The 44,292-nt window shown below is 61.6% G+C and carries 55 protein-coding genes, 1 tRNA gene, 1 pseudogene and 1 riboswitch (1 of these 58 only partly in view); of the genes and pseudogenes, 27 read left to right on the forward strand and 30 right to left on the reverse strand.

The window, feature by feature from the left end:
- The 10 genes from ACT6VE_RS25505 to ACT6VE_RS25550 all read left to right on the forward strand — a co-directional run.
- A protein-coding gene (locus ACT6VE_RS25505) for a cysteine desulfurase family protein (RefSeq protein ID WP_444801139.1) crosses the window boundary here: on the forward strand, nt 1-633 show its 3' portion. Its footprint begins 537 nt before the window's first position; the window shows 633 of its 1,170 coding nt (coding positions 538-1,170); its start codon lies beyond the left edge, outside the window; the stop codon is at nt 631-633.
- Nucleotides 634-771: 138 nt separating this feature from the next.
- Nucleotides 772-2,241: a Fe-S cluster assembly protein SufB gene (gene sufB, locus ACT6VE_RS25510; RefSeq protein ID WP_444801140.1), complete on the forward strand. Its 1,470-nt coding sequence runs from the start codon at nt 772-774 to the stop codon at nt 2,239-2,241.
- 114 nt (nt 2,242-2,355) lie between these two features.
- The gene (locus tag ACT6VE_RS25515) at nt 2,356-2,517 is read left to right on the forward strand and encodes a hypothetical protein (RefSeq protein WP_257948332.1); all 162 of its coding nucleotides are present in this window, start codon (nt 2,356-2,358) and stop codon (nt 2,515-2,517) included.
- 49 nt (nt 2,518-2,566) lie between these two features.
- The gene (sufC, locus tag ACT6VE_RS25520) at nt 2,567-3,322 is read left to right on the forward strand and encodes a Fe-S cluster assembly ATPase SufC (protein WP_444801141.1); all 756 of its coding nucleotides are present in this window, start codon (nt 2,567-2,569) and stop codon (nt 3,320-3,322) included.
- Nucleotides 3,323-3,344: 22 nt separating this feature from the next.
- A complete protein-coding gene (gene sufD / locus ACT6VE_RS25525; RefSeq protein WP_444801142.1) occupies nt 3,345-4,619 on the forward strand; it encodes a Fe-S cluster assembly protein SufD in 1,275 nt (424 codons plus the stop codon).
- Nucleotides 4,620-4,686: 67 nt separating this feature from the next.
- Complete coding sequence (locus ACT6VE_RS25530) at nt 4,687-5,925, forward strand: cysteine desulfurase (RefSeq protein ID WP_444801143.1); 1,239 nt, start codon at nt 4,687-4,689, stop codon at nt 5,923-5,925.
- A gap of 12 nt (nt 5,926-5,937) precedes the next feature.
- Nucleotides 5,938-6,318 (forward strand): SUF system Fe-S cluster assembly protein, encoded by a 381-nt coding sequence (locus ACT6VE_RS25535; protein WP_257948328.1) that lies wholly within the window; start codon nt 5,938-5,940, stop codon nt 6,316-6,318.
- A 135-nt stretch (nt 6,319-6,453) separates the two neighbouring features.
- Nucleotides 6,454-6,843, forward strand: a complete 390-nt coding sequence (gene sufA / locus ACT6VE_RS25540; protein ID WP_444801144.1) for a Fe-S cluster assembly scaffold SufA — start codon at nt 6,454-6,456, stop codon at nt 6,841-6,843.
- 121 nt (nt 6,844-6,964) lie between these two features.
- The gene (locus ACT6VE_RS25545) at nt 6,965-8,830 is read left to right on the forward strand and encodes an ATP-binding protein (protein WP_444801145.1); all 1,866 of its coding nucleotides are present in this window, start codon (nt 6,965-6,967) and stop codon (nt 8,828-8,830) included.
- Nucleotides 8,814-9,221: a response regulator gene (locus tag ACT6VE_RS25550; protein ID WP_444801146.1), complete on the forward strand. Its 408-nt coding sequence runs from the start codon at nt 8,814-8,816 to the stop codon at nt 9,219-9,221. Before ACT6VE_RS25545 ends, ACT6VE_RS25550 begins: the two co-directional genes overlap by 17 nt.
- A 79-nt stretch (nt 9,222-9,300) precedes the next feature.
- Here ACT6VE_RS25550 and gcvP read toward each other — a convergent pair whose 3' ends face one another.
- From gcvP to ACT6VE_RS25570, 4 genes are all read right to left on the reverse strand, one after another.
- Nucleotides 9,301-12,162 carry an aminomethyl-transferring glycine dehydrogenase gene (gene gcvP / locus ACT6VE_RS25555; RefSeq protein WP_444801147.1) on the reverse strand — a complete coding sequence of 954 codons (2,862 nt, stop codon included), beginning with the start codon at nt 12,160-12,162 and terminating at the stop codon, nt 9,301-9,303.
- Nucleotides 12,162-12,524, reverse strand: coding sequence for a glycine cleavage system protein GcvH (gene gcvH / locus ACT6VE_RS25560; protein WP_069058926.1), 363 nt, complete (start codon nt 12,522-12,524; stop codon nt 12,162-12,164). Before gcvH ends, gcvP begins: the two co-directional genes overlap by 1 nt.
- 94 nt (nt 12,525-12,618) lie before the next feature.
- Entirely contained in the window at nt 12,619-13,758 is a 1,140-nt protein-coding gene (gene gcvT, locus ACT6VE_RS25565; RefSeq protein WP_444801148.1) for a glycine cleavage system aminomethyltransferase GcvT, read from the reverse strand.
- A 159-nt stretch (nt 13,759-13,917) separates the two neighbouring features.
- A riboswitch (glycine riboswitch) is annotated at nt 13,918-14,018 on the reverse strand.
- A gap of 141 nt (nt 14,019-14,159) precedes the next feature.
- Nucleotides 14,160-14,393, reverse strand: a complete 234-nt coding sequence (locus tag ACT6VE_RS25570; protein ID WP_444801149.1) for a hypothetical protein — start codon at nt 14,391-14,393, stop codon at nt 14,160-14,162.
- A 268-nt stretch (nt 14,394-14,661) separates the two neighbouring features.
- Here ACT6VE_RS25570 and ACT6VE_RS25575 point away from each other — a divergent pair, with 268 nt between their 5' ends.
- From ACT6VE_RS25575 to ACT6VE_RS25605, 7 genes are all read left to right on the forward strand, one after another.
- Nucleotides 14,662-14,898, forward strand: a complete 237-nt coding sequence (locus tag ACT6VE_RS25575; protein WP_444801150.1) for an Lrp/AsnC ligand binding domain-containing protein — start codon at nt 14,662-14,664, stop codon at nt 14,896-14,898.
- Nucleotides 14,899-14,953: 55 nt separating this feature from the next.
- Nucleotides 14,954-15,946 (forward strand): RluA family pseudouridine synthase, encoded by a 993-nt coding sequence (locus ACT6VE_RS25580; RefSeq protein ID WP_444801151.1) that lies wholly within the window; start codon nt 14,954-14,956, stop codon nt 15,944-15,946.
- Complete coding sequence (locus tag ACT6VE_RS25585; protein WP_444801193.1) at nt 15,946-16,611, forward strand: HAD-IA family hydrolase; 666 nt, start codon at nt 15,946-15,948, stop codon at nt 16,609-16,611. Before ACT6VE_RS25580 ends, ACT6VE_RS25585 begins: the two co-directional genes overlap by 1 nt.
- A complete protein-coding gene (locus ACT6VE_RS25590) occupies nt 16,604-17,389 on the forward strand; it encodes an ATP12 family chaperone protein (protein WP_444801152.1) in 786 nt (261 codons plus the stop codon). Before ACT6VE_RS25585 ends, ACT6VE_RS25590 begins: the two co-directional genes overlap by 8 nt.
- A 72-nt stretch (nt 17,390-17,461) precedes the next feature.
- Nucleotides 17,462-18,115, forward strand: a complete 654-nt coding sequence (locus tag ACT6VE_RS25595) for a hypothetical protein (RefSeq protein WP_444801153.1) — start codon at nt 17,462-17,464, stop codon at nt 18,113-18,115.
- Nucleotides 18,116-18,203: 88 nt separating this feature from the next.
- Complete coding sequence (locus ACT6VE_RS25600) at nt 18,204-19,736, forward strand: acyl-CoA carboxylase subunit beta (RefSeq protein WP_444801154.1); 1,533 nt, start codon at nt 18,204-18,206, stop codon at nt 19,734-19,736.
- Between the two features lie 24 nt (nt 19,737-19,760).
- The gene (locus ACT6VE_RS25605; RefSeq protein WP_444801155.1) at nt 19,761-20,144 is read left to right on the forward strand and encodes a DoxX family protein; all 384 of its coding nucleotides are present in this window, start codon (nt 19,761-19,763) and stop codon (nt 20,142-20,144) included.
- Here ACT6VE_RS25605 and ACT6VE_RS25610 read toward each other — a convergent pair.
- From ACT6VE_RS25610 to ACT6VE_RS25640, 7 genes are all read right to left on the reverse strand, one after another.
- Nucleotides 20,141-20,455, reverse strand: coding sequence for a DMT family transporter (locus ACT6VE_RS25610; protein ID WP_444801156.1), 315 nt, complete (start codon nt 20,453-20,455; stop codon nt 20,141-20,143). The genes ACT6VE_RS25605 and ACT6VE_RS25610 overlap by 4 nt on opposite strands.
- Before the next feature lie 160 nt (nt 20,456-20,615).
- Entirely contained in the window at nt 20,616-21,449 is an 834-nt protein-coding gene (gene fghA, locus ACT6VE_RS25615) for an S-formylglutathione hydrolase (RefSeq protein WP_444801157.1), read from the reverse strand.
- Between the two features lie 18 nt (nt 21,450-21,467).
- Nucleotides 21,468-22,124: a DUF1345 domain-containing protein gene (locus tag ACT6VE_RS25620; protein WP_444801158.1), complete on the reverse strand. Its 657-nt coding sequence runs from the start codon at nt 22,122-22,124 to the stop codon at nt 21,468-21,470.
- Nucleotides 22,121-22,582, reverse strand: a complete 462-nt coding sequence (locus ACT6VE_RS25625; protein WP_444801159.1) for a YaiI/YqxD family protein — start codon at nt 22,580-22,582, stop codon at nt 22,121-22,123. Before ACT6VE_RS25625 ends, ACT6VE_RS25620 begins: the two co-directional genes overlap by 4 nt.
- A gap of 20 nt (nt 22,583-22,602) precedes the next feature.
- Nucleotides 22,603-23,067 (reverse strand): GNAT family N-acetyltransferase, encoded by a 465-nt coding sequence (locus tag ACT6VE_RS25630; RefSeq protein WP_444801160.1) that lies wholly within the window; start codon nt 23,065-23,067, stop codon nt 22,603-22,605.
- On the reverse strand, nt 23,064-24,191 hold the full coding sequence (locus tag ACT6VE_RS25635) for an S-(hydroxymethyl)glutathione dehydrogenase/class III alcohol dehydrogenase (RefSeq protein WP_444801161.1): 1,128 nt from the start codon (nt 24,189-24,191) through the stop codon (nt 23,064-23,066). The genes ACT6VE_RS25630 and ACT6VE_RS25635 overlap by 4 nt, the downstream gene beginning before the upstream one ends.
- An 85-nt stretch (nt 24,192-24,276) precedes the next feature.
- Entirely contained in the window at nt 24,277-24,681 is a 405-nt protein-coding gene (locus tag ACT6VE_RS25640; protein WP_444801162.1) for a helix-turn-helix domain-containing protein, read from the reverse strand.
- Between the two features lie 168 nt (nt 24,682-24,849).
- Between ACT6VE_RS25640 and ACT6VE_RS25645 the strand changes: the two genes are divergently transcribed.
- From ACT6VE_RS25645 to ACT6VE_RS25655, 3 genes are all read left to right on the forward strand, one after another.
- The gene (locus tag ACT6VE_RS25645) at nt 24,850-25,791 is read left to right on the forward strand and encodes a DMT family transporter (protein ID WP_444801163.1); all 942 of its coding nucleotides are present in this window, start codon (nt 24,850-24,852) and stop codon (nt 25,789-25,791) included.
- Between the two features lie 97 nt (nt 25,792-25,888).
- A complete protein-coding gene (locus ACT6VE_RS25650; RefSeq protein WP_444801164.1) occupies nt 25,889-27,841 on the forward strand; it encodes an acetyl-CoA carboxylase biotin carboxylase subunit in 1,953 nt (650 codons plus the stop codon).
- 77 nt (nt 27,842-27,918) lie between these two features.
- Nucleotides 27,919-29,163, forward strand: a complete 1,245-nt coding sequence (locus ACT6VE_RS25655; RefSeq protein ID WP_444801165.1) for a hypothetical protein — start codon at nt 27,919-27,921, stop codon at nt 29,161-29,163.
- Here the strand turns inward: ACT6VE_RS25655 and lipB are convergent.
- Nucleotides 29,136-29,882: a lipoyl(octanoyl) transferase LipB gene (gene lipB / locus ACT6VE_RS25660; protein ID WP_444801166.1), complete on the reverse strand. Its 747-nt coding sequence runs from the start codon at nt 29,880-29,882 to the stop codon at nt 29,136-29,138. The genes ACT6VE_RS25655 and lipB overlap by 28 nt on opposite strands.
- A 197-nt stretch (nt 29,883-30,079) precedes the next feature.
- On the opposite strand from lipB, the gene ACT6VE_RS25665 reads away from it, so the two are divergent.
- Nucleotides 30,080-30,164, forward strand: a tRNA-Leu gene (locus ACT6VE_RS25665).
- Nucleotides 30,165-30,251: 87 nt separating this feature from the next.
- Here the strand turns inward: ACT6VE_RS25665 and ACT6VE_RS25670 are convergent.
- The 17 genes from ACT6VE_RS25670 to ACT6VE_RS25750 all read right to left on the reverse strand — a co-directional run bounded on the left by ACT6VE_RS25670 (nt 30,252) and on the right by ACT6VE_RS25750 (nt 39,428).
- Nucleotides 30,252-31,319: a tyrosine-type recombinase/integrase gene (locus ACT6VE_RS25670; RefSeq protein ID WP_444801167.1), complete on the reverse strand. Its 1,068-nt coding sequence runs from the start codon at nt 31,317-31,319 to the stop codon at nt 30,252-30,254.
- Nucleotides 31,320-31,524: 205 nt separating this feature from the next.
- Nucleotides 31,525-31,710, reverse strand: coding sequence for a hypothetical protein (locus ACT6VE_RS25675; RefSeq protein WP_444801168.1), 186 nt, complete (start codon nt 31,708-31,710; stop codon nt 31,525-31,527).
- Between the two features lie 362 nt (nt 31,711-32,072).
- Nucleotides 32,073-32,366, reverse strand: a complete 294-nt coding sequence (locus ACT6VE_RS25680; RefSeq protein WP_444801169.1) for a hypothetical protein — start codon at nt 32,364-32,366, stop codon at nt 32,073-32,075.
- Nucleotides 32,366-32,683, reverse strand: coding sequence for a hypothetical protein (locus ACT6VE_RS25685; protein WP_444801170.1), 318 nt, complete (start codon nt 32,681-32,683; stop codon nt 32,366-32,368). Before ACT6VE_RS25685 ends, ACT6VE_RS25680 begins: the two co-directional genes overlap by 1 nt.
- Nucleotides 32,680-34,128: a DNA cytosine methyltransferase gene (locus ACT6VE_RS25690; protein WP_444801171.1), complete on the reverse strand. Its 1,449-nt coding sequence runs from the start codon at nt 34,126-34,128 to the stop codon at nt 32,680-32,682. Before ACT6VE_RS25690 ends, ACT6VE_RS25685 begins: the two co-directional genes overlap by 4 nt.
- Nucleotides 34,125-34,319: a hypothetical protein gene (locus ACT6VE_RS25695; RefSeq protein WP_444801172.1), complete on the reverse strand. Its 195-nt coding sequence runs from the start codon at nt 34,317-34,319 to the stop codon at nt 34,125-34,127. Before ACT6VE_RS25695 ends, ACT6VE_RS25690 begins: the two co-directional genes overlap by 4 nt.
- Nucleotides 34,316-35,245 carry a hypothetical protein gene (locus tag ACT6VE_RS25700; RefSeq protein ID WP_444801173.1) on the reverse strand — a complete coding sequence of 310 codons (930 nt, stop codon included), beginning with the start codon at nt 35,243-35,245 and terminating at the stop codon, nt 34,316-34,318. Before ACT6VE_RS25700 ends, ACT6VE_RS25695 begins: the two co-directional genes overlap by 4 nt.
- Entirely contained in the window at nt 35,232-35,858 is a 627-nt protein-coding gene (locus ACT6VE_RS25705) for an HNH endonuclease (protein ID WP_444801174.1), read from the reverse strand. The genes ACT6VE_RS25700 and ACT6VE_RS25705 overlap by 14 nt, the downstream gene beginning before the upstream one ends.
- Nucleotides 35,855-36,055 carry a hypothetical protein gene (locus ACT6VE_RS25710; protein WP_444801175.1) on the reverse strand — a complete coding sequence of 67 codons (201 nt, stop codon included), beginning with the start codon at nt 36,053-36,055 and terminating at the stop codon, nt 35,855-35,857. Before ACT6VE_RS25710 ends, ACT6VE_RS25705 begins: the two co-directional genes overlap by 4 nt.
- Nucleotides 36,052-36,504, reverse strand: a complete 453-nt coding sequence (locus tag ACT6VE_RS25715; protein ID WP_444801176.1) for a hypothetical protein — start codon at nt 36,502-36,504, stop codon at nt 36,052-36,054. The genes ACT6VE_RS25710 and ACT6VE_RS25715 overlap by 4 nt, the downstream gene beginning before the upstream one ends.
- Nucleotides 36,501-36,878 (reverse strand): HNH endonuclease, encoded by a 378-nt coding sequence (locus ACT6VE_RS25720; protein WP_444801177.1) that lies wholly within the window; start codon nt 36,876-36,878, stop codon nt 36,501-36,503. Before ACT6VE_RS25720 ends, ACT6VE_RS25715 begins: the two co-directional genes overlap by 4 nt.
- Complete coding sequence (locus ACT6VE_RS25725) at nt 36,878-37,045, reverse strand: hypothetical protein (RefSeq protein WP_444801178.1); 168 nt, start codon at nt 37,043-37,045, stop codon at nt 36,878-36,880. Before ACT6VE_RS25725 ends, ACT6VE_RS25720 begins: the two co-directional genes overlap by 1 nt.
- Nucleotides 37,042-37,497: a recombination protein NinB gene (locus ACT6VE_RS25730; protein ID WP_444801194.1), complete on the reverse strand. Its 456-nt coding sequence runs from the start codon at nt 37,495-37,497 to the stop codon at nt 37,042-37,044. The genes ACT6VE_RS25725 and ACT6VE_RS25730 overlap by 4 nt, the downstream gene beginning before the upstream one ends.
- Nucleotides 37,498-37,499: 2 nt before the next feature.
- Nucleotides 37,500-38,426, reverse strand: a complete 927-nt coding sequence (gene bet / locus ACT6VE_RS25735) for a phage recombination protein Bet (protein ID WP_444801179.1) — start codon at nt 38,424-38,426, stop codon at nt 37,500-37,502.
- Nucleotides 38,427-38,428: 2 nt separating this feature from the next.
- Nucleotides 38,429-38,947, reverse strand: a complete 519-nt coding sequence (locus ACT6VE_RS25740) for a siphovirus Gp157 family protein (RefSeq protein ID WP_444801180.1) — start codon at nt 38,945-38,947, stop codon at nt 38,429-38,431.
- Nucleotides 38,944-39,192, reverse strand: coding sequence for a hypothetical protein (locus ACT6VE_RS25745; protein WP_444801181.1), 249 nt, complete (start codon nt 39,190-39,192; stop codon nt 38,944-38,946). The genes ACT6VE_RS25740 and ACT6VE_RS25745 overlap by 4 nt, the downstream gene beginning before the upstream one ends.
- Nucleotides 39,189-39,428, reverse strand: coding sequence for a hypothetical protein (locus ACT6VE_RS25750; RefSeq protein ID WP_444801182.1), 240 nt, complete (start codon nt 39,426-39,428; stop codon nt 39,189-39,191). The genes ACT6VE_RS25745 and ACT6VE_RS25750 overlap by 4 nt, the downstream gene beginning before the upstream one ends.
- 428 nt (nt 39,429-39,856) lie before the next feature.
- Here ACT6VE_RS25750 and ACT6VE_RS25755 point away from each other — a divergent pair, with 428 nt between their 5' ends.
- Nucleotides 39,857-40,165 carry a hypothetical protein gene (locus tag ACT6VE_RS25755; protein ID WP_444801183.1) on the forward strand — a complete coding sequence of 103 codons (309 nt, stop codon included), beginning with the start codon at nt 39,857-39,859 and terminating at the stop codon, nt 40,163-40,165.
- 19 nt (nt 40,166-40,184) lie between these two features.
- A complete protein-coding gene (locus tag ACT6VE_RS25760) occupies nt 40,185-41,036 on the forward strand; it encodes a hypothetical protein (RefSeq protein WP_444801184.1) in 852 nt (283 codons plus the stop codon).
- On the opposite strand, the gene ACT6VE_RS25765 is transcribed toward ACT6VE_RS25760, so the two are convergent.
- On the reverse strand, nt 41,033-41,728 hold the full coding sequence (locus tag ACT6VE_RS25765; protein ID WP_444801185.1) for a LexA family protein: 696 nt from the start codon (nt 41,726-41,728) through the stop codon (nt 41,033-41,035). The two genes, ACT6VE_RS25760 and ACT6VE_RS25765, sit on opposite strands and share 4 nt — an antisense overlap.
- A gap of 92 nt (nt 41,729-41,820) precedes the next feature.
- Between ACT6VE_RS25765 and ACT6VE_RS25770 the strand changes: the two genes are divergently transcribed.
- From ACT6VE_RS25770 to ACT6VE_RS25785, 4 genes and pseudogenes are all read left to right on the forward strand, one after another.
- Entirely contained in the window at nt 41,821-42,057 is a 237-nt protein-coding gene (locus ACT6VE_RS25770) for a hypothetical protein (RefSeq protein ID WP_444801186.1), read from the forward strand.
- 137 nt (nt 42,058-42,194) lie between these two features.
- Nucleotides 42,195-42,332 (forward strand): hypothetical protein, encoded by a 138-nt coding sequence (locus ACT6VE_RS25775; protein WP_444801187.1) that lies wholly within the window; start codon nt 42,195-42,197, stop codon nt 42,330-42,332.
- 119 nt (nt 42,333-42,451) lie between these two features.
- Nucleotides 42,452-42,703, forward strand: a pseudogene (locus ACT6VE_RS25780) (DUF2312 domain-containing protein); the annotation flags it as partial.
- A 955-nt stretch (nt 42,704-43,658) separates the two neighbouring features.
- Complete coding sequence (locus ACT6VE_RS25785) at nt 43,659-43,838, forward strand: hypothetical protein (RefSeq protein ID WP_444801188.1); 180 nt, start codon at nt 43,659-43,661, stop codon at nt 43,836-43,838.
- Nucleotides 43,839-44,292: the final 454 nt, after the last annotated feature.

The raw sequence follows: 44,292 nt of genomic DNA on the forward strand, positions 1-44,292 counted from the left end.
GTGGTTGATGCGGTTCAGGCCGTTGGCCGCATGCCGGTAGATATAGAAGTGCTCGATGCGGACTTCCTGATCGTCTCCTCGCACAAGCTCGGCGGCCCGAAGGGCGTCGGCGCGCTTGTCTCGCGTGGCGAAGTGCTGATGCCGGCGCCGCTGATCCGCGGTGGCGGACAGGAAAAGGGCCATCGGTCCGGCACGGAGAACCCGGCAGCACTCGCCGGCTTTGCCGCCGCCGCCCGCGCTGCGGTGACCGATCTTGTCGAGCGCAACACCCTGATCGCCGATCTGCGTGATGCGCTGGAAGCCGGCATGCGGACGGCGACGAACGACATCATTATCCATGGTGCGGATGGAGAGCGGGTCGCCAACACCTCGTTCTTCAGCCTGCCGGGCCTGAAATCGGAAACCGGGCAGATCGCTTTTGATCTCGAAGGCATCGCGCTGTCGGCGGGCTCGGCCTGCTCGTCCGGCAAGGTCGGGCAAAGCCATGTGCTGGCGGCGATGGGTTTTGATGCGGCACTTGGCGGGCTTCGCGTCTCGCTCGGTTCGGGCTCGACCACGGCCGATGTGGAACGCTTCCTGGCAGCCTTTTCGCGCATCGTTTCGCGACGACGCATGACGGGAAATGCGGCCTGAGCGGAATCTTGCGGAAACTCAAGTTTTCGCTTGCCAAAAGGTGGGAAAACCGCCCTTTGGCCCTTACATAACCGGCGGAACACCCGCCACACGTTGACAAACTGCCGGACCTTGTATCCGGCGAGATTGGAGAACGATATGCCTGCGGTGCAGGAAACGATCGATCAGGTCCGTCAGATTGACGTCGACCAGTACAAATACGGTTTCGAGACGACGATCGAAATGGAGAAGGCTCCGAAGGGCCTGTCCGAAGAGATCATCCGCTTCATCTCGGCCAAGAAAGACGAGCCCGAATGGATGCTCGAATGGCGCCTCGATGCCTATCAGCGTTGGCTGACGCTTGAGGAGCCCACCTGGGCGCGCGTCGAGTACCCGAAGATCGACTTCAACGACCTCTATTACTATGCCGCTCCGAAGAACCAGAGCGGCCCGTTGTCGATCGACGAGGTCGATCCCGAACTTCTGAAGATGTACGAAAAGCTTGGCATTCCGCTGCGCGAGCAGGAAATCCTGGCCGGCGTACAGACCTCGAAGATCGCCGTCGATGCGGTGTTCGACTCGGTCTCGGTCGTCACGACCTTCAAGGCAGAGCTGATGAAGGCCGGCGTGATCTTCATGTCGATCTCGGAGGCTATCCGCGAATATCCCGATCTCGTGAAGAAGTATCTCGGCACCGTCGTGCCCAAGACCGACAATTTCTACGCGACGCTGAACTCCGCCGTCTTCACCGACGGTTCGTTCGTCTATGTGCCGAAGGGCGTTCGTTGCCCGATGGAGCTGTCGACCTACTTCCGTATCAACGAGAAGAACACGGGCCAGTTCGAGCGCACGCTGATCATCGCGGAAGAGGGCGCCTACGTGTCCTACCTCGAAGGCTGCACCGCGCCGCAGCGCGACGAGAACCAATTGCACGCTGCCGTCGTCGAACTGGTTGCGCTCGATGATGCCCAGATCAAGTATTCCACCGTCCAGAACTGGTATCCGGGCGACAAGGACGGCAAGGGCGGCATCTACAACTTCGTCACCAAGCGCGGCGATTGCCGGGGCAAGAACTCCAAGATTTCGTGGACGCAGGTCGAGACCGGCTCCGCGATCACCTGGAAGTACCCGTCCTGCATCCTGCGCGGCGATGGTTCGCGTGGCGAGTTCTACTCGATCGCGGTGTCCAACGGTCACCAGCAGATCGACAGCGGCACCAAGATGATCCATCTCGGCAAGAACACGTCGAGCCGCATCGTCTCGAAGGGCATTTCCGCCGGCTTCTCCAACAACACCTACCGCGGTCAGGTTTCGGCCCACCGCAAGGCAGAGAACGCCCGCAACTTCACCCAGTGCGACTCGCTGCTGATCGGTGACAAGTGCGGCGCGCATACCGTGCCCTATATCGAGGCGAAGAACGCGACAGCCCACTTCGAGCACGAGGCGACCACCTCGAAAATCTCCGAAGACCAGCTGTTCTACTGCCTGCAGCGCGGCATCCCGACCGAAGCGGCGATCGCGTTGATCGTCAACGGCTTCGTCAAGGAAGTCATCCAGGAACTGCCGATGGAATTCGCCGTCGAGGCGCAGAAGCTGATCGGCATCTCGCTGGAAGGCTCGGTCGGCTGATCGAATAAGAATGTCCCGGCGGTTTTCCGCCGGGTGGCCGGACAAGCCGTTCGATGAAGTTTTCGCGTGATCCGTTATAGTAGACGGGTACGGTTCTCATCGGGAGAAGGCGACATGGATCCGGTCAATCTGACATATTATGCCGTGATTTGCGGTGGACTTGCAGCGTATGCGCCCCATGTTCGGAATTTGGCGATACGCACGGTAGTGGGGCTTGGCCTCGGCGGTTTTGCCGCCACGATGCTCCCGGTGGTTCACTTCTTCCTCGGCTTCTGAAACCAAGACGGGAGTGCTGGATGTGCTCCGAACGCAGGACCGAAAAACCATGCTTGAAATCAAGAATCTGCACGCTCGCATCGCCGAAGACGGCACCGAGATCATCCGCGGCCTGAACCTCACCGTGAAGGCCGGCGAAGTCGCCGCCATCATGGGCCCGAACGGTTCCGGCAAGTCGACGCTCTCCTACATCCTGTCCGGCCGCGCGGACTACGAAGTCACCGAAGGTGAGATCCTCTACAACGGCGAGAGCATTCTGGACCTCGATCCGGCCGAGCGCGCCTCCAAGGGTATCTTCCTGGCCTTCCAGTACCCGGTCGAAATCCCGGGCGTTGCCACCATGCAGTTCCTGAAAGTCGCGATGAACGAGCAGCGCAAGGCGCGCGGCGAGGCGGAACTGACGACGCCGGACTTTATGCGCCGCGTCAAGGAAGCCGCTGCCGAGCTGAAGATCGCGCCGGAAATGCTGCGCCGTCCGCTGAACGTTGGCTTCTCCGGTGGTGAGAAGAAGCGCGCGGAAATCCTGCAGATGTCGCTGCTCGAGCCGAAGCTGTGCATCCTAGACGAGACCGATTCCGGCCTCGACATCGACGCGCTGAAGATCGTCGCCGATGGCGTCAACGCCTTGCGTTCGCCCGACCGCGCCGTCGTCGTCATCACGCACTATCAGCGCCTGCTCGACTATATCGTGCCGGATACGGTGCACGTTCTCTACAAGGGCCAGGTCATCAAGTCCGGCGACAAGACGCTGGCGCATGAACTGGAAGCAAATGGCTATGCTGACATCATCGATGCCGCTGCCTGAGGCATCGTGAAGGAGTAATCTCATGAACATGCAGACAGGCATGAAGCTCTCGGTCGCCGAGACCGCGCTTTGCGAAGCCTACGACCACGCGATCGGCGAATTGCCGGGCGATGGTGCCGTAATCGCGGCCCGCGACATTCTGATCAGCGACTTCAAGGATGCCGGGCTTCCGACGCGCCGCGTCGAGGCCTGGCACTATACGGACCTCAAGGCACTGCTGCGCGCTGTGCCCGCGTTCGATCCGGCCGCCTCCGCTGCCAAGATCGCACCGCTGGTCGAAGGCGCCACCGTGCTTTCGGTCGTCAACGGCGTTGCCGATACCCGCGGTTCGGTGGATGGCGTAACGCTGCGTACCTTTGCGGAAGCGCTTGCCGACGGCACGGCCGCCGAGGGGCTTACCGCCCGCGACAGTGACGACACGATCGGCCGCATCAACGGCGCGTTCGTGCGTGACGGTTTCGTGCTGGATTTCCCTGATGGCACCGAGCTTGCAGCGCCGCTGGAAATCCAGACGACGCAGAATGCCGGCCAGACGCACACGCGTTTCCCGGCAACCTTCGGCGCGAACGTCAAGGCGACCGTCATCGAGCGCCATGTGGCGACCGGTGACAATGCCGCCTTCGTGACGACGGTCAGCGACATTTCGCTTTCCGACGGTGCGGAAATCACCTGGATCATCTTCCAGGGCCAGGGCATTGCCGATACGCATCTCGGCCAGATCCGCATCACGCTCGGCACGGATGCAAAACTTCGCCTCTACGTGATCAATGCCGGCGGCAAGCTCGTGCGGCAGGAGATCCATGTTGTCGTTTCCGGCGAGGGGTCCGATCTCAAGCTGCGCGGCATCAACCTGCTCGGCGGCGAGACGCATAATGACGTTACCTTCACGGTCGGCCACAACGTGCCGAACACGACGTCGACGGAAGTCCTCCGCAACGTGATCTTCGATCGCGCCCGCGGCGTCTTCCAGGGCCAGATTCGCGTCGCACCCGATGCGCAGAAGACCGACGCGAAGATGTCGTGCAACACGCTGCTCTTGTCGGACGAGGCGGATTTCTCCGCCAAGCCGGAGCTAGAAATCTTCGCCGACGACGTGCAGTGCGGCCACGGCGCGACAGTGATCGACATCGACCACGTCCAGCTCTTCTACCTGATGGCCCGCGGCATTCCGGAAAACAAGGCGCGTGCCATGCTGGTCAACGCCTTCGTCGCCGAGATCGTCGAGGAACTGGAAGACGAGCCGCTGGTCGAGGCGCTGGAAGGTGTTATCGCCGTCTGGTTGGAAAAGCACGCGTAACAGGAGCAATCCCAGCAAAAGTGTGCAGCGGTTTTGCGTCCGGGATTGCGTAAACAAGGAAGTCGAGATGGAACATGCACCCGCAAAGGCCTACGACGTCGAGGCGATCCGCAAGGATTTCCCGATCCTGTCGAAGACGGTCTATGGCAAACCGCTGGTCTATCTCGACAATGGCGCCTCGGCGCAGAAGCCACAGTCGGTGATCGACGCGATTTCACATGCCTACTCCAATGAGTATGCAAACGTGCATCGCGGACTGCACTTCCTGTCGAATGCCGCCACGGACGCCTATGAGGCGGCGCGCGAAAAGGTGCGCCGTTTCCTGAATGCCTCCTCGGTCGACGAGATCATCTTCACGAAATCCTCGACCGAAGCGATCAACACCGTTGCCTACGGCTACGGCATGCCGAAGATCGGCGAGGGCGACGAGATCGTGCTGTCGATCATGGAGCACCACTCCAACATCGTGCCGTGGCATTTCATCCGCGAGCGGCAGGGCGCCAAGCTGGTCTGGGCGCCGGTGGACGAGACCGGCGCGTTCCACATCGAAGAGTTTGAAAAGTGCCTGACGGAGCGCACCAAGCTCATCGCGATCACACATATGTCGAATGCGCTGGGCACCATCGTTCCGGTCAAGGAAATCTGCCGCATCGCCCGCGAGCGCGGCATTCCGGTGCTGGTCGATGGCTCGCAGGGCGCCGTGCATATGCCGGTCGACGTGCGCGATATCGATTGCGACTGGTACGTGATGACCGGCCACAAGCTTTACGGCCCGTCCGGCATCGGCGTGCTCTATGGCAAGATGGATCGCCTCAAGGAGATGCGGCCGTTCCAGGGCGGCGGCGAGATGATCGTCGACGTCACGGAAGACATCGTTACCTACAACGAGCCGCCGCACCGCTTCGAGGCCGGCACGCCGCCGATCGTGCAGGCGATCGGCCTTGGCCATGCGCTCGACTATATGGAAAAGATCGGTCGCGCGGCGATTTCGTCCCATGAAGCGGACCTGCGCGACTATGCCCATGAGCGCCTGTCGGCGATCAATTCGCTCAAAATCTTCGGCACGGCGCCGGGCAAGGGGTCTATCTTCTCCTTCGAGCTGGAAGGCATCCACGCCCATGACGTCTCGATGGTCATCGACCGGGCAGGGGTCGCGGTGCGCGCCGGCACCCATTGTGCGCAGCCGCTCTTGAAACGCTTCGGCGTTACCTCCACATGCCGTGCATCGTTCGGCCTGTACAATACGCGCGCCGAGGTGGATGCTCTCGCCGACGCGCTTGATCATGCCCGCAAGTTTTTTGCCTGAGGAGGTGGACCCATGTCCCTCGACGCAACGGAAAAGAAGATCGACGTCCGCGACGGTATCGTTCACTCGGCGATCCCGGCCGACGAACTGGCGCGTCTCAGCGATGACGTCATTTCCGCGCTGAAGACGGTCTACGACCCGGAAATCCCGTCCGACATCTTCGAACTCGGCCTGATCTACAAGATCGACATCGAAGACGACCGCATGGTCAAGATCGACATGACGCTGACGGCGCCCGGCTGCCCGGTGGCCGGCGAAATGCCGGGCTGGGTGGAAAATGCGGTTGGCGCTGTGGAAGGCGTGTCCGGTGTCGAGGTCAGGATGACCTTCGACCCGCCGTGGACGCCGGACCGTATGTCGGAAGAGGCGCAGGTTGCTGTTGGTTGGTACTAGCGTGATCCCGAAAAGTTGCAGGCTTTTCGGACAAGATCATGCGGCAGACAGTATTGATCGCTTAACCGCGCGGCATTAGATTCGGATTCGGAAACCGTCGGGCCTTGAACCCGGCCGGTGAAGGAGAAGCGGCCCATGGCCTTTGCAGTTATGAAGCTCACGGATGCGGCAGCAGACCGCGTCAAGTCGATCGTCGACAATGCCGGCGGCGACGCCAAGGGCATTCGCGTCGGTATCAAGAAGGGCGGTTGCGCGGGCATGGAATATTCCATCGACCTCGTGACCGAGCCCAATGCCAAGGACGACTTGATCGAGCGGAACAGCGCCCGTGTCTGGGTCGCACCTGAAGCCGTGCTCTATCTTCTCGGCACCGAGATGGATTTCGAGGTGACGACGCTGCGCTCCGGCTTCACCTTCCACAACCCGAACCAGACGTCCGCCTGCGGCTGCGGCGAATCGGTCGAGCTGAAGCCGGCTGACCTTGCGGCCCTCGCCGCCGCCGGCCAACCGACCGTGCGCGCCTGAAATCAGCGGGTGCAAGGCCCTTAATCCTTGCACCTTTCTTTCGCTGATGGTTTTGCCTAGTCTCGCGATCCCGGCCGGTATTTGCCAGCCGGCGTGATCGCCAGGGAGAGGGGCGCCAGCGATGACCGGCTTTGCCGCGGCACTTTACCAGAACCTGCCGTTTCCTGCGCTCATCGTCGATGCTGAGGCGCATGTCGTCTCGCACAACGATGCGGCGGCGCGTGCCTTCGGCTGGAACAGGAACGGCCAGAAGCCCGCCGATGCGCCCATAATCGATGGATTGAATGTCGCGACCCTGCTTGCCCGTCATGCCGCGGCAGGGCGGGAAAATACGCACGCCTTCTCCTTCCGCCACGACAACGGCTCGCTCTTCGAGGCAACGGCCCATGTGATTCCGGTTTCCGACGAACCGGGTGATACGCGCTATGCGCTTCTTCTGCGCAGCCTGCTCAGTGGCGGCAGCCATGGCGAGCAGATCCTGCTCGGCCAGCGCATCGCCGCCGCGCTCGACACGATGAACGAGGGATTTGCGGTCTTCGATCAGGAGGAGCGGCTGGTCATGTTTAACCGTTCCTACAGGGAGCGTTGCGGGCAGGCCCGTGATGCCGTGCGCGTCGGTGCGACCCTTGAGAGCATCGCACGCGCCAGCCTGCGCGTGGGCATGTTTCCCGGCGTCCTGGAAGGCACGCCGGAGGCCGAGGAGACGGTGCGCCAGCGCCTTGATAGCCACAGGAACACCGACAGCGGCGGAAGCGTCTTCCAGTTCGGCAAGGACCGGTGGATCCGCGGCGAGAGCCATGTTGCCGAAACCGGCGATATCGTCGCGTTGCGCGTCGATGTGTCGGAACTGAAACGCGCCGAGGCCGCTCTCGAGGAGAAGCGCCGCGACTATCTCTCGCTGCTGCAGATACTGCCGGATATGATCCTGCGCTTCGACAGGAACCTCATCATCCGCTTTGCCAACGACAAATATGCCGCGCATGTCGGCTCGACCACCGACGAGCTTGTCGGCCGCTACCTGCCGGATGTCGCCTGCGCGCCGGAACAGACCGCCGACCTGATGAACATCGACAGCTATACGCGCGAGGCGCCTGTGCGCTCGCTCGAAGTCTGCACCGAGGGACCGGATGGCAAAGAGGACTGGATGTTCTGGACGGCCGTCGCGATCTTCGATGAAGAAGGCGTCACCGAGGTCGTCAGCGTCGGGCGCGACATCACCGAGGCCAAGCACCAGCAGCATAAGGTGGAGGCGCAGACGAGCGAGCTGCGCCGCAAGAACGAGGCACTCGACCAGTTCACCGCGACGGTTTCGCACGACCTGAAGGCGCCGCTACGCCATCTTTCCATGTTTGCCGAAATGATTTCCGAAGATCTGCACCGCGGCGAATTTGCCGAGTTGGCGCATTATTCGGACCATGTGCGCAAGAGCGCCGCGCGCATGCGCCGCATCATCGACAGCCTGCTCGAATTTTCCCAGATCGCCTACCGCATCACGGCGCCAAAGCCGGTCGCGCTTTCCGACGTGGTGCGCGATGCGCTGATGCTGCTTGAAACCCATGTGCAGGAAACCAGCGGGCGGATCGATGTCCGGCCGCTGCCGGAAGTCATGGGCGACCCGGAACTTCTGAAGCGTCTGGCGCAGAACCTGATCGGCAATGCGCTGAAATACCGCCACCCGGACAAGGCCCCCGTGGTGCGTATCTATTCGCGGCAGAACGAAGATGGCGTTGCTTTCGTCGTGGAAGACGACGGCATTGGTATCGATCCGCAGCATGTCGAGCGGATTTTCGAAGTCTTTCAACGGCTTCACCGAGACGAGTCGGTCTATCAGGGCACCGGCGTCGGCCTGGCGCTGGCGCGGCGGATCGTCGAGAGCCACAACGGCGTGATAGCGCTTGACACGACCTATGGTCCGGGCGCACGCTTTGTGGTGACGTTTCCGCATCCCGTAAAATCAAGGGGGAACGAACGTGGCAGGCTCGGCTAGAAAGCTGATCGTCGTCGATGACGATCCCGTCGATGTACGCTTCGTCATGCGTGCCTTCAGCGATACCGGCAGCCTGATCGAAATCACCCACGTCGCCGATGCCGAGCAAGCCAGCGACCGGCTCGATAGAGAAGCTTTCGACTACATTCTCCTCGACATCAACATGCCGGGAACGAGCGGCATGGACCTGCTCAAGCGGCTGCGCGGGCGCACGCGCACGGCAGTCACGCCGGTGATCATGCTGTCCTCCTCGTCGAATTCCGTCGACGTGAACCGCGCCTATCAGAACGGCGCCAATGCCTATGCCGTCAAACCCTCGACGCTGAGTGGCTATCGCGACTTTGCCGAGGGGTTTACCCGCTTCTGGGTGGACGTCGCCGTCGCGCCCTGACTTCTCCCTGCCCGCAATGGAAAACCCCGGCCGATAGGATCGGCCGGGGTTCAGATTTTTGCCTTTGGCGTAGCCGCTTCTATTCGGCTGCGTCCGCGTAATCTTCCAGCGGCGGGCAGGAGCAGACGAGGTTGCGGTCGCCATAGACGTTGTCGACGCGGTTGACCGGCGACCAGTATTTGTCGACCCGGAACGCGCCCGGCGGGTAGCAGGCCTGCTCGCGCGAATAGGGACGGTCCCATTCGCCGACAAGGTCTTCCACCGTGTGCGGGGCGTTCTTCAGCGGGTTGTTGACCTTGTCCATCCGGCCTTCCTCGATGGCGCGGGCTTCCTCGCGGATCGCCAGCATCGCATCGCAGAAACGGTCGATTTCGGCCTTGGTTTCCGATTCGGTCGGCTCGATCATCAGCGTGCCGGCAACCGGCCAGCTCATGGTCGGCGCATGGAAGCCGCAGTCGATCAGGCGCTTGGCGACATCGTCGACGGTCACGTTGGCACTTTCGACAAGCGGACGGGTGTCGATGATGCATTCATGCGCCACGCGGCCCTTGGCGGACTTGTAGAGCACGTCATAGGCACCCTTGAGGCGTGCGGCGATATAGTTGGCGTTAAGGATCGCCACCTTCGTCGCCTGCGTCAGCCCTTCGCCACCCATCATCAGGCAGTAGCTCCAGGAGATCGGCAGGATGGAGGCCGAGCCGAAGGGAGCCGCCGAAACCGCACCCGCTTCGCCGCTCGTCGGGTTTGCCGGCAGGTAGGGCGCCAGATGTGCCTTGACGCCGATCGGACCCATGCCGGGACCACCGCCGCCATGCGGGATGCAGAAGGTCTTGTGCAGGTTGAGATGGCTGACGTCGCCGCCGATATCGCCGGGGCGGGCAAGACCCACCATGGCGTTCATGTTGGCGCCGTCGATATAGACCTGACCGCCGTGCTTGTGAACGATCTCGCAGATCTCGCGCACGTTCTCCTCGAAGACGCCGTGCGTGGACGGGTAGGTGATCATGCAGCAAGACAGGTTGTCCGCATGCTGTTCGGCCTTGGCACGGAAGTCGTCCATGTCGATGTCGCCATTGTCGGACACCTTCACGACGACGACCTTCATGCCGACCATCTGTGCCGACGCCGGGTTGGTGCCGTGCGCGGAGGTCGGGATGAGGCAGACATCACGATGCGTATTGCCGTTGGCTAGGTGATAGGCGCGGATCGTCAGCAGACCGGCATATTCACCCTGCGCACCGGAATTCGGCTGCATGGAGACGGCGTCGTAGCCGGTAATGTCGCAGAGCTTCTGCGACAGATCCTCGATGAGGTGCCGGTAGCCCTGTGCCTGGTCGGCCGGCACGAAGGGGTGGATTTCCGCAAATTCGGGCCAGGTGATCGGCAGCATTTCCGCCGTGGCGTTGAGCTTCATTGTGCAAGAGCCGAGCGGGATCATCGAGCGGTCGAGCGCAAGGTCGCGGTCGGAAAGCCGGCGGATGTAGCGTGTCATCTCGCTTTCCGCCCGGTTCATGTGGAAGATCGGATGCGTCAGGTATTCGCTGGTGCGCAGCAGGTCTTCCGGCAGGCGATAGCCCGGCTCGAACTCCGCCACTTCGAAATCACCGCCGAAGGCGCGCCAGACGGCTTCCAGCGTGACGGGGCGCGAGCGCTCGTCGAGGCTGATGCCGATGCGGTCGTCGCCGATCTTGCGCAGGTTCACCTCTTCAGTGACGGCCGTCTTCAGGATAATGCTCTGCAGCTTGCCGACGTGAACGGTGATCGTGTCGAAGAACACTTCCGGTTCAACGGTGTAGCCGAGCTTTTCAAGGCCCATGGCGAGGCGCACCGTCTTCTGGTGCACGCTCTGCGAAATCGCCTTCAGGCCTTGCGGACCATGGAAGACGGCATACATCGAGGCCATGACGGCGAGCAGAACCTGCGCGGTGCAGATGTTCGACGTTGCCTTCTCGCGGCGGATGTGCTGCTCGCGGGTCTGCAGCGACAGGCGGTAGGCGCGGTTGCCGCGGGCGTCGATGGAGACGCCGACAAGGCGGCCGGGCATGGAGCGCTTGTAGGCGTCCTTGACGGCCATGTAGGCGGCATGCGGGCCACCATAGCCGACCGGCACGCCAAAGCGCTGGGTGCAGCCGATGGCGATGTCGGCGTCCATCTCGCCGGGCGATTTCAGGAGCACCAGCGCCAGCGGATCGGCCGCCATCACGGCAATGGCGCCGGTCTGGTGCAGGCGGGCGATCAGGCCCGAAAAATCGCGCACATGACCATAGGTGCCCGGATACTGGAAGATCGCGCCGAACACGTCGACGGGATCGAGATCGGTGAAGGGATCGCCGACGATGATCTGCCAGCCAAGCGGCTCGGAACGGGTCTTCAGCAGAGCGATCGTCTGCGGGTGGCAGTTCTCGTCGACGAAGAAGGCATTCGCCTTGGACTTCGCCACGCGCTGCGCCATCGCCATGGCTTCGGCGGCCGCGGTCGCCTCGTCGAGCAGCGAGGCATTCGCGACGTCAAGGCCGGTCAGGTCGCAGACCATCGTCTGGTAGTTCAGCAGCGCCTCGAGGCGGCCCTGGCTGATTTCCGGCTGGTAGGGCGTATAGGCCGTGTACCAGGCGGGGTTTTCCAGGATGTTGCGCTGGATGACCGGCGGCGTGATTGTGCCGTAGTAGCCCTGGCCGATCAGCGAGACGAGCTTCTTGTTGCGGTTGGCGGTCTCGCGCATCTTGTCGAGCGCCTCGCGCTCGGTCATCGGCGCACCCCATTCGAGCGCCTTGGTCTGGCGGATCGATTTCGGCACGGTGTCGTCGATCAGCGCGTCGAGGCTCGGGTAACCGATTACCTTGAGCATCGCCTCCATTTCCTTCGGCGAAGGGCCGATATGGCGACGGTTGGCGAAGTCGTAGGGCTGGTAATCGGTAAAGGCAAAGTCCTTGGGGAGAGACATCAGCCGACAAGCTCCTTGTAGGCGGCTTCGTCCATAAGGCCGTCCGCATCCGCCTTGTTGGCGAGCTTCAGCTTGAAGAACCAGCCGGCGCCCTGCGGGTCGCTGTTGACGAGGGAGGGATCGGCAACGATCGCCTCGTTCACTTCGACGATTTCGCCGTCGAGCGGGCAGTAGACGTCGGAGGCCGCCTTGACGGATTCGACGGTCGACGCATCGCCGCCCTTCGAGAAGGTGGCGCCGACTTCGGGCAGTTCGACGAAGACGAGGTCGCCGAGCTGCTCGGCCGCGTGCGCCGTGATGCCAACGGTCGCAACGTCGCCGTCGATCTGCAGCCACTCGTGTTCTTCGGTGAATTTCAGCATGTTTGTTCCTCTCTCGGAAAGTGATTGTTGTCCGGTTTGCCGCTCATCCGCCTGTCAGCCATGTCTCCACGCAGGCCGGGAAGCGGACCGTGATTCAGCGCTTGAAGGTGTTCTTGACGAAGGGCAGGGCTGCCACGGAAATCGGCAGGAATTTGCCGCGCACGCCGGCATAAAGCTGGGTGCCGGGTGTCGCTGCCGACTTGGTGACGTAGCCCATGGCGACAGGGCCATCGACATTCGGACCGAAGCCGCCGGAGGTGACGGTCCCGACGACATCCTCGCCCTCGGCATCGGTCGCAAGCACTGCCCCGCCACGGATGGGCGCGCGGCCTTCGGCCTTGAGGCCGACGCGGCGGCGCTCGGCACCGTTTTCGAGCTGGTCGAGGATGATGTCGGCGCCGGGGAAACCACCGGCGCGCTCGCCACCCTTGCGGCGAACCTTCTGGATCGCCCATTCAAGCGCGCCTTCGACTGGCGTCGTGCCAGTGTCGATGTCGTTGCCGTAGAGGCAGAGGCCGGCTTCGAGGCGCAGCGAATCGCGAGCACCAAGACCGATCGGTAGCACGTCCGGATGGTCGAGCAGGCGGCGACAGACCGCTTCGGCAAGATCCGCCGGAATGGAGATCTCGAACCCGTCTTCGCCGGTATAGCCGGAGCGCGAAACGATGCAGTCCGCGTCATGCAGGTCGCAGGCGCGCACATCCATGAAGCGCATGGAGGAGACGTCGGCCCAAAGTTCGGCAAGCACGGATTCGGCATGCGGCCCCTGAAGGGCCACCAGCGCGCGGTCGTCGTGCAGCGTCAGTTCGCACACGTCGCCGATCTTCGCTTGCATATAGGCGAAATCCGCGTCCTTGCAGGCGGCGTTGACGACCACATAATAATGGTCGCCGCGATTGGCGATCATCAGGTCGTCGAGGATGCCGCCCTCGTTGTTGGTGAAAAGCGCATAGCGCTGGCGGCCTTCGCCAAGGCCAAGCACGTCCACCGGCACCAGCGTTTCAAGCGCGCGGGCAGCGTCGGCATTGTCGCCGGAGCGGGCACGCACTGTCACCTGGCCCATATGGGACACGTCGAACAGGCCGGCTGCGGCACGGGTTTGAAGATGTTCCTTCATCACGCCGGCCGTATATTGCACCGGCATCTCATAGCCGGCGAACGGCACCATGCGGCCGCCAAGCGACAGATTCAGCGCATGAAGCGGGGTTTTCTTGAGTTCAGACGATCCGTCCAAAAGGCGCCCTCCAGTCTTTGGGCACCCACGATTCCTGTGGGCGCCGGCTCATAATCCAGGCGCAGCTGCGCCGTTCTCCTGAGCCCCCTCTGTCCCTTCGCCTGAGATTGTTATCCCTTCGGCGAGCGCTTCAAAAACGCTTCTCTCCAGAGTTCCGACGGCACCTTGCTGGTCCTTTTGCCTGAGAGTTTCCGGGGCGGTTGCTCCTTCGGCACCGGCCATGCCCTTTCGAGGCGGCCAGCTTCTCCCAGCGAGGTCGACCTCAGATAACGACCTTGCCTGTGTTTTGGCAAGAGGCGGCGTCGCTGTGGAACAATTTTTTGTCGTGGAGGGAAAGAGGCAAAAGAATGGCCCCGAAACGGGGCCAAAGGTTTGGAGGACGGCTGGTTCTTGAGGGAGGATCAGACGGGTTCTTGCAGAGCGGGCGAACCGTTTTCGTCATAGACGCGTTGCGCCTCTGCGACGGTCACCTGCGGCGTGCCGCTCGTCGCGGTGATGAGGGCAAGAGCAAGTGCCGGCGGCTGGATGAAGTTGAGCAACGCCACGGTTCGCGCATCGCCGCGGATCTTTGCATCTTCGCTCCAGACGTGGATACGCTCCTCGAAGAGCGTGTTCGCGCGCGTCTGCGGTCTCATCCCCTGCGATGCATAGGCGGCTGTGGTTGGTGAGACTGTCACGATCTGGGTCATGGGCGTTCAACAAAGTTAGGTTGCGTTCGAGCAATTTAGCAGTTGCGTCTTTCCTGGGTGTGAAACGCCGTGGTTGCATTTTCATCGAATTTTAACAGTCTGTGCGAATTTTGGCCGGTCTTGCCTTTGTCCGGCGAAATCCGTCATATGGGCGATGGAAATGCCGCCGGAGTTGGCGGCCAATCAGCATGCCGCCGATGGCGCGGGAGGACCGATGAAGCCGATTTTCGTGCAATTGCAATGCGCTCCGGGAAAGACTTATGAAGTCGCTGATGCGCTTTACGCTACGGAACTCATCTCGGAGCTTTACTCCACCAGCGGCGATTACGACCTGCTCCTGAAGGTCTACGTCGACAGCGAGGAGGACATCGGCAAGTTCATCAACGACCACGTCGCCTCCATTCCGGGCATCATGCGCTCGCTGACCACGCTGACGTTCCGCGCCTTCTAGCTGTTCCCCTTCGCCCGTTCTTGCGTTAAAGCACGCGCAACGAAAGAAGGCGAAGATGGCAGGCATTGAACACAGGCAGGTGGAGAACGACGAGGCGGGCATGCGCCTGGACCGGTGGTTCAAGACCCATTATCCGGGCCTCGGCTTCGGTCCGCTCCAGAAGTTGCTGCGCTCCGGGCAGGTGCGCGTCGATGGTGGCCGCGTCAAGAGCGACACCCGCGTGCAGCCGGGACAGACGATCCGCGTCCCGCCGATGGAGGTCGACGCCAAGGCTGCGAAGGCCGGGCCGATCGCCGGCCGCGATCTCAAACATTCCTCGGATCACGAACTTCTCTCCCGCATGCTGCTGCACGAGGACGACAAGGTCATCGTGCTGAACAAGCCTCCCGGCATCGCCGTACAGGGCGGATCGGGCATCAACCGGCATATCGACCAGATGCTCGAAGCCTGGACCAGCCCGAGGGGCGAGAAGCCGCGTCTCGTGCACCGTCTCGATCGCGACACGTCCGGTGTGCTCGTCGTCGCCCGCACGCGTGGTGCGGCGCAGAAGCTGACCGCTGCCTTCCGTGAGCGCGATACCAAGAAGACCTATTGGTCGCTGGTGCTGGGCGTGCCGAAGAAGCGCGAAGACAAGATTTCGACCTGGCTCGTGAAGGAGCAGACGCCGGACGGCGACCGCATGCGCATCGCCAAACACGGCGAAGACGGCGCCGACCACGCGGTTTCTTTCTACCGCATCATCGAGCAGGCGGCGCAGAACTTCGCCTGGCTGGAGATGGAACCCTATACCGGCCGCACGCACCAGCTTCGCGTGCACGCCGCCCATATCGGCCATCCGATTATCGGCGATCCGAAATATTTCGAGGCCGAGTTCAACTGGGCCTTCCCGGGCGGCGTGCAGAACAAGCTGCATCTCCACGCCCGCCGCATCGACGTCCCGCACCCCTCCGGCGGACGGTTGCGCGTGACGGCGCCAATGCCGGCGCACATGGTGCAGACCTGGAACCTCTTCGGCTTCGACATGACCTCGGCGGACGAGGAAGAATGATGCGACTGGTACTCTTCGATTGCGACGGCACGCTGGTCGATAGCGTCGGGCTGATCCATGAGGTCATGGCCCGCACCTTCGTCCATTTTGGCCATGTGCGCCCCGATGTTTCCGAGACCAAGGCGATCATCGGCCTGACACTCGACATCGCGATTGCACGCATGCAGGGCAAGCCGCATGTCGACGACGAAGCGCGGGCCATGACTGCGCATTACAAGGCGACCTATATGGGCGTGCGCGGGGAGCCGGGTTTCCAGGAGCCGCTTTTCCCGGGCATCGCGGAGATGATGGCCAGGCTGGAGCGGGAGGACGACCTGATCCTCGGCGCGGTCACCGGCAAATCCCGCCGCGGCCTCGATCTCATCCGCGCGACCCATGGATTCGACAAGACCTTCTTCGTCTCGCGTACCGCGGACGATTGCCCGTCCAAGCCGCATCCGGCCATGGTGACGGAATGCTGCAGCGAAGCGGGAATCGATGCCGCGCGCACCGTTGTCGTCGGAGACGCGATCTACGATATGCAGATGGCGAAGGCGGCCGGCGCGAAGGCGATCGGCGTTTCCTGGGGCTATGCCAGCGTGCCCGAACTGGTGGAGGCGGGGGCGGACCACATCCTGCGCACGCCCGCCGACCTTCTCGAATGGTTGGAGATTTCCGATGCGTGACATCCTGAGCGACCTTTCCGAAGCGATGAGCGATCCCGATCCGGTGCGCCGCGCACAGATCCAGATGAAGCGCCCGCTGCCGAAGCGTTTTTACAAGGACGTCTCGACCGACGCTGCCGAAGAGGGTTTCCGCATCCTGCTCGACGGCCGCCCGGTGCGCACGCCCGGCAAGAAGCTGCTCGCCGCGCCGACCCAACCGATCGCGGACCGCCTGCGCGCCGAATGGGACGGGCAGGGCGAGGAGATCAACCCCGCTAAAATGCCGGTGACGCGTCTGGTCAACACGGCCATCGATGGGGTTGCCGACAATTTTGACGCTGTCTGCGAGGAGATCGTGCGTTTCGCCGGCACCGACATGTTGTGTTACCGCGCCGATTCGCCCGCCGGTCTCGTCGATCGCCAGCGCGAGGACTGGGATCCGATCATCCGCTGGGTTGCGGATGCCAAGGGTGCCCGCTTCATCCTCGTCGAAGGTGTCATGCATCAGGAGCAGCCGGCGCCTGCCATCGCCGCATTTGCAGCGGCACTTGCCGTCTATCGTGACCCATTGGCACTCGCCTGCGTACACACTGTAACGACGTTGACCGGTTCGGCGCTTCTCGCGCTTGCGCTTGCCGAGGGCGTGATCGATGCCGACAAGGCCTGGTCGCTCGCCCATATCGACGAAGACTGGCAGATCGAGCATTGGGGCACGGACGAAGAGGCCTTCCGTCGTCGTGAGCTCCGCCGCGAGGAGATGGATGTTGCAACTTCCGTGCTCGCCGAGATCCCGCGCTGAACAGGATTTGTTAAGATTCCCGCGCCATTTTGGCGCGCCAGAACTCCCCCATCGCATACCGGTAGACATTCCATGCAGTTCCTTCTTCGTGCTCTCCTGTCAGTCAGCCTTCTCTTCGTCGCGCCGCTTGGCGCTGCTGCTGAAGGATTTCCCGTCCGGGATATCCGGAAAGTCGTCGTCAGCGGCGACGATAGCGTGCCACCGACCGTCCTGAAACGCACCGGCGAGCACCTGAAGCGCTCTGCCAAGGCGACACGTCGTGCCGTTTCGATCGATCGCGCGGCGATGGATGTGCGCGTGTCGGGCGTCACCCAGTCGGCAGGTGGCCAGAGTTCGGCCAACGTGACGATCATGCTCTCCGACCTCAAGGGCAGCACCTCGTTGCGCCAGGTCATGACGGTCAATAGTTTCATGCCGGGCCGCAAGGGACGCGAGGCCGCGCTCGCCGATGCGATCGCCAAGCGCGTGGCGATCGCCTACCATCTCGCCCCGGTTGCTACTGGCAAGGCCGCCAATGACAAGCGCCCCGGCAAGGGGCGCAAACATGCCGGTCGCCAGCGTGCGCCGTCCACACGTCAGGTCGTGCAGACCCATTCGCGCAAGGACAGCGGCCCGCTCGTCATCCCGACCGAGGCCGCGCGGACGGTTCGTTCGCGGGCGCTTTCCGAAGGCTCGCAGAAAAAGGTCGCGCCCTGCGTCGTCACCCAGGCAATTGCCTGCGATTGATCGCCTAAGACCATCGATCTAGGCAGAGGCCCTTCAAGCTCCCGATCCCGCATGCTAAGCCATTGGTGAAACGGGAGGAACCGAAGGCATGAAGGAAATTCTCCACGAGCTCGAAGTCCGGCGCGAACGCGCCCGCATGGGCGGCGGCCAGGTACGCATCGATGCCCAGCACAAGCGCGGCAAGCTGACGGCGCGCGAACGCATCGATGTCTTTCTGGACGAGGGCTCGTTCGAGGAGTTCGACATGTTCGTTGAGCATCGCTCGACAGATTTCGGCATGGAGAAGTCGAAGATCGCGGGCGACGGTGTCGTCACTGGCTGGGGCACGGTCAATGGCCGTACCGTCTTCGTCTTCGCCAAGGATTTCACGGTTTTCGGCGGCTCGCTTTCCGAAACCCATGCCCAGAAGATCATGAAGGTCCAGGACATGGCGCTGAAGAACCGCGCGCCGATCATCGGGCTTTACGACGCGGGAGGCGCACGCATCCAGGAAGGCGTCGCAGCGCTTGGCGGCTATGCGGAAGTCTTTCAGCGCAACGTGCTCGCCTCCGGCGTCATCCCGCAGATTTCGGTCATCATGGGGCCATGTGCCGGCGGCGACGTCTATTCGCCGGCCATGACGGATTTCATCTTCATGGTGCGCGACACGTCCTACATGTTCGTGACCGGCCCGGATGTGGTGAAAACGGTGACGAACGAGACCGTTACCGCGGAAGAACTTGGTGGCGCCTCCGTGCACACGACGAAATCGTCGATCGCCGACGGTGCCTATGACAATGACGTCGATGCGCTGTTGCAGGTGCGCCGCCTCGTCGATTTCCTGCCGCAGTCGAACACATCTCCCGTGCCGGAGATCGAGTGCTTCCAGTCGGTCGAGGATGTCGATGAGTCGCTCGACACACTCATCCCGGCCAATGCCAACAAGCCTTATGACATTAAGGAACTGATCCTCAAGACCGTCGACGAGGGCGATTTCTTCGAGATCCAGGAGAGTTTTGCCAAAAACATCGTCTGCGGCTTCGGTCGCATCGAAGGTTCGACGGTCGGCTTCGTCGCCAACCAGCCGATGGTGCTGGCCGGCGTGCTTGATTCCGACGCCAGCCGCAAGGCCGCGCGCTTCGTGCGCTTCTGCGACTGCTTCAGCATTCCCGTCGTGACCTTCGTCGATGTCCCGGGCTTCCTGCCGGGCACCGCGCAGGAATATGGCGGCCTCATCAAGCATGGCGCCAAGCTGCTCTTCGCCTTTGCCGAGGCGACCGTCCCCAAGGTGACGCTGATCACGCGAAAAGCCTATGGCGGCGCCTATGACGTGATGGCGTCAAAACATCTGCGCGGCGATATCAACTATGCCTGGCCGACGGCGCAGATCGCCGTGATGGGCGCGCGAGGGGCAGTCGAGATCATCTTCCGCAAGGATATCAAAGACCCTGAGAAGATCGCAGAACACACCAAGATGTACGAGGATCGTTTTCTCTCGCCCTTCGTTGCGGCGGAACGCGGGTATATCGACGAAGTGATCATGCCGCATTCGACCCGCAAGCGCATCGCCCGCGCGCTACGCTTGCTGCGCAACAAGGATCTGGAAAATCCGTGGAAGAAGCATGCTAACATTCCCCTCTGAGTGAAACGGAAGGGAGTGAATGGCATGTTCGACCGATTGTCCGCCTATCGGCCGCAAGCGCTGGGAGTGCTTCGAATCATGACCGCGCTGCTGCTCATCGAGCACGGCACGCAGAAATTCTTCAATTTTCCACCGGCCGAACAGCCCTTCGGCGATCTCATGAACCTGATCGGCCTGGCGGGCGTGCTGGAGATTGTCGGCGGCCTGCTGATTCTGGTGGGTCTTTTCACGCGGCCTGTGGCCTTCGTGCTCTGCGGCTTCGCGGCGGTCGCCTATTTCATGGCGCATGCGCCGCAAAGCTTTTTCCCGATCAACAACCGCGGCGATGCAGCGGCGCTGTTCTGCTTCATCTTCCTGTATCTGACCGCCGCAGGGCCGGGGGCTTTCGCCCTCGACAACCGTCGTTAGGCCGCAAACTTCAGCCCAAGGATGCCGGTGACGATGAGCGCAATGCAGCCCATGCGCATCGCCGTTACCGGCTCGGCGAAGAGGAAGATGCCGAGCATCACCGTGCCGACGGTACCGATACCGGTCCAGATCGCATAGGCCGTGCCGATCGGCAGCGTTTTCACGGCAAGGCCGAGCAGCACGATCGAGATGACCATCGAGCCGGCGGTGAGTGCCGTGGGAAGCGGTTTGGTGAAGCCGTCGGTGTATTTGAGGCCGATCGCCCAGCCGATTTCAAAAAGGCCGGCGAGAGCGAGAAGAATCCAGGGCATGATGCCTACTCCGTTTCAAAGGAGCGAGGCCGTCCCCGCGATCGTGACCGGACGAAACGTCCGGCGGTAGTCGTCTACCGGGCGGACTATTGCCGATCCGGACGGGAAGGGCAAGGGCAGGGGTGACATGTCAGCCATGCACCCCGGCCATATCTCTTCCTCAGCCGAGGCGTTCGGCATGCCATTTCAGGTGATCGTCCATGAAGGTCGAGATGAAATAGTAGGAGTGGTCATAACGCTCGTGCATGCGCAACGTCAGCCCGATATCCGTGCCCTTGATCGCCTCCTCGAAGAGCCAGGGCCGCAGGCCGTTGTCCAGGAAGCCGTCGGCCTTGCCCTGGTCGATCAGGAATTCCGGGAAACGGGCGCCGTCGGCGACAAGCGCGCACGCATCGTATTCACGCCAGGCTGCCTTGTCGGCCCCGAGATACTTTTCGAAGGCGGGCATCGACCAGTCGGCGGTCGAGGGTTCGACGATCGGCGCGAAGGCCGAGCAGCTCTTGAAGCGCTCCGGGTTTTTCAGCGCGATCGTCATGGCGCCATGACCACCCATCGAGTGGCCGAAAATGCCCTGGCGGCTCATGTCTATGCGGAAGTGTTGGCTTACGAAGTTCGGCAGCTCCTCCGTGACATAACTGTACATCTGGAAGTTTTCGGCCCAGGGCTGCTCGGTGGCGTCGAGATAGAAGCCGGCGCCCTTGCCCATCTGCCAGTTGGTGAGTTCGTCCGGCACGTCGTTGCCGCGCGGGCTGGTATCCGGGCAGACGATGATGAGGCCGAGTTCGGCGGCCATGCGGCGGTACTCACCCTTTTCCATCACGTTTGCATGGCTGCAGGTGAGGCCGGAGAGATACCACAGCACCGGGCGCGGCTCCTGGATCGCTTGCGGCGGCACGAAGACGGCGAAGGTCATTTCACCTTTGCAGGCCTCGGAATCATGGGTGAACACACCCTGCATGCCGCCGAAGGCGGTGTTCTGGGACAGCACTTTCATCAGGAAACTCCGATTATGTCAGGTTGCGAGCGACACCGCCGCGTTGACGGCAGCGGCGACCAGCACCGTGTTGAAGAAGAAGGAAACCACGGCGTGCAGCAGGTTGACCTTGCGCATCGCCGTCGAGGTGATGGCGACGTCCGAGGTCTGCGCCGTCATGCCGATGACAAAGGCGAAATACAGGAAATCATAGGCGCCGGGTGCGGCATCCCCCGGGAAATCGAGGCCGCGGCCGGCGTCGCGGCCGGTTTCCGCGGCGCCGGGCCGCCAGTAAAGATGGGCATAATGCATCGCAGCCATCGTGTGGATGGTGAGCCAGCCGAGCGCGACGGACGCGAAGGCAAGGAGGAATTCCGCAAGTGACGCCGCCGGCCGGTTCAGCACCACGAAGAGCGACCCCGTCGAGACGGCGGCGGCGGCGAAGGTCACGCCGAAGATGATGGCCACCGGCTCGTCGCTATCCGTCGCATAGTGTTCGAGATGGGCGGCCGTGAGGTAGGGCACGCGCCAGGCGGTCAGCAGCAGATAGCAGAGGAAGAAGGCGACGGCAGCGATCTCGATGGCGAAATCCGGCTTCAGCCAGAGCGCAACCGCGAGGCCGAGCGCCGCCGCGCAGATGCCGGCATAGAAGGGGACGTGGCGCCCAAAGATCCTCTGCCCCGGATCCTTGCTCATGCAGCAGGCCCCGTGCGGGCATTTTTCGCGCGGCGGCAGAGGCGATCGAGCGTTTCGAGGAAGGCGGAGCGGTCGCGCGGCGAAAAAGCGGCGTTGTAGCCCTTGCTTTCACCGGTCTCGCGCAGATGCGCGCCAAGGTCACGCATGGCGCTCGCCATGCCGATATTGGTCTTGTCGAAGAGCCGGCCGGTCGGGCCGGTCACGTGCGCGCCCTTCTCGACGCAGCGCACCGCAAGCGGCACGTCGGCCGTTATCACGATGTCATCGTCGCCGACATGGTCGGCGATCCAGTTGTCCGCGGCGTCGAAGGCGCCGGACACGATGATGTTCTTCACCATCGGGTCCCGCGACGGGCGCAGGCCGGAATTGGCGACGAAGGTCACTTCCATCTCGTGCCGTTCGGCAACCTTCAGGATTTCGGCCTTTACCGGGCAGGCATCGGCGTCGACATAGATCATGGTGCTGTTCTTTTGCATGCTCAAGAATGGCCGGCAGGACGCTGCATGTCGATATGCGGAATATCGTCCTCGACATATTCCTCCGATGTCGGCGTGAAGCCAAGGGACCGGTAGAAGCGCTCCAGGTGACTTTGCGCGGACAGCGCAATCGGCTCGCCGGGAAAATGTATTTCGCAGACGCGGATCGCTTCGCGCATGACGGCGTCACCAAGGCGTTTGCCGCGATGATTGGGTGCGACAAGCACCCGGCCTATGCGTGGCGGCGCGTCGAGCGGCCGCCACAGTCGCGCATAGGCGGCCGTCTCACTGTCGATCAGCAGGCGAAGATGAAGCGCTTCCGGGTCCTTGCCGTCCAGTTCCGGATAGACGCAGGCCTGCTCGACGATGAAGACATCCACGCGCAGCTTAAGCAGCGCATAGAGTTCGACGGCGGAGAATGCATGCAGCCTCCGCACGTCGACGCTGTAGTGGTCCGTAGACGTCAATAGACCACCACGCCGCGGATCGATTCGCCCGAATGCATCAGCTCGAAGCCCTTGTTGATGTCCTCGAGCGGCATGGTGTGGGTGATCATCGGATCGATCTGGATCTTGCCCTCCATGTACCAGTCGACGATCTTCGGCACGTCGGTGCGGCCACGCGCGCCGCCGAAGGCGGTGCCCATCCAGTTACGCCCGGTGACGAGCTGGAACGGACGGGTGGAGATCTCCTGGCCCGCACCGGCAACGCCGATGATGACAGACTTGCCCCAACCGCGATGCGAGGCTTCCAGCGCCTGGCGCATCACCTTGGTGTTGCCCGTGCAGTCGAACGTATAGTCCGCGCCGCCGATCAGGTCGCCGTTGCGCTTCGTCATGTTGACGAGATAGGGCACGATGTCGTCGCCGACTTCCTTGGCGTTGACGAAATGCGTCATGCCGAATTTTCTGCCCCATTCCTCGCGGTCGGGGTTGATGTCGACGCCGATGATCATGTCGGCACCGGCGAGCCTCAGGCCCTGCAGCACGTTGAGGCCGATGCCGCCGAGGCCGAAGACGATGGCCGTCGAGCCGATCTCCACCTTCGCCGTGTTGATGACGGCGCCGATGCCGGTAGTGACGCCGCAGCCGATGTAGCAGATCTTGTCAAAGGGCGCGTCGGGATTGACCTTGGCGAGCGCGATCTCCGGCAGGACCGTAAAGTTCGAGAAGGTCGAGCAGCCCATGTAATGATGGATCTTGTCCTTGCCGATCGAGAAGCGCGAGGTACCGTCCGGCATCAGGCCCTGGCCTTGGGTGGCGCGGATCGAGGTGCAGAGGTTCGTCTTGCGCGACAGACAGGAATAACATTCGCGGCATTCCGGCGTGTAGAGCGGAATGACATGGTCGCCCTTCTTCACCGAGGTTACGCCAGGGCCGACATCGACGACAATGCCGGCGCCTTCATGGCCGAGAATGGCGGGAAACAGGCCTTCCGGATCGGCACCCGACAGCGTGAAGTCGTCGGTATGGCAGATGCCGGTCGCCTTGACTTCAACCAGCACTTCGCCGGCGCGCGGGCCTTCAAGCTGTACGGTCATGATTTCCAGCGGCTTTCCGGCCTGAACGGCAACGGCGGCGCGTACGTCCATCTTCTATCTCCCTATGCGGATTCTCTATTCGGGCGGACCATTGCAGAGCCGGTCCGACGCCTCAAGTGCGGTAATGGCAAAAATGTCAGCCGTGATCTGATTTGATCAATTTGGCGATCTCGGCTTCGAGCGCTGTGATCGCCTTGCCCGTCTGGTCGTGGAGTTGGTGGATTTCACGAAGTTGGCGCAGCAGCGGGTGCAGGTGCTCGTCACCGGTCGGGTCCGCCGGCGCCTCGCCGATGCCGGCGATCAACCAGGAGGGCGAGACGGAGAGCACGCCGGCGAGCATGAACATCGCCTTAGTGTCGGGCTCGGCGTGATCGCGTTCCCAGCCGCTGACCGTTTCTTCCGGCAGGCCGAGGCGGGAGGCGAGATCTGCCAGAGACAGGCCCAGCGCATCGCGCGCCCGCCAGATGCGGCCGCCGAGCGTATCGCCGTCGGCGCGGCCGGAAGGAAAGGGGATCGTGTTGTTCTCGCCGGGAAAGGTCATCGCGGCCTCCATTGTCTTCGCCGAGAGTTTACAGGCAATCCGCGATCGCCTTCTACCTCAAATGCGCCGCTTCGCGACGCCTGCGTGCCGGTAGTCCGGGGGGCAGGATTTACGGCATTGCGGGACGGCGGAAAAGGGCTATGCAGGGGCGATCCAGGGAGTCGCATCATGAGCACCACGACGGACCAACAGGACGGAAGTATCATGCGGGGCGTCGTGCTGATGTCCGTCGCCATGCTGCTTCTGCCCGGCATGGACGCGATCGCCAAATATATGGCGACATTTGCGGACATGTCGCCCGGCCAGGTGACGTTCTACCGCTTCTTCTTTCAGGTCGTCTGCACGATCCCGCTGATCTTCACCGCCGCCGGTGCCGCAACCTTGCGGCCGAAGCAGCCGTGGCTGAACCTGCTGCGAGGCGCCATCCACGGCGCGGCAAGCCTGCTGTTCTTCGCGGCGGTCAAATACATGCCGCTCGCCGATGTCTTCGCGATCTATTTCGTCGAGCCCTTCATCCTGACGGCCATGTCCGCCACCTTCCTCGGCGACAGGGTCGGCTGGCGGCGCTGGCTTGCCATCATCGTCGGCTTCGGCGGTGCGCTCATCGTCATCCAGCCGAGCTTCGTGCTGTTCGGCTGGACGGCGCTGCTGCCGGTCGCCTGCGCCTTCCTCTATTCGATCTACCTCTTCATGAATCGCGCGCTCGGCGATGCCGATTCGCCGCTGACCATGCAGACCATCGCCGGCTTCGGCGGCACGATCTTCATGGGCGCAGCACTTTTTGCGGGCCATTCGGCCGGCATTGGCGATTTTGCCCCGTCGCTGCCGACATCGGTCTTTGCGCTCGTCCTGCTCATCATCCTTGGCGCGCTGTCCGGCTATGCGCATATGCTGGTCGTGCGCGCCTTCCGCATGGCTCCGCTGTCACTGCTCGCACCGTTCCAGTATTTCGAGATCATCTCGGCGACCGTGCTCGGCTACGCGATCTTCGGCGACTTCCCGACACCGTCGAAATGGCTCGGCATTGCCATCATCGTCGCCTCCGGCCTCTTCATCATCTGGCGCGAACACAAGAACCGGAAAGCTTCGGCCGACATCGCCTTCGACTAAAGTGCCTGACGCAACGGGTGAATAGCGGTTGCGGTGCCGTTGTACGGGCAGGGTGTTTGTGGCTACAACTCCCGTCTGAGACTGCCGGGAGGAAAGCATGTTCAAGAAAATCCTGATTGCCAATCGCGGCGAGATCGCTTGCCGCGTCATCAAGACGGCACGCAGGATGGGCATTGCCACTGTTGCGGTCTATTCCGATGCCGACCGTGACGCCCTGCATGTCGAGATGGCGGACGAGGCCGTACATATCGGCCCGGCGCCTGCGGCTGAAAGCTACCTCATCGCGGAAAAGATCATCGCCGCCTGCAAGGAGACGGGCGCCGAGGCGGTGCATCCCGGCTACGGCTTCCTCTCGGAGCGCGCCAGCTTCTGCGAGGCGCTGGAAGCCGACGGCATCATCTTCATCGGCCCGAAGCCGAAGGCGATCCGCGCCATGGGCGACAAGATCGAATCGAAAAAATTCGCCAATGCGGCCAATGTCTCGACCGTTCCGGGTTTTTTGGGCGTCATCGAGGACGCGGCCCATGCCGAGCGCATCGCCGGCGAGGTCGGCTATCCTGTGATGATCAAGGCCTCGGCCGGCGGTGGCGGCAAGGGCATGCGCATCGCCTGGAGCGAGGCCGAGGTGCGCGACGGCTTCGACCGTGCCCGCTCGGAAGCGAAAAGCTCGTTTGGCGACGACCGCGTCTTCATCGAAAAATACATCGTCGATCCGCGCCATATCGAAATCCAGGTGCTGGCCGACGCACACGGCACGGCGCTCTATCTTGGCGAGCGCGAATGCTCCATCCAGCGGCGAAACCAGAAGGTCGTCGAAGAGGCCCCTTCGCCCTTCCTCGACGAAGCGACGCGGCGCGCGATGGGCGAGCAGTCGGTAGCGCTCGCCAAGGCCGTCGACTACCAGAGCGCCGGAACGGTTGAATTCATCGTCGATCGCGACCGCAATTTCTACTTCCTCGAAATGAACACGCGCCTGCAGGTCGAGCATCCTGTGACGGAACTCGTGACCGGCATCGACCTTGTCGAGCAGATGATCCGCGTCGCTGCCGGTGAGAAGCTGGCACTGGCGCAGGCGGACATCAAGCTCAACGGCTGGGCCGTCGAAAGCCGGCTCTATGCCGAAGATCCCTACCGCAACTTTCTTCCCTCTATTGGCCGCCTTACCCGTTACCGTCCGCCCGCCGAAGGAAAGAGCGGCGAAACGGTGGTGCGCAACGATACCGGCGTCTACGAGGGGGCCGAAATCTCGATGTATTACGACCCGATGGTGGCAAAGCTCTGCACCTGGGCGCCGACCCGCCTCGAGGCCATCGACGCGATGAGCGATGCGCTCGACGGCTTCGTGGTGGACGGCATCGAGCACAATGTACCGTTTCTCGCTGCCCTGATGCGCCATCCGCGCTGGCGCGAAGGGCGGCTTTCCACGGGCTTCATCGCCGAGGAATATCCGGATGGCTTTGCGCCGATGGCGCCGGATGCCCAACAGGCCGCCATTCTCGCCCGCATTGCGCTCTCAGCCCACCTCATCGATGCCGAACGCCGCGCCCATCATCTCGATCGGCTGCGCCCGGGCGCCACGCAGCGCAAGGACTGGGTGGTGAAGATCGGTGACGCCTATCACACGCTCGCCACGGACGACGCCGTCCAGAGCGATTGGCGGCCCGGCGAGGCGGTCTGGCATGGTATGATCGACGGCCGCGGCGTGACCGCGCAGCTGCGGCCCTTCCCGAACGGCATGCGCATCGACTGGCAGGGCCTTTCCGTGCGCAGCCGTGTCTTCACACCGCGGCTTGCCGAACTCGACGCTCTGATGCCGGTAAAGCTGCCGCCGGATACATCGAAAATGCTGCTTTGCCCGATGCCGGGCCTCGTCGTTTCCATCGCCGTCAGCGAGGGGCAGGAGGTGAAGGCGGGCGAAACGCTGGCCGTCGTCGAGGCGATGAAGATGGAAAACGTGCTGCGCGCGGACCGCGACCTGACGGTCGGCTCCATCCATGCCAAGCCGGGCGAAAGCCTGGCCGTCGATGCCGTGATCATGGACTTCGCCTGATCTGCGGTTCTTAACGTTTGTTAGGAAGTTGCCGTTAGCCTAGCCCTGCCTGCCATGACGGACAGGGAGGATGGGCAATGTCGACATCGTTTTCGGTGCTTCTGCTTCTGGCGATCAATCTTGGCCTGATCTGGCTTTTGATCGCCGCGCCGGTCGGGCGCCGCACGCTCCGGCTCACACGCGTTTTCAGCGCGCCTCCGAGCCGCATCGTGGCACTGGTCAGCCCGCTTGGCGCAGAGGCTGATTGGCATCCCTCGATTCTCTCCAGCAATCGGTTGGCCGACAATCGCGTCAGGCAGACCTTTTCCTATCCCGACCGCCGGGGTGAGCCGATCACCCGCACGCTCGCGGTGAGCGAGACAACCGATATCGCAGGCCTCGCCTGTGAGACCCGGGTCGTCGAGGACAGTGCACTCGACGCATCCTTCTGGAAAAACTACGTCGAGCGGCGTTTTTTGCGCCCGGTTTCGGGCGGCACGGCGCTGACCGTCGAGCAGACCGACAAGTATCGCGGCGTCGCCTTTCTCCTCTTCCGCTACATCCAGCTCCGCCGCGAGATGAAGGCGCTCGACCAATGGCTGGCGACGGGAAATGGCGAGGTGCGGGGCGTTCTGGAGCGTCCGTTGATGCAGGTGGGGCTGGCGGTGTTTTCCACCTTGCTGCTCTGGCCGTTCTTCGGGCTAAGCCTGCGCGGCCTGTTGTTGTCCTCCATGCTCACCGTCGTGATCGTCCTGCACGAATTCGGCCATATGGCCGCCTACCGTGCCTTTGGGCACCAGCGCGTGCGCATGATTTTCCTGCCGCTGCTCGGCGGCATCGCCGTTGGCGGAAGACCCTACAATTCCCGTTTCGAGGTGGCGGTCTGCGCCCTCATGGGGGCGGGCATGTCGGCCTTTCTCGTCCCGCCGATCATCGCGCTGCACGATACCTCCAGCCATATGGTCGGTGGTGCGCTTATGGTCTTCCTGCTGATTCTCGGTGCCTTCAACCTGCTGAACCTGCTGCCCATGCATCGCTTCGACGGTGGACAGGTCATGCGCCAGGTCTTCTCGACCCGTACAAGCCTTCTCGTCGCAAGTTTCCTCGTGACGCTGGTCATTCTCTGGGTCGGCTGGCGAATCGGATTGCCGGCTCAGATGTTGATCGCCGGCCTTGCCGTCTTCACCGTGCTCAGCCTTATCGGTGCCGGCGGCGTCAAGCCACGCCGGGCGCTCGATCCGCTGACCGCGCCGCAGCGGCTGCTCGCCGGCTTCGGCCTCTACGCCGCCATCGTGCTGCACGGCTATGCGATCATCTATGCCTGCGACAGGCTTTTCGGCTGACAGTCCGCTTCGGAAATGGTCGGGCCGAACACCTGCTCGAACGAATCGCGGATGCGGACATCCACATCGCTCATCATCACGGGCAGGCCCAGATCGACCAGGCTCGTCACGCCATAGCCGCGGATGCCGCAGGGCACGATGCCGGAAAAATGCTCGAGATCCGGATCGACATTCAGCGAGAAGCCGTGAAAGCTCACCCAGCGGCGCAGGCGGATGCCGATCGCGGCGATTTTGTCCTCGGCGGGCGAGCCGTCCGGCAGCGGCGGGCGTTCAGGACGGCGCACCCAGACGCCAACGCGGTCCTCGCGCCGTTCGCCGCGGACATTCATGGAATCGAGCGTGCCGATCACCACGGCTTCGAGCGCCGCCACGAAGGCGCGCACATCCTGCCGCCGGCGTTTCAGGTCCAGCATGACGTAGACGACGCGCTGGCCGGGGCCATGGTAGGTGTATTCGCCGCCGCGGCCTGTGGAAAACACCGGGAAGCGATCCGGCGCGACGAGATCGGCCGCGTCCGAGCTGGTTCCAGCGGTATAGAGCGGGGGGTGTTCGACGAGCCAGGCGAGTTCGTCGGCCTCGCCGCGGGCAATCGCGGTCGCCTCGTTTTCCATGGTTTCGACGGCTTCGTCATAGGAGACGAGATCGCGTGCGATGCGCCAGCGCACCGGAGGCGAGCCGGGAATCGCGAGGAAGGATGTCGAAATGTCCTGACGCTGCATGGAGGGGCCGTCCTTTTGGTTCCGTTCTGCCAGATATAGGGGCGATCGTGCAAGGATTTCAGGGGTTTCCAGGGCTTTGCGAAGGACCTGTTGAAATTGTTCCGCTTTCCGTCATTTTTCTTGTCACACGGCCTTGTGCGCCCCAAATGCTTTTGCTACATGCACCTCCGTCGGCGCAAGTCGACGCCTACCACGATGCGGTCGTGGCGGAATTGGTAGACGCGCAGCGTTGAGGTCGCTGTGGGGCAACCCGTGGAAGTTCGAGTCTTCTCGACCGCACCAAGAACCCGGCCTAGTGCCGGGTTTTTCTTTTTGTAATCAACTACATAGATTTCTTTGTGGTCCAACGTTTTTGAGCCGTTGGACCAATCATCCCCAAAGCCCCATCTTGCCGACCTTAGCCAGCGCAGTCTTGGCAAGGTTCCAGCGCTCGACACGGCGGGTGTAAACCTCGCTGGTTTTGGCTTCCGAATGGCCCAGAATGGCCATGATGTCGTACTGCGAACTGCCCATCTCAGCCAGCACCTCAGCTAGGCCCTTTCGGACGCCGTGGGCCGACAAATGACCGAGGCCTGCGTCCTGGCACCAACGCTTAAACATGGCCGACATAGCATCTCCGCTGGCGTAGGTGTTCCCCCCGCGCTTGGCCACGTATGTGGTTGCCAGAACCTTCGGAGCGCGTACGGCTGCTTTCAATGGATCAAGCAGGGGAATGCAAACCTCCGTTGAACCCTTCTTCAGGGGAACCCACCGTAGCGCCTCAATGCTGTCGATGACGCATTCATGATCCCGGCCGAGGATTGTAAGGTCTTCGATCCGGCAGCCCGTCCATAGCAGGACAGACATAGCCACATGGGGAGTGGTGCCGGCCTTGTGTTTGGCGAAGAACGCGGTGACATCCGCGGCTTTCCACGGTTTGGCACCGTCTCCCTTCTTGTAAACGGATTTGATGCCGCGCGCCGTGTTCTCCTTGATGTGCTTGCGCTCGATCGCCCAATCAAAGAGGACGGCGACCGCCTCGATAAAGGCGTCGGCTTGAGCGGGAGATGCAGCCATTTTATCCTGCATCTCAATCAGCTTCTCACGCGGCACCTGCATCTTCCGATCAGGATCAACAATGAGCTTTGCCAGCAGGTTTCTCTTTTTCTTGATCGTCTTGGCGCTCGTGGTGCCAGCCTTCGCTCGCTCCTCAAGGTATTCGAGATAGGTATGGACTAGCCAGCCGATCGATTGCGGTAGCGCCTCCTCCGAGGGCCTTTTCTGTGGGTCGGGCTTCACGCCGCGGCGGGCAAGGTTGTATTGCCGGCTGAACTCTTCGGTGCCCGGGATCCCGTCAATCTGGATTCGCTTCGCATGTTGGCCCTTGGGACGAACGCGATAGATGACCGTGCCTGACGGCAGCCTTTGCCGTATCAGGCCTGGATATTCGACCTTCATGGGATCCCTCACCAATCCTTGAGGCCTCCATGGTCGACTGAGGGCGCCGCTTCATCAACGTGGCCGCAATGGATTTCGATTTGCCCACCGGTTACGCACAGCTTATCCACAGGCAGTCCCGCTTCCTGAATTACCTTCAGCGCAATGCGCAGTGCGCGCTCACTGGCTCGCACGCGTCGGGCTGGTTGGACGAGGGCGGGCGCGGTCATTTTCGGACCTCGTCTCTCGCCTTGTTCTTCATCAAGGCGTTGCGGCTCGTGACCATCGAGTACCCATCAGCAAAACGAACGGCGCAGGAATTCATGGTGCCGCGGGCAATCACCTCGCAGGGCTGGCCTTTGCGGTCCTGGCGGTTCCAGCGGTAGATGTAGGGCAAAACAGGCTCACCCATCTCCCGGCTCCTTCGACAGAGCGGAGCGGGCGTCGGCAAGCTTGGCGGTGCAGGAGCCAGTTGCTGCGATGGCGGCGTGCTCCCTCGACCTCGGCGATGGGGACCTCAGCCCGCCAACTTGCCTCTCCCCAGAAAAGCAATTACTGCCAGCCGATGACCGAAGATTTTGACGACGCAGCAGTTCTAGAACTTTTGAGAAGCGTGGCTGAGTCTCGCCGGAGAACAGCACTTGCGATGCTGAATGCGTACGCGGCTGACGCGCTCCCGAAGAAAGCAACACCAGATGACATCGCTCTCTGGGAGGCCGAACTTGCGGACGCAGAGCTAGAAATTCGGCGCCTGAGTAATTAGCCAGCTGATTTTTAGCCATTCCGCACCCTCGGTGCTGTTGGGGTGACGGCGCAGTCGATGATGCCTTCGCCGCCACAATCGGGGCACTCGGCCACAGCTTCATCGCCCTTGTCGCTGGGATGAGGGTGGCGATAGCGGTCCCAATCGGTAACGATCTCGCCGTTGCCTTGGCAACGTTCACAGGTCTCCGGCGCCGGATCCGCATTCACGCCGAGGTCTGCTGCGGTTACATCGGGATCGATCTCCATTTGACCGGTAACGACTGGCGGCAGCGCGGAGCCCTTCGCTTCTGTGGTGATCGACATCAGGCAGCCTCCCCAAACTGCTCGACGTATTCGCGCGCGAGATCCTGCGCGGCGGCATATGTCCATGTGTAGCCGGTGGAGCCGATAGGCACGCCGACATAGTCGGTCAGCCAGTAGGCAGCGGTTCGGATATCGAGATCGGGCCAGTATTGCTTGAGGGCAATGGCACATGCCCATCGGAAGCCGATAGGCGAAAGAGGCTTGTTTGGCTCGGCTGTAACGGCCTTGACGATGCTTTCTGCCACCACCTTTCCCAAGAGATCGGGCAGGGTGAGAGCCGGCGCGCGGCGGCGGAAAAATCGGGAAAGGAACTTCATTCGACCGATCCCTTCGATTTGCTGGCGGGGGCATCGAGCGCACCGCTCTGGATAAGCTTTTCCATGATGTCGATCCTCTGGCCGAGCCAGCACATGACGTTCACGGCCATGCTGTTGCCGAGGGCCTTGTAACGAGGGCCGTCGGCGGCTGGTTTTCCGTTGAAGGGAACGCTGGTGAAGTCGTCGGGGAAGCCCTGAAGGCGTTCGCATTCGCGTGGTGTCAGGCGTCGGACGGCCCAGGCCTGCTGGATGAAGTCGCCACCTTGGTTACCGCCGACCGGGCCACCCGCCATGAGTGGCTGCGCGACATCGACCTGACGGGCCTTGTAATCCTTGCTGCTGTTCTGGGGCATGATCGACCAGGCGATGTTCATCTCTTGTCGGCGGCCGCCCCCGGCCGGAGCATTGAGGCTATAAGCCAAGTCTTCTTGCCACTCGACGCTGCGGCCTCCGTCTCTGCCGCGTTCCTGGAACGCTACAGCAGGAGGATGGGCGCCGGCCGCAAGCGGGTGACAAGGATCGCCGGGGAGCGGGCTTGAATAGTTGGCGGCGCTGGTGATCTGCGTCGTGTCAAATGGCACGACTTCGGCCACGAGCATGGTCCCGGCCGTCTCGGCGCTTGTGCCTGGCTGACGATCGCCCCCTGTCGCATTGCCGCCACTCGGTAACGTCGCCGCAACTTCGGCAACGATTTGGCCGGCAGCAGCCTCGTCGGCTCCTATACGCCAGCCGCCACCTGGTGAAGTGCCTGCGAGAGCACCGATGGCAATTCCCGACCTCGGCTCTCGGCGCGGCGGAGAATCCCAGCGCATGCCGTCGGGCTCAAGTAGTACCGCGGCGGCACGTCGCCAGTCTCCAAGATATCCGACAACGAAGACACGGCGCCGTCGCTGGGGGACGGCACGAGCGTATTCGTCCACTCGGACATATTGAGTGTCAAGAACTCGGTAGGCGAACCCATACCCGCATTCTTGAACGAAGCTGAGGAACGTGGCGAAGTCGGCGCTTTCGAGCCCTTCGGCCTCTTCACCTTCTTCGGCCGGCTCATCGCTGCTGCTAGAGGAAAGGACGCCGGGGACGTTTTCCCAGAGGATCCAGCGGGCGCCAAGACGGCGAGCCAGTGCGAGATATTCGAGGGCGAGGTTGCCGCGCGGATCATCCAGTCCGAGACGCTTTCCTGCGACCGAGAAGGACTGGCAGGGTGTTCCTCCGACAAGAAGGTCAACAGGTCCGGCGTCGGCGCCAATTTGCGTGAAGTCGCCATAGTTCGGCACCCCGTTCGTTGCGAGCGGTTCGCCTGGCATGTTCGAGCCATACCAGTGGGCAAGCACCGCAGAAGGAAACTTTTCGATTTCAGCGAAGAATGCAGGGCTCCAGCCCAGAGCGTGGAATGCCCTGGTTGCTGCCTCGATGCCCGAGCAGACGGAGCCGTAGCGGATCGTCATTCGCCGCCCCCGTTTCCAGATGATTTGATGGTGGCGTATTCGGCCAATTGACGCTCGACCTCGCGCAGCTTCCAGTCAGCGTTATCGCGTTCCATGCGAAGTTCGGCGACGCGCTTGATGCGGCGGGCCACGATGGCGCGTAGGCGCCGGGCCTGCTTCCGAAGATCGGCCTCGTTCGAGTTGGCGATCATGGCTGATCTCCCGATCCGTTCGTGCTGGTGGCGGAGCCGTGCGCCATACCGTCCTCGGCATGTACGAGGGAGGGGGAGGAAAGAGCTAGCGCCTCGTCGATCAGCTTTTTTGCGCGCTCCTCGACAATCCGAGGATCTCTGTCGTCGAAAGAGTCCATCACGACGTTGCCGGTCGAACATCTCAGGATGCCGATCCATTCGCTCGCGGCATTCAAGGCCTCAACCAGTTTACTGACCACTACCACACCGGCAGGTGCGGGGGCGATGGCAGAGCGGACAGGGGAGGCATAAACAGGTGTTTCGAGGATTTCGAATTCGCTGCGATCGTCATCAGAAATTCCCTGACGCTTCTTGAGGAAGCGAAACTCTCGCTGGCGACCACCATGCGAAGGATAGCGAACCGTATGTTCGTAAACATAGCCAAAAGGCTCCTCCATTCTCTGCCGCGTCTGTTCAGCCGTTACGGCCGCCGGTTGCTCCTCTACGAGGGCAGAGAGGGCGGCGCGGGTTTCCTCAAGGTCGGTGATGCGGGCCGTGGCGGCCTCTACTTCGCGTCGAAGACGGCACACCTCCGGCAGGTGCGAATGCGTGTCGTCAATCTCAATGCCCTTGGCCGCCGACGCTTTCACGGCGCAAGGTCCGCACCGGACGCGGTCGCTTTCGTAGAAGCAATCATCAGGGTGTGGGCAGACCCCTTGGATATCCTGTTTCCTGAGCAAACGAGACGCGTCAGACAGCGTGAACGCTACCTGTTCCTCTGCCCCCTGTTGCGACTGTTCAGCAAGCGCAGCGGTGAGGGCGGCGCGAATAACGATGCGATACTCCTCTCTATCCTTGCCAATATCCCAAGACCTGCTCCCCCACGGGGTGTAGCCCTCAAGAGAGGCGGCGCACGCGGCCTCAATCATCTCGTCAGTTACCTGCATCGGACTCTCCCTTGGTGAGAGAGCGGGCAAAGTTGAGGATGGCGAAATCGCCATGCATCTCGCGAGCCGCAGCGTCATATGCAAGTGCGGCTAATTCCTCGTATTTGAAGTAGCCGAGGCTCCTTTTCCCACCTTCGCCGTCTGAAATTCTTGCGACCCAAGCTTTGTCACGCTTATCCCAGCAAACGCCTCGGTATTGAGAGGACGCCCCAGGTGACTTAAAACAATTTCGGCTGTTCTCCGCATGGGTGCAGGAGCGAAGATTTGAAATCCGGTTATCTGATCTCACGTTGTTGATGTGGTCTATAAAATCCGGATCCTCGCCATTGACCATTTTCCAAATGATCCGATGGGCGAGGTATGATTTACCATCAATCTTCCCTTGCCGGTATCCATAGCGATCAGTTCTCCTAAATGCTTCCTTCCCGGCAAAAAGGGTATTCCATCCATTAACGCTGCCGACCTGCAGCGATGTCCTAACCTTCCACAAAATAGTCCCTTGAGCTTCGTCGTATGAAAGGATCGAAAGAAGGTACTCTTGATCAGGGAGCGGCTTCGCCGTCAGGACTTTCTTCTCCCGCTCGATAGCGGCTATGGGGGCGGAGGAGGTCATGCTTCACCGTCTTTCAGAAGCTTGGTGGATTTTGCGTAGGACAAGGCGGCTCCCTCGGCGCTTATCTCAACCAGACGCTCGAGCGAATATCCCGTATCTTTCGAGGCGTGTTGCAGACACTTGACCGCGTCGGCGCTGATGAGCGCGTGAACCGACGCCTGACCTTTCAGAGGCCCGTCTTTGTAGATCTCGGTCATGCATCACCTTTGGACTGGAGGGAGCGGAGGGTGGCGAGTAGAAGGGCCATCGCGGGTGTCGCGGCGTCTTCAAACGTTCGGCTGCTCAGGTTGGAGATTGCAGCCCAATGAGGGTGCTTACCGACCGGCTCCCCGAACTCAGGGTTAAGGCAAGCCATGATGTGGTGGGTCTTCGACTCCACAGACCATCCCCACCCAGGCAGAACCCGCTCCGCCAGAGATACGGCGGCGTCGATGGAGGAGGTATAGGATGGGATGATCCCGCCACGGAAACAGGTATTGCGTTCGATGTCGTGATACTCCCAGAGTGGTTTTTCGTCCGGGTGATCGGCCAGCAGGTTCTTACGGGAAGCTCCCGGGATCGCAGCGAGCCAGATTTCCTCATCCAGCTCGCGATCCGGTGCTTCCGCCTTCTCCAGCCGTTCAATGAGTGAGGTAAGGTCGGTCATCGAAGAATTTCCCCGGTTCGCTTGTTGTAGACAGTGCCGTCCATCCTCCGGCTGAGGTCGCCCCACGAGGACTTTTTCTTGATGCCGAGGTGTTTCTTGCGGACCTTGGCAATCTTCGACTTGACCTTCATCTCGGCCGCGGTCTTGCGGCGATGGTGTTCACGTAGGGCCGGGAAGAGGTTTGTTTCCCGGTGCTCGCCGCCGAGAATGAGCGCCAGCTTATGGTCAAGGTCCCACTGGTCGCGGACGGGGTCGATCGGCCGGCCGGACAGATGGCAGATGCCTTTCTCCCGGTCGAAGACGCGCAAGCGCACTCTTTCCGGAACCTTGGTGTCGTCGGTCTTGCCGATCCACTCATCAACGGTGCGGGCCATCACTTCACCGCCTTCCGCAAAAGGCCGAGCAGCAGGCTCAGTAGGCCAATTCGCTTTCGCGGTATCTCAGCCCGAAGCTGTTCCGTCTTCTGATCGCGCAATGCGATCCAGGCGAGCGTTGAAGGACGAGCGTTCGGGTACTTTCGGAGGTGATCGAGGGTGCTCATGCCACTCTCCTGTCGTTCGCAGCCTCATGGAAGCCGCCGCGGATGGTCTCAGTGAGGTGGACGCCGTTCGTGTCGCAGAAGGCGATGGCGTAGGTGATGAGGCTCGCAGCGCGCTTCACCGACATTCGGGCGGTGCTCTCGCGGATGTTGACGAACTCACCTTCAAGACCGGGAACAATCTCCGGCTTCTGGGCGTCTGGAGCGTCCTTAGTGGCAACCGTGTGAGCCGACACGAGGAGAACTTTCCACTCGTCTGCCTTCCTGCGCTTTCCGGCCCATGTCATATGCGAGCGGGCAAGATCGGTGCAGATTGCGTGGAACTTGGCGTTCTGATCGAGGCTGCGTGTGGCTGGGCCAACGGTAATGGCGCTGCCGGCGGCGGCCTTGATCACGGCGTCCACCGCGTTCCGGCGGACGTTTTCGTTGATGAGGATGAAGCGCTGCTTTTCCATCATCAGCCCGCCATAGCCACATGGTTACCGGCAATCTTGGCTTCCAAGGCCTTCTTGACCTCGAGCGCATCGCCGGGATTGCGAGCCCAGAACTCGCGCAGCGGTTCCCGATTGGCATCACGCCATTTCGAAACCTTATCGGCCGGCTCGTTCTTGATGAATTCCATCGCCCGATCAGCCAACTGGCCGACCGGCACGTTTTCCAGCGTCCAGTTGTCGCCCCAGGTGACGGTGATCGCATCTTTGGCGCCGACGGCCTTGAGACGGGTTTCCTCGCGCTCGTGATCGACGATTTCGGAGGCGGAAAGGTCCAGAACCTTTGCGCGGTCCATCTCGGCTTCATCGTAGAGGCCGGTGAACTGCTCCGGCCACCCGGCGCGCAGGGCCTGCATCTCAGCGCATTTGGCGATCATGAGGCGCGGCATACGGCACCAATTGCCGGAGCTATCCAGAACCTTCTTGCCGGTCGGCTTCCGCTTGCCGGCGTCCTGATCGTAGACCCACTCCTCAGAGACGGGGGCGAACTCATCCCAGAACGCTTGGCCGGCCACCTCGTACCAGTCACCGGACTTCTGGTCCTGTTTCCAGAGATAGACCGTCGCCGAAACGATGCCTTGCGGGTTCAAGGCGGAAATCAGCTCCTTGTCGCGCTCGTACTCCGGCGGCTTGCTGGCCGGCCGGTAGTCGCCGCAGCGCTGAGCGATGACGCGCTGGCCGTCGCGGCTGATGATGATGGTGAGCTTCCGCTTGGCGGCGTTGTCCTTGGAGAAGACCATGGGAATGATCTGGCCGAGGAACGGATCGAGACCTTTGGCGCGTGCGACTTCGCAGAAGAGATTGAACTCATCCGTGTTGCAGTCCCGGGCGACGGTATCCTTCACCAGCGCGATCTGGCGCGGGGACATGTCGAATTTCGTGATGGCGTTCATATTCACTTCCTCCGCAGGGAAAGGCTGTACGAGCCGTTGTCGAGGCCAGCGCCTGGAACCGGTGTCTTGTCGTTGAGGGCCTTGAGGATGGCCTTCTTGTCGAGTTTCGGGGCAGGGCGCTCCTGCTCGATCCAGAAGCCGGCCGGAATGTCGGCCTCGTTGGTGATGATGAGGCCGGCGGCGCGCTTGGTGATCGTCACCGTGCCTGTCGGGAGCCGGAACGAGGTCTGTTCCGTCGCCAGCATGGCCTGCTCGATCGTCGCCCGAATGCGTTCGACGCGCTTTTCGGAAGCAAGCCGGCGGGCGGCGAACTCGCCTTCCTTGGCCTTGAGGCCGATCTGGATGACCTCCTCTTCGTCGATGGCGTCCAGAGCCTCGCCAATTGCTTCAACGAGGCCGGTCTCACCTTCGATGGTGTCTGCCACCAGTTCGGCGTCGTCGGCATCGCCGCTGGCACGCAGGCTGGCCAGAAGGCGCTTGGCGTATTCGGTGTTGCGGGCAATAGAGTGCTCAGCGTTCATTCCGCAGCCTCCAGACGAGCCGCATCTCGAAGAGCACGCCACTCGCGCAAGTCTCTGCGTCTTTCGCTGCTTTCGTATACCTGCTGGTCGACGTAGAAACCGTCGCCGAAGCCAGCGGCCCGAAGGGTCTGGAGTGCATCGCAGATGGCCTTGTTGTAGGCCCGGTCCTCGGCGCACTCGCTGGCGCCACCCAAAGCCTCGACTTCCCGGTAGAGTTCGTGGAGCTTCACGCGGCGCGGGATCATGCTGCTGCCCTCTCGGTGATCTGCTCAGGGGTGAAATCGGGGAACTTGGAAACGGTCTGAAACCGCTCGACGGAAAGACCGACAGTGGAGCCGACCAGTTCGAAGGCGCATTCCATCGCCTCTTCCTCGTCGCGGAAATCAGCCAGCCAGCCGTTGTCGTCGTAGGCGAACTCGCCGTGCACGGTCATGATGCGACCGACTTCGTCTTCAATGCGAAAGCGAGTGACCATTCCCATGACGTCATCCCTCTTCGGTACTGCGAGGCCGTTGGCGCCGCGTTTCGATGAGGATGAATGTATGCTAATCGTACATTTATGTAAAGAGGTTATGTATGTTAAACGTACATCTTGTTCCGCATGCGGAATTGTCGCCGCACGGAGAGATTCGACTCGACTCCTGCGCTCCGTTCTGGCTCCATAAGAACGAAAGGAGAACAAAATGGGCTTAGCGGCTTTGGAAGAGACGGCGCCGTTCACGCTTCATCTAAGGTGCGATAACTGCATGAGGGAGAGCACGAGAGACATTCGCTTGCCGGTGGGCGAGGACATTCCTCGCGACACTGACGAGCTAATCGAAAGCGCCTTTCTAGGCGATCTGAAGTTCAACTGCCGACCATGTGGGAGCGTCATCGCGCAGCTCGTCGGCATCGAAGGAGGATACGACTATGGCTGTTGAGAAAGACGTTCTGGAGTTCATCATCATCCCCCCGTACGCCCGCCGGTCGAAGGTCTTCGCATCGAAGGAACGGATGGAGGCCTATTTGGGCAATCGGTTCCCCGGCTATAGCTTCAAAGTCGCTCGGCTCGGACCTGTTGGCGACGATGACGATTTTTGCATCCTGCCGGTGATGAACTTCCTCGGCGACGATGGGCATTCTTACATGTGCAATGAACCCAAGTCGTGGTTTTTGGCCGACATTGCATCTGCTTGCCGAGAGTTTGACCGTTCTGGGTTGCGCAGCTGTGCTGCATAAACGCGTTAGGTGAGTGTAAATGATCAGCCGCTACCATCAGCTCATGATAGAGAGCCCTGTTCATCTAACCTATACGCTTGACACCCAAGAGCCCGTTGAGCTCGGTGATTTTGTTGCTCAGTTTGTTGCCATCGGCAACGAATTTGAACGGTTTGTCAAAGAAGAGCACCACGACTTGGCGTCTGACGCAACGTTCTTTGTCAAGGAGGTTCGACAAGGCTCGACCATTGTCGACATGATCCCGAGTATGGCAGTTGCCGCGCCTTTCCTTGCGTCGGCTGACCACATTATGATTGTAGAGGACTTCGTTCGGAGGTGGGGGTGGCGGATCGCATCCCTGATGATCAAGGATTCTCCGACAATAATTCCGGAAAGCAAGTCAGAACTGAAAGACTTCTCAAAAGCGGTAGCCGCCATCGCCCGCGATCCAAATGCGAGCTCGACGCTCGAGGCGGTTACGTTCGAGGATGGAGTCCGGAAAGTAAGAGCGAGCTTCACCTTCAATACTCAGCAAGCGAGGGCGGCTGAGAGGGTCATCGAACATAGACTTCACGAGATTGACCAGCCCTCCCACGATGTTCGCGAGCGTGTGCTGATGGTTTTCACTAGAAGCGACGTGCATACTGCAGCAGTTGGGCGCCCCTCTGGTGAGAAGGTATTGATTGAAGAGATTTCTGATAAGCCGCTTAGCCTGACTTACGGTTCGGACATGGCAGAACAGAAGCTCAAACACGAAATCCGCGAAGCTGATGACAACGTCTACAAGAAGGGGTTCATTGTGGACGTGCAGACGAAAGTTAGCCGCGGCCGACCCGTCGCCTACGCCGTCACACACGTCCACGACGTAATTGACATCGAATACGGGTCTTAGAACCCCGGCATCTCATTCATCACCCGCCGGACCAGCGCAATCACTTGCACTGTCACGCCGTCGTCGGCTTCGTGGTCTTGTCGAATGATGATGGGCTTGTGCTTCGAATTGGTGGATCGCGGGTGGAACTCGCTGCGATCTGGATACAATTCGAGTTGCTTCACTGACCACTCGCGGAAATGCCCGCCTTCTCGTTCTCGTTGAACGACGACTACCATTCCAGACTTGAGTTCGACCAGGTGCTCTACGTCTTCGTAGGAGATCGTCACCAGCCTGTCGCCCGGCAGGATTGGGCGGGGCTTCAGGTCGTTCATGCTGTCCCCAGAGCAGTCGAATAGCAACTGCCTGGCGTTAGGAAAAAGCTCGTCGCGTGGGATAGCTACCCGCTGCCGATCCGACTGATCGAATTCATCGACCTCGCGGAACGCGCCCGCCTCGACAAGTCCCGCGACAACTCCCTCGGTCAAGCCGCCGGAACTCGGCACAACGTCACCAGACGGCAGGTTTGCTTCCAGATACTCGGCAATGCGCGGAAGCTCGTCGACCTTGAGTTTGCGGTTTCCTTTGAGCAATTGCGTGATCTGGGGATGTGCGATGCCAAGGTGCGAGGCCAGCCCGCTTTGCGTCTTGCCGGTCTTCTTAAGGTTCTCCCGGATCCAATCCAGGTACTGTTTTGTCATTTCGTCGCGCATGTTCGATTTTCGCACGCTGCGCAAACGAATGCAGTTAGGATTATCATACAATCCCTCTTGTGAATGATGTATGAATATCGTACATTGCCAACATGAGATGCGAACCCGCCAACACGATTATCAAGAAGTTCAAGGGCTTGAAGTCCTTGGCCGACGTTACCGACGTGAAAGTCCATACGGTGATGCGGTGGCGCATGCCGAAGGACAAGGGAGGGACTGGCGGCGTGGTGCCACACTGGCATGTACCGGCAATCCTTGAGGCAGCGAAAGCGCGCGGTCTCGACATCCGCCCGTCCGACTTCGCACCTGTGATGGAAGGTGCTGCATGAGCGCCGATATCGTTGCCGCCGATCAGCACAAGGCCATCGTCCAGCGCGTCGAGCGTCTCGAATCCGAGATTACCGACCTGAACGCGGAGGGCTGAGGCATGCGAGATTTCGATAACCCCACTGAATTCGCAGCTCGGATGAGCAACCACGACGCCGATGTCCGCAGCCTCGTGGGTCGCCTTGTCGCGATAGAAGAGCGCATGGACGAGCAGAACCGGTTGAAGAGCCTCGTCTTTGCCGAGGCGCGCGTGCGAACATCGATATCGCGGCATTGAAGGCGGTCGTCCGCATCAATCGCTCGCTCTCGTACAGCAACTCCTCCGATCTCGAAGGGCTCACCGGTCAGGTGAAGCGCTACCTCGACCTCGTCAACACAAAAGGTGGAGCATAACCCATGTCCGACGCACACGGCGTAGCCCGCGACCAGCTCCGTTCCTTCATCGAGCGTATCGAACGCTTGGAGGACGAGAAGAAGACCATTGCCGACGATATCAAGGATATCTACGGCGAGGCGAAGGGTACGGGCTTCGATACAAAAATCCTGCGCAAGGTCATCCAGATCCGCAAGCAGGACCGTGATGAGCGGGCTGAGCAGGAGGCTATCCTGGATAGCTACCTTGCCGCGCTTGGCATGCTGATCCAGCCGGATTTCGTTGAGGACGAACCACGCCAGTCCGCGCAAGCAGAGAGCCGTTCGGCAGCGCCGCTGCGCTCCGACGCCGACCTTTCCATCGTATCCAAGCATACCGAGATCACCACTTCGGGCGGATCCTCCTCCGCTCCTTCCTCGCTGACGACGCGCGAGGCCGAAGCAAGCGTCGTACCCCATTCGCCGGAAACGGCAACCGAAGTCCAAAGTGCATCGACGGACGCTCCTGAGACGCCGGGAAAGCAGTGCACAAGCGTCGTGTCGAAAGACGAGGCCGGTCAGAACCTCACCGGCAACCATTCGTCCGATCAACCTCTCACAGGAGGCGATCATGAAGTAACCGCCATCGCGGAGCGCGACCGGGATATCCCGACCTCTAACACAGGGGAGGGCACCGCCCTTTCTGCTCTCCCCGCAAGCTCCGGCGTCACTTTGGAATACGTGCCGCCATCCGGTGTGAAGCGCCTGCCGTTCGCAAGCTGCTTCCCGGAATTGTCCAAGGCGGACTACGAGCGGCTTGAGAAGGATATTGCGGCTAACCGCGTCCAGACCCCGATCATCCGCCAGGGCGACGTGATCGTAGATGGCTGGGCTCGCTACACAATCAGCCGCACCTACGGGCTGAGCTATCCCGTCCAAGAATACAGCGGGGCTGACGTGCTCCTTGACGTGATCGAGTGGCAGCGCGCGTCCCGGAAGTTCACGCCGGCACAGGAAAAGAAGATCGCCGCCGATCTGGCGAAGGAATTCCCGCACCGTGCCGACGAGATCATGACTGCCTTCGGATTGGTCGAAGCTTTGGAGGCTGCGGAATGAAAAAGCGCGGCCCGGAGACCGAGCACGAAGACGCAAAAGCTGCGGCGATAGATTCCAGCGCGCAGTCCGCCATCGAGGCGGTGAGGGGCTCTGTCCCGATCGCCCGTTCCAATCAACCCGGCCCGAGGAGCAGAGCATGACCATTATCGTCGCGCTTTCCATAGCCTGCGTCGCCTTCATTGTCGGCTTCTGCCTTGGCCTCATGGGCATCGCCATCGCCGGCAGTCTCTTCAGGAAGGCCGCGGAACATGATTCCTGCGCCCTTGAAGGCGACCAAACCTCTCAATTCGGTCAGCGCTCCTCCCCCTCCCGCTGACCGTCGAGCGGGCAGTTTCCTCCTCCCGGCTGCCCGCTCACCCTTATTCTCGGAAAGCCGCCTTGCAGCCTCAGAACAACGGCGTGAGCAGCCAGACCGAGCGGAACGAATGACGAGGACGCCGAAGCCGAGGATACCCCGGCGCCCTCTTGATCCCGGGAGGTTCGTGCGGCGGACCCCGGGAATGGAATTAGACGGTTCGACCCAGGCGGGCCGGGCGAGATGGCTTCACACGAGCCTGCAAGCTCATCGGAGCCATCTCGTTTCTTCTCAGTAATGACCCTGTCCATGACAAGTTCTCCATCAACACGAGAACAATGGCACAGGATACGGACAGGATGGCGTCGAACGACCGCAAGGATTTGTCGAAGAGCGACAAGGAAGGTTCAAGCAGGAAACGGGGCATGAGTGACATTTGCGCAGCCCAAAATCTACTCAGGGACGCTTTCCCGGT

The sequence above is a fragment of the Shinella sp. genome, from assembly GCF_052438155.1.
In the GTDB taxonomy this organism is placed as follows: domain Bacteria; phylum Pseudomonadota; class Alphaproteobacteria; order Rhizobiales; family Rhizobiaceae; genus Shinella.

What these genes read in the sequence shown, in the direction of transcription:
- ACT6VE_RS25580 (WP_444801151.1), top strand. Translation starts at nt 14,954, where the DNA reads ATGGCAGGCATTGAACACAGGCAGGTGGAGAACGACGAGGCGGGCATG.
- ACT6VE_RS25575 (WP_444801150.1), top strand. Translation starts at nt 14,662, where the DNA reads ATGAAGCCGATTTTCGTGCAATTGCAATGCGCTCCGGGAAAGACTTAT.
- ACT6VE_RS25640 (WP_444801162.1), bottom strand. Translation starts at nt 24,681, where the DNA reads ATGACCTTTCCCGGCGAGAACAACACGATCCCCTTTCCTTCCGGCCGC.
- ACT6VE_RS25690 (WP_444801171.1), bottom strand. Translation starts at nt 34,128, where the DNA reads ATGACGATCCGCTACGGCTCCGTCTGCTCGGGCATCGAGGCAGCAACC.
- ACT6VE_RS25650 (WP_444801164.1), top strand. Translation starts at nt 25,889, where the DNA reads ATGTTCAAGAAAATCCTGATTGCCAATCGCGGCGAGATCGCTTGCCGC.
- ACT6VE_RS25760 (WP_444801184.1), top strand. Translation starts at nt 40,185, where the DNA reads ATGATCAGCCGCTACCATCAGCTCATGATAGAGAGCCCTGTTCATCTA.
- ACT6VE_RS25680 (WP_444801169.1), bottom strand. Translation starts at nt 32,366, where the DNA reads ATGTCGATCACCACAGAAGCGAAGGGCTCCGCGCTGCCGCCAGTCGTT.
- ACT6VE_RS25675 (WP_444801168.1), bottom strand. Translation starts at nt 31,710, where the DNA reads ATGGGTGAGCCTGTTTTGCCCTACATCTACCGCTGGAACCGCCAGGAC.
- ACT6VE_RS25600 (WP_444801154.1), top strand. Translation starts at nt 18,204, where the DNA reads ATGAAGGAAATTCTCCACGAGCTCGAAGTCCGGCGCGAACGCGCCCGC.
- gcvP (WP_444801147.1), bottom strand. Translation starts at nt 12,162, where the DNA reads ATGTCTCTCCCCAAGGACTTTGCCTTTACCGATTACCAGCCCTACGAC.
- fghA (WP_444801157.1), bottom strand. Translation starts at nt 21,449, where the DNA reads ATGAAAGTGCTGTCCCAGAACACCGCCTTCGGCGGCATGCAGGGTGTG.
- ACT6VE_RS25610 (WP_444801156.1), bottom strand. Translation starts at nt 20,455, where the DNA reads ATGCCCTGGATTCTTCTCGCTCTCGCCGGCCTTTTTGAAATCGGCTGG.
- ACT6VE_RS25745 (WP_444801181.1), bottom strand. Translation starts at nt 39,192, where the DNA reads ATGATCCCGCGCCGCGTGAAGCTCCACGAACTCTACCGGGAAGTCGAG.
- ACT6VE_RS25535 (WP_257948328.1), top strand. Translation starts at nt 5,938, where the DNA reads ATGTCCCTCGACGCAACGGAAAAGAAGATCGACGTCCGCGACGGTATC.
- ACT6VE_RS25685 (WP_444801170.1), bottom strand. Translation starts at nt 32,683, where the DNA reads ATGAAGTTCCTTTCCCGATTTTTCCGCCGCCGCGCGCCGGCTCTCACC.
- ACT6VE_RS25695 (WP_444801172.1), bottom strand. Translation starts at nt 34,319, where the DNA reads ATGATCGCCAACTCGAACGAGGCCGATCTTCGGAAGCAGGCCCGGCGC.
- ACT6VE_RS25530 (WP_444801143.1), top strand. Translation starts at nt 4,687, where the DNA reads ATGGAACATGCACCCGCAAAGGCCTACGACGTCGAGGCGATCCGCAAG.
- ACT6VE_RS25595 (WP_444801153.1), top strand. Translation starts at nt 17,462, where the DNA reads ATGCAGTTCCTTCTTCGTGCTCTCCTGTCAGTCAGCCTTCTCTTCGTC.
- ACT6VE_RS25620 (WP_444801158.1), bottom strand. Translation starts at nt 22,124, where the DNA reads ATGAGCAAGGATCCGGGGCAGAGGATCTTTGGGCGCCACGTCCCCTTC.
- sufB (WP_444801140.1), top strand. Translation starts at nt 772, where the DNA reads ATGCCTGCGGTGCAGGAAACGATCGATCAGGTCCGTCAGATTGACGTC.
- ACT6VE_RS25775 (WP_444801187.1), top strand. Translation starts at nt 42,195, where the DNA reads ATGAGCAACCACGACGCCGATGTCCGCAGCCTCGTGGGTCGCCTTGTC.
- ACT6VE_RS25770 (WP_444801186.1), top strand. Translation starts at nt 41,821, where the DNA reads ATGAGATGCGAACCCGCCAACACGATTATCAAGAAGTTCAAGGGCTTG.
- ACT6VE_RS25585 (WP_444801193.1), top strand. Translation starts at nt 15,946, where the DNA reads ATGCGACTGGTACTCTTCGATTGCGACGGCACGCTGGTCGATAGCGTC.
- ACT6VE_RS25765 (WP_444801185.1), bottom strand. Translation starts at nt 41,728, where the DNA reads ATGCGCGACGAAATGACAAAACAGTACCTGGATTGGATCCGGGAGAAC.
- ACT6VE_RS25635 (WP_444801161.1), bottom strand. Translation starts at nt 24,191, where the DNA reads ATGGACGTACGCGCCGCCGTTGCCGTTCAGGCCGGAAAGCCGCTGGAA.
- sufC (WP_444801141.1), top strand. Translation starts at nt 2,567, where the DNA reads ATGCTTGAAATCAAGAATCTGCACGCTCGCATCGCCGAAGACGGCACC.
- ACT6VE_RS25730 (WP_444801194.1), bottom strand. Translation starts at nt 37,497, where the DNA reads ATGGAAAAGCAGCGCTTCATCCTCATCAACGAAAACGTCCGCCGGAAC.
- ACT6VE_RS25715 (WP_444801176.1), bottom strand. Translation starts at nt 36,504, where the DNA reads ATGACCGACCTTACCTCACTCATTGAACGGCTGGAGAAGGCGGAAGCA.
- ACT6VE_RS25605 (WP_444801155.1), top strand. Translation starts at nt 19,761, where the DNA reads ATGTTCGACCGATTGTCCGCCTATCGGCCGCAAGCGCTGGGAGTGCTT.
- ACT6VE_RS25755 (WP_444801183.1), top strand. Translation starts at nt 39,857, where the DNA reads ATGGCTGTTGAGAAAGACGTTCTGGAGTTCATCATCATCCCCCCGTAC.
- ACT6VE_RS25725 (WP_444801178.1), bottom strand. Translation starts at nt 37,045, where the DNA reads ATGAGCACCCTCGATCACCTCCGAAAGTACCCGAACGCTCGTCCTTCA.
- ACT6VE_RS25645 (WP_444801163.1), top strand. Translation starts at nt 24,850, where the DNA reads ATGAGCACCACGACGGACCAACAGGACGGAAGTATCATGCGGGGCGTC.
- ACT6VE_RS25545 (WP_444801145.1), top strand. Translation starts at nt 6,965, where the DNA reads ATGACCGGCTTTGCCGCGGCACTTTACCAGAACCTGCCGTTTCCTGCG.
- ACT6VE_RS25740 (WP_444801180.1), bottom strand. Translation starts at nt 38,947, where the DNA reads ATGAACGCTGAGCACTCTATTGCCCGCAACACCGAATACGCCAAGCGC.
- ACT6VE_RS25750 (WP_444801182.1), bottom strand. Translation starts at nt 39,428, where the DNA reads ATGGGAATGGTCACTCGCTTTCGCATTGAAGACGAAGTCGGTCGCATC.
- ACT6VE_RS25720 (WP_444801177.1), bottom strand. Translation starts at nt 36,878, where the DNA reads ATGGCCCGCACCGTTGATGAGTGGATCGGCAAGACCGACGACACCAAG.
- bet (WP_444801179.1), bottom strand. Translation starts at nt 38,426, where the DNA reads ATGAACGCCATCACGAAATTCGACATGTCCCCGCGCCAGATCGCGCTG.
- ACT6VE_RS25700 (WP_444801173.1), bottom strand. Translation starts at nt 35,245, where the DNA reads ATGCAGGTAACTGACGAGATGATTGAGGCCGCGTGCGCCGCCTCTCTT.
- sufD (WP_444801142.1), top strand. Translation starts at nt 3,345, where the DNA reads ATGAACATGCAGACAGGCATGAAGCTCTCGGTCGCCGAGACCGCGCTT.
- ACT6VE_RS25785 (WP_444801188.1), top strand. Translation starts at nt 43,659, where the DNA reads ATGACCATTATCGTCGCGCTTTCCATAGCCTGCGTCGCCTTCATTGTC.
- ACT6VE_RS25655 (WP_444801165.1), top strand. Translation starts at nt 27,919, where the DNA reads ATGTCGACATCGTTTTCGGTGCTTCTGCTTCTGGCGATCAATCTTGGC.
- lipB (WP_444801166.1), bottom strand. Translation starts at nt 29,882, where the DNA reads ATGCAGCGTCAGGACATTTCGACATCCTTCCTCGCGATTCCCGGCTCG.
- ACT6VE_RS25710 (WP_444801175.1), bottom strand. Translation starts at nt 36,055, where the DNA reads ATGACCGAGATCTACAAAGACGGGCCTCTGAAAGGTCAGGCGTCGGTT.
- sufA (WP_444801144.1), top strand. Translation starts at nt 6,454, where the DNA reads ATGGCCTTTGCAGTTATGAAGCTCACGGATGCGGCAGCAGACCGCGTC.
- ACT6VE_RS25590 (WP_444801152.1), top strand. Translation starts at nt 16,604, where the DNA reads ATGCGTGACATCCTGAGCGACCTTTCCGAAGCGATGAGCGATCCCGAT.
- ACT6VE_RS25625 (WP_444801159.1), bottom strand. Translation starts at nt 22,582, where the DNA reads ATGATCTATGTCGACGCCGATGCCTGCCCGGTAAAGGCCGAAATCCTG.
- gcvH (WP_069058926.1), bottom strand. Translation starts at nt 12,524, where the DNA reads ATGCTGAAATTCACCGAAGAACACGAGTGGCTGCAGATCGACGGCGAC.
- ACT6VE_RS25705 (WP_444801174.1), bottom strand. Translation starts at nt 35,858, where the DNA reads ATGACCTCCTCCGCCCCCATAGCCGCTATCGAGCGGGAGAAGAAAGTC.
- ACT6VE_RS25670 (WP_444801167.1), bottom strand. Translation starts at nt 31,319, where the DNA reads ATGAAGGTCGAATATCCAGGCCTGATACGGCAAAGGCTGCCGTCAGGC.
- ACT6VE_RS25570 (WP_444801149.1), bottom strand. Translation starts at nt 14,393, where the DNA reads ATGAGACCGCAGACGCGCGCGAACACGCTCTTCGAGGAGCGTATCCAC.
- ACT6VE_RS25515 (WP_257948332.1), top strand. Translation starts at nt 2,356, where the DNA reads ATGGATCCGGTCAATCTGACATATTATGCCGTGATTTGCGGTGGACTT.